This is a genomic window from Nonomuraea sp. NPDC049750 (genome assembly GCF_040659625.1).
Taxonomy (GTDB): Bacteria; Actinomycetota; Actinomycetes; order Streptosporangiales; family Streptosporangiaceae; genus Nonomuraea.
The window spans coordinates 57,672-114,107 of record NZ_JBFANB010000012.1 but is presented as its reverse complement, the minus strand read 5'-3'; the positions used below and the strand labels follow the sequence as shown (position 1 = coordinate 114,107).

50 protein-coding genes (1 of these 50 cut by a window edge) are annotated in these 56,436 nt (G+C 70.1%); 23 read left to right on the top strand and 27 right to left on the bottom strand.

The window, feature by feature from the left end; all coding sequences use genetic code 11:
- Positions 1-160 precede the first annotated feature (160 nt).
- Positions 161-928, bottom strand: a complete 768-nt coding sequence (locus AB0J16_RS28955; protein WP_358545009.1) for an alpha/beta hydrolase — start codon at positions 926-928, stop codon at positions 161-163.
- 204 nt (positions 929-1,132) lie between these two features.
- Here AB0J16_RS28955 and AB0J16_RS28950 point away from each other — a divergent pair, with 204 nt between their 5' ends.
- Positions 1,133-1,450 (top strand): helix-turn-helix domain-containing protein, encoded by a 318-nt coding sequence (locus tag AB0J16_RS28950; RefSeq protein ID WP_358545008.1) that lies wholly within the window; start codon positions 1,133-1,135, stop codon positions 1,448-1,450.
- 674 nt (positions 1,451-2,124) lie between these two features.
- Here AB0J16_RS28950 and AB0J16_RS28945 read toward each other — a convergent pair.
- Positions 2,125-4,227 carry a DNA topoisomerase IV subunit B gene (locus AB0J16_RS28945; protein ID WP_358545007.1) on the bottom strand — a complete coding sequence of 701 codons (2,103 nt, stop codon included), beginning with the start codon at positions 4,225-4,227 and terminating at the stop codon, positions 2,125-2,127.
- 223 nt (positions 4,228-4,450) lie between these two features.
- On the opposite strand from AB0J16_RS28945, the gene AB0J16_RS28940 reads away from it, so the two are divergent.
- Positions 4,451-4,681 (top strand): hypothetical protein, encoded by a 231-nt coding sequence (locus AB0J16_RS28940; RefSeq protein ID WP_357940303.1) that lies wholly within the window; start codon positions 4,451-4,453, stop codon positions 4,679-4,681.
- 163 nt (positions 4,682-4,844) lie between these two features.
- Here the strand turns inward: AB0J16_RS28940 and AB0J16_RS28935 are convergent, their stop codons facing one another.
- Entirely contained in the window at positions 4,845-5,543 is a 699-nt protein-coding gene (locus tag AB0J16_RS28935) for a GNAT family N-acetyltransferase (protein WP_358545006.1), read from the bottom strand.
- A gap of 163 nt (positions 5,544-5,706) precedes the next feature.
- On the opposite strand from AB0J16_RS28935, the gene AB0J16_RS28930 reads away from it, so the two are divergent.
- Complete coding sequence (locus AB0J16_RS28930; protein ID WP_358545005.1) at positions 5,707-6,441, top strand: peroxide stress protein YaaA; 735 nt, start codon at positions 5,707-5,709, stop codon at positions 6,439-6,441.
- Here the strand turns inward: AB0J16_RS28930 and AB0J16_RS28925 are convergent.
- Together AB0J16_RS28925 and AB0J16_RS28920 are read right to left on the bottom strand one after the other, a co-directional pair.
- Positions 6,431-7,252: an NAD(P)H-binding protein gene (locus AB0J16_RS28925; protein WP_358545004.1), complete on the bottom strand. Its 822-nt coding sequence runs from the start codon at positions 7,250-7,252 to the stop codon at positions 6,431-6,433. The two genes, AB0J16_RS28930 and AB0J16_RS28925, sit on opposite strands and share 11 nt — an antisense overlap.
- 105 nt (positions 7,253-7,357) lie before the next feature.
- Entirely contained in the window at positions 7,358-8,764 is a 1,407-nt protein-coding gene (locus AB0J16_RS28920; protein WP_358545002.1) for an MFS transporter, read from the bottom strand.
- A 93-nt stretch (positions 8,765-8,857) separates the two neighbouring features.
- Between AB0J16_RS28920 and AB0J16_RS28915 the strand changes: the two genes are divergently transcribed.
- Positions 8,858-9,322, top strand: a complete 465-nt coding sequence (locus AB0J16_RS28915) for a MarR family transcriptional regulator (RefSeq protein WP_358545000.1) — start codon at positions 8,858-8,860, stop codon at positions 9,320-9,322.
- A 58-nt stretch (positions 9,323-9,380) separates the two neighbouring features.
- On the opposite strand, the gene AB0J16_RS28910 is transcribed toward AB0J16_RS28915, so the two are convergent.
- From AB0J16_RS28910 to AB0J16_RS28900, 3 genes are all read right to left on the bottom strand, one after another.
- Positions 9,381-11,027, bottom strand: a complete 1,647-nt coding sequence (locus tag AB0J16_RS28910; RefSeq protein WP_358544999.1) for an RNA polymerase sigma factor — start codon at positions 11,025-11,027, stop codon at positions 9,381-9,383.
- 242 nt (positions 11,028-11,269) lie between these two features.
- On the bottom strand, positions 11,270-13,363 hold the full coding sequence (locus AB0J16_RS28905) for a SpoIIE family protein phosphatase (RefSeq protein WP_358544997.1): 2,094 nt from the start codon (positions 13,361-13,363) through the stop codon (positions 11,270-11,272).
- Between the two features lie 194 nt (positions 13,364-13,557).
- Positions 13,558-14,127 (bottom strand): HhH-GPD-type base excision DNA repair protein, encoded by a 570-nt coding sequence (locus tag AB0J16_RS28900; RefSeq protein ID WP_358544995.1) that lies wholly within the window; start codon positions 14,125-14,127, stop codon positions 13,558-13,560.
- 154 nt (positions 14,128-14,281) lie between these two features.
- Here AB0J16_RS28900 and AB0J16_RS28895 point away from each other — a divergent pair, with 154 nt between their 5' ends.
- The 5 genes from AB0J16_RS28895 to AB0J16_RS28875 all read left to right on the top strand — a co-directional run bounded on the left by AB0J16_RS28895 (position 14,282) and on the right by AB0J16_RS28875 (position 18,692).
- Entirely contained in the window at positions 14,282-14,506 is a 225-nt protein-coding gene (locus tag AB0J16_RS28895) for a hypothetical protein (RefSeq protein ID WP_225288959.1), read from the top strand.
- A gap of 123 nt (positions 14,507-14,629) precedes the next feature.
- The gene (locus tag AB0J16_RS28890) at positions 14,630-16,162 is read left to right on the top strand and encodes a hypothetical protein (protein WP_358545308.1); all 1,533 of its coding nucleotides are present in this window, start codon (positions 14,630-14,632) and stop codon (positions 16,160-16,162) included.
- Between the two features lie 186 nt (positions 16,163-16,348).
- Positions 16,349-17,104 (top strand): 5-oxoprolinase subunit PxpA, encoded by a 756-nt coding sequence (locus tag AB0J16_RS28885; RefSeq protein ID WP_358544993.1) that lies wholly within the window; start codon positions 16,349-16,351, stop codon positions 17,102-17,104.
- A gap of 5 nt (positions 17,105-17,109) precedes the next feature.
- Positions 17,110-17,820 (top strand): allophanate hydrolase subunit 1, encoded by a 711-nt coding sequence (locus tag AB0J16_RS28880; protein ID WP_358544992.1) that lies wholly within the window; start codon positions 17,110-17,112, stop codon positions 17,818-17,820.
- On the top strand, positions 17,817-18,692 hold the full coding sequence (locus tag AB0J16_RS28875; RefSeq protein WP_358544990.1) for a biotin-dependent carboxyltransferase family protein: 876 nt from the start codon (positions 17,817-17,819) through the stop codon (positions 18,690-18,692). Before AB0J16_RS28880 ends, AB0J16_RS28875 begins: the two co-directional genes overlap by 4 nt.
- Here AB0J16_RS28875 and AB0J16_RS28870 read toward each other — a convergent pair.
- Both AB0J16_RS28870 and AB0J16_RS28865 read right to left on the bottom strand, forming a co-directional pair.
- Positions 18,661-19,509, bottom strand: coding sequence for a PhzF family phenazine biosynthesis protein (locus AB0J16_RS28870; RefSeq protein WP_358544988.1), 849 nt, complete (start codon positions 19,507-19,509; stop codon positions 18,661-18,663). The two genes, AB0J16_RS28875 and AB0J16_RS28870, sit on opposite strands and share 32 nt — an antisense overlap.
- A gap of 180 nt (positions 19,510-19,689) precedes the next feature.
- A complete protein-coding gene (locus AB0J16_RS28865) occupies positions 19,690-20,874 on the bottom strand; it encodes a crosslink repair DNA glycosylase YcaQ family protein (protein WP_358544987.1) in 1,185 nt (394 codons plus the stop codon).
- A gap of 250 nt (positions 20,875-21,124) precedes the next feature.
- Between AB0J16_RS28865 and AB0J16_RS28860 the strand changes: the two genes are divergently transcribed.
- Positions 21,125-23,176, top strand: coding sequence for an AAA family ATPase (locus tag AB0J16_RS28860; RefSeq protein WP_358544985.1), 2,052 nt, complete (start codon positions 21,125-21,127; stop codon positions 23,174-23,176).
- On the opposite strand, the gene AB0J16_RS28855 is transcribed toward AB0J16_RS28860, so the two are convergent.
- Together AB0J16_RS28855 and AB0J16_RS28850 are read right to left on the bottom strand one after the other, a co-directional pair.
- Positions 23,139-23,735 (bottom strand): ATP-binding protein, encoded by a 597-nt coding sequence (locus tag AB0J16_RS28855; RefSeq protein ID WP_358544984.1) that lies wholly within the window; start codon positions 23,733-23,735, stop codon positions 23,139-23,141. The genes AB0J16_RS28860 and AB0J16_RS28855 overlap by 38 nt on opposite strands.
- Complete coding sequence (locus tag AB0J16_RS28850; RefSeq protein WP_358544982.1) at positions 23,732-23,926, bottom strand: DUF5999 family protein; 195 nt, start codon at positions 23,924-23,926, stop codon at positions 23,732-23,734. Before AB0J16_RS28850 ends, AB0J16_RS28855 begins: the two co-directional genes overlap by 4 nt.
- A gap of 356 nt (positions 23,927-24,282) precedes the next feature.
- On the opposite strand from AB0J16_RS28850, the gene AB0J16_RS28845 reads away from it, so the two are divergent.
- Genes AB0J16_RS28845 through AB0J16_RS28825 form a run of 5 tightly spaced genes read left to right on the top strand, consistent with a single transcriptional unit; the run spans position 24,283 to position 30,448 of the window.
- Positions 24,283-26,493, top strand: a complete 2,211-nt coding sequence (locus AB0J16_RS28845) for a LuxR C-terminal-related transcriptional regulator (protein ID WP_358544980.1) — start codon at positions 24,283-24,285, stop codon at positions 26,491-26,493.
- The gene (locus AB0J16_RS28840; RefSeq protein WP_358544978.1) at positions 26,490-28,022 is read left to right on the top strand and encodes a sugar ABC transporter ATP-binding protein; all 1,533 of its coding nucleotides are present in this window, start codon (positions 26,490-26,492) and stop codon (positions 28,020-28,022) included. Before AB0J16_RS28845 ends, AB0J16_RS28840 begins: the two co-directional genes overlap by 4 nt.
- Entirely contained in the window at positions 28,019-29,110 is a 1,092-nt protein-coding gene (locus AB0J16_RS28835; RefSeq protein ID WP_358544976.1) for an ABC transporter permease, read from the top strand. Before AB0J16_RS28840 ends, AB0J16_RS28835 begins: the two co-directional genes overlap by 4 nt.
- 10 nt (positions 29,111-29,120) lie before the next feature.
- Entirely contained in the window at positions 29,121-30,257 is a 1,137-nt protein-coding gene (locus tag AB0J16_RS28830) for a substrate-binding domain-containing protein (protein ID WP_358544974.1), read from the top strand.
- A gap of 41 nt (positions 30,258-30,298) precedes the next feature.
- Positions 30,299-30,448 carry a hypothetical protein gene (locus AB0J16_RS28825; RefSeq protein WP_357648476.1) on the top strand — a complete coding sequence of 50 codons (150 nt, stop codon included), beginning with the start codon at positions 30,299-30,301 and terminating at the stop codon, positions 30,446-30,448.
- Between the two features lie 2 nt (positions 30,449-30,450).
- Here AB0J16_RS28825 and AB0J16_RS28820 read toward each other — a convergent pair whose 3' ends face one another.
- The 7 genes from AB0J16_RS28820 to AB0J16_RS28790 all read right to left on the bottom strand — a co-directional run bounded on the left by AB0J16_RS28820 (position 30,451) and on the right by AB0J16_RS28790 (position 41,215).
- Positions 30,451-32,148 carry an ABC transporter family substrate-binding protein gene (locus tag AB0J16_RS28820; protein ID WP_358544972.1) on the bottom strand — a complete coding sequence of 566 codons (1,698 nt, stop codon included), beginning with the start codon at positions 32,146-32,148 and terminating at the stop codon, positions 30,451-30,453.
- A 22-nt stretch (positions 32,149-32,170) separates the two neighbouring features.
- Entirely contained in the window at positions 32,171-34,195 is a 2,025-nt protein-coding gene (locus tag AB0J16_RS28815) for an ABC transporter ATP-binding protein (protein WP_358544971.1), read from the bottom strand.
- Positions 34,192-35,070 carry an ABC transporter permease gene (locus tag AB0J16_RS28810; protein ID WP_358544970.1) on the bottom strand — a complete coding sequence of 293 codons (879 nt, stop codon included), beginning with the start codon at positions 35,068-35,070 and terminating at the stop codon, positions 34,192-34,194. The genes AB0J16_RS28815 and AB0J16_RS28810 overlap by 4 nt, the downstream gene beginning before the upstream one ends.
- Positions 35,067-36,053 carry an ABC transporter permease gene (locus AB0J16_RS28805; RefSeq protein ID WP_358544969.1) on the bottom strand — a complete coding sequence of 329 codons (987 nt, stop codon included), beginning with the start codon at positions 36,051-36,053 and terminating at the stop codon, positions 35,067-35,069. Before AB0J16_RS28805 ends, AB0J16_RS28810 begins: the two co-directional genes overlap by 4 nt.
- A gap of 112 nt (positions 36,054-36,165) precedes the next feature.
- Positions 36,166-38,508 (bottom strand): AAA family ATPase, encoded by a 2,343-nt coding sequence (locus AB0J16_RS28800; RefSeq protein ID WP_358544968.1) that lies wholly within the window; start codon positions 38,506-38,508, stop codon positions 36,166-36,168.
- A 64-nt stretch (positions 38,509-38,572) separates the two neighbouring features.
- On the bottom strand, positions 38,573-39,469 hold the full coding sequence (locus tag AB0J16_RS28795) for a haloalkane dehalogenase (RefSeq protein ID WP_358544967.1): 897 nt from the start codon (positions 39,467-39,469) through the stop codon (positions 38,573-38,575).
- 15 nt (positions 39,470-39,484) lie between these two features.
- A complete protein-coding gene (locus tag AB0J16_RS28790; protein ID WP_358544966.1) occupies positions 39,485-41,215 on the bottom strand; it encodes a hypothetical protein in 1,731 nt (576 codons plus the stop codon).
- 177 nt (positions 41,216-41,392) lie between these two features.
- Between AB0J16_RS28790 and AB0J16_RS28785 the strand changes: the two genes are divergently transcribed.
- Together AB0J16_RS28785 and AB0J16_RS28780 are read left to right on the top strand one after the other, a co-directional pair.
- On the top strand, positions 41,393-42,922 hold the full coding sequence (locus tag AB0J16_RS28785; RefSeq protein ID WP_358544964.1) for an MFS transporter: 1,530 nt from the start codon (positions 41,393-41,395) through the stop codon (positions 42,920-42,922).
- A 35-nt stretch (positions 42,923-42,957) separates the two neighbouring features.
- On the top strand, positions 42,958-43,716 hold the full coding sequence (locus tag AB0J16_RS28780; RefSeq protein WP_358544962.1) for a DoxX family protein: 759 nt from the start codon (positions 42,958-42,960) through the stop codon (positions 43,714-43,716).
- A 25-nt stretch (positions 43,717-43,741) separates the two neighbouring features.
- Here AB0J16_RS28780 and sthA read toward each other — a convergent pair whose 3' ends face one another.
- From sthA to AB0J16_RS28765, 3 genes are read right to left on the bottom strand one after another with little or no spacing between them, the layout of a single operon-like run.
- The gene (gene sthA / locus AB0J16_RS28775; RefSeq protein WP_358544960.1) at positions 43,742-45,154 is read right to left on the bottom strand and encodes a Si-specific NAD(P)(+) transhydrogenase; all 1,413 of its coding nucleotides are present in this window, start codon (positions 45,152-45,154) and stop codon (positions 43,742-43,744) included.
- Positions 45,155-45,172: 18 nt separating this feature from the next.
- Entirely contained in the window at positions 45,173-45,421 is a 249-nt protein-coding gene (locus AB0J16_RS28770; protein WP_358544959.1) for a hypothetical protein, read from the bottom strand.
- Between the two features lie 27 nt (positions 45,422-45,448).
- A complete protein-coding gene (locus AB0J16_RS28765; protein ID WP_358544957.1) occupies positions 45,449-46,579 on the bottom strand; it encodes a hypothetical protein in 1,131 nt (376 codons plus the stop codon).
- A gap of 81 nt (positions 46,580-46,660) precedes the next feature.
- Between AB0J16_RS28765 and AB0J16_RS28760 the strand changes: the two genes are divergently transcribed.
- The 3 genes from AB0J16_RS28760 (at position 46,661) to AB0J16_RS28750 (ending at position 48,365) form a co-directional block, all read left to right on the top strand.
- Entirely contained in the window at positions 46,661-47,146 is a 486-nt protein-coding gene (locus AB0J16_RS28760) for a hypothetical protein (protein ID WP_358544955.1), read from the top strand.
- A 251-nt stretch (positions 47,147-47,397) separates the two neighbouring features.
- Positions 47,398-47,841, top strand: coding sequence for a carboxymuconolactone decarboxylase family protein (locus tag AB0J16_RS28755; RefSeq protein ID WP_358544954.1), 444 nt, complete (start codon positions 47,398-47,400; stop codon positions 47,839-47,841).
- Positions 47,842-48,188: 347 nt separating this feature from the next.
- A complete protein-coding gene (locus AB0J16_RS28750; protein ID WP_358544953.1) occupies positions 48,189-48,365 on the top strand; it encodes a hypothetical protein in 177 nt (58 codons plus the stop codon).
- 10 nt (positions 48,366-48,375) lie between these two features.
- On the opposite strand, the gene AB0J16_RS28745 is transcribed toward AB0J16_RS28750, so the two are convergent.
- Both AB0J16_RS28745 and AB0J16_RS28740 read right to left on the bottom strand, forming a co-directional pair.
- Positions 48,376-48,996 carry a pyridoxamine 5'-phosphate oxidase family protein gene (locus AB0J16_RS28745; RefSeq protein WP_358544951.1) on the bottom strand — a complete coding sequence of 207 codons (621 nt, stop codon included), beginning with the start codon at positions 48,994-48,996 and terminating at the stop codon, positions 48,376-48,378.
- A gap of 32 nt (positions 48,997-49,028) precedes the next feature.
- A complete protein-coding gene (locus AB0J16_RS28740; RefSeq protein ID WP_358544949.1) occupies positions 49,029-49,547 on the bottom strand; it encodes a helix-turn-helix domain-containing protein in 519 nt (172 codons plus the stop codon).
- 45 nt (positions 49,548-49,592) lie between these two features.
- On the opposite strand from AB0J16_RS28740, the gene AB0J16_RS28735 reads away from it, so the two are divergent.
- Complete coding sequence (locus AB0J16_RS28735; protein ID WP_358544947.1) at positions 49,593-50,945, top strand: MFS transporter; 1,353 nt, start codon at positions 49,593-49,595, stop codon at positions 50,943-50,945.
- A gap of 53 nt (positions 50,946-50,998) precedes the next feature.
- On the opposite strand, the gene AB0J16_RS28730 is transcribed toward AB0J16_RS28735, so the two are convergent.
- Both AB0J16_RS28730 and AB0J16_RS28725 read right to left on the bottom strand, forming a co-directional pair.
- Complete coding sequence (locus AB0J16_RS28730; protein WP_358544945.1) at positions 50,999-52,096, bottom strand: PrsW family intramembrane metalloprotease; 1,098 nt, start codon at positions 52,094-52,096, stop codon at positions 50,999-51,001.
- Between the two features lie 80 nt (positions 52,097-52,176).
- On the bottom strand, positions 52,177-53,376 hold the full coding sequence (locus tag AB0J16_RS28725; RefSeq protein WP_358544943.1) for an amidohydrolase: 1,200 nt from the start codon (positions 53,374-53,376) through the stop codon (positions 52,177-52,179).
- A 105-nt stretch (positions 53,377-53,481) separates the two neighbouring features.
- On the opposite strand from AB0J16_RS28725, the gene AB0J16_RS28720 reads away from it, so the two are divergent.
- Positions 53,482-53,973 carry a TIGR03618 family F420-dependent PPOX class oxidoreductase gene (locus tag AB0J16_RS28720; RefSeq protein WP_358544942.1) on the top strand — a complete coding sequence of 164 codons (492 nt, stop codon included), beginning with the start codon at positions 53,482-53,484 and terminating at the stop codon, positions 53,971-53,973.
- Here AB0J16_RS28720 and AB0J16_RS28715 read toward each other — a convergent pair.
- Positions 53,915-55,327 carry an MFS transporter gene (locus AB0J16_RS28715; protein ID WP_358544940.1) on the bottom strand — a complete coding sequence of 471 codons (1,413 nt, stop codon included), beginning with the start codon at positions 55,325-55,327 and terminating at the stop codon, positions 53,915-53,917. The genes AB0J16_RS28720 and AB0J16_RS28715 overlap by 59 nt on opposite strands.
- Before the next feature lie 307 nt (positions 55,328-55,634).
- On the opposite strand from AB0J16_RS28715, the gene AB0J16_RS28710 reads away from it, so the two are divergent.
- Positions 55,635-56,436, top strand: the 5' portion of a protein-coding gene (locus AB0J16_RS28710; RefSeq protein WP_358544938.1) for a maleylpyruvate isomerase family mycothiol-dependent enzyme. Its footprint extends 50 nt past the window's final position; the window shows 802 of its 852 coding nt (coding positions 1-802); its start codon is at positions 55,635-55,637; the stop codon falls past the right edge of the window.

Below are 56,436 nucleotides of genomic sequence, written 5' to 3'. Positions count from 1 at the left end.
CCCGTCCCAGTCCGGCCCGGCCCCGCCCCGCCCCGAGGACGAACGATCTTGACGCGGGACGAGCAGCGGCCACCGTCCTCGCGCCGAGAAAGAACAGCAGCACGTAAACAAGCGAGCCCGGCCACAGATCAGCTGAGCGTCACCACAGGCGTGGCCTTGCTCACGGCATGCCGGCGTTAGTGGCCAGGAACGGCAGCACCGTTGGCAGAACGTCGGTCGATCTGTCCCAGCAGCCCTTGTGATCTGCGTCGGAGATGGACAAGAAGTGCACGCCTGAGCCCTCGGCGAAGGCCTGCATCGGCCCGTGCCAAGGATCGGCCGTGCCCGCGTACAGCAGCATCGGCACGCCGGAGTCGGTGAGTTCCCGATGGAGTCCAGGCTCGCGTGAGAACGCCTCATAATTGGCGCGGAAACCGGCAGGATCACCTGCCTCGATCAGGGCGGCCTGATAGGGATCCGCAGCGGCGCCTTGCTTCATCAGCTGGTACGCGTCGGTGTCGGCGGGCAGGCCGAGCAGACGCAGCGTAGGACCGACCGCAGAGCGGAAACCATCGATAGGATCAAACCCGCCGGCCACCAGGCAGGTCAGCCGGTCGGGCGCATGCGCGGCGACCGCGTAACCGGTCATGGCGCCGAGCGAGTATCCCCAGAACGCGGCCCTTTCGACGCCTACCTCGTCCAGCACCGCCGTGACGGAGTCCACCCGCCGTTCCAGCGAATAGTCCTCGACCTGATGCGGAGCGTCGCTCCCACCCAGGCCGAGCGGGTCGATGGCGATCACAGTACAGGTGGGCGTGAGGGCGGACGTGTACCCGCTATGCGTCCAATGTGCTCCGTCCTGGAACATGCCCGGATGAAGCACCACTGCGGGGCCCTCGCCGGAGACCTCGTAGGAAATCTTGAAACCATTGCTGCGTGCGATGGGCACGTGTTGTTCCTCATCTGTTCACGAAGATCCTGCCTGCACGCAGGACCGTTACGCTTGATAACGGGATCAATCGTGACGCAAGCTTAGAGAGCTTCGGAAGAAGGCACTTTCTTGTCGCAACGGAACACCGCAGTAACAAACCAGCTCACGCCCGCGACGACGGCCCCCGCCCCTGACGATTGCCCGCTGCCCGAGGTCCTGAACTTGATCGGCGGCAAGTGGAGCGCTCAGGTACTGGTCGAGCTGGGCAAAGGTCCGCGCCGCTTCACCCAGCTGGAGCGCGCGATCACGGGCATCAGCCGTCGCATGCTGACCGTCAGCTTGCGCGATCTCGAACGCAACGGGCTCATCACCCGAACCGTGTACCCGGATTCCCCACCGCGAGTCGAGTACGCCACTACTCCATTGATCGAAGACATACGCGAGCCCCTCGAAGCGCTCACGGACTGGGCCCGTCTCGCGGCCCCTGCCATCACCGCAGCCCGCCGAGCCTACGACGGTTCAGCCGATTCACATCTCTGATGCGCTGTCATTTCTCACCGACATTACTGGCGGGTACCGGAATCTAGCGCTGTCAGAACTGACCGAAAACGCTGCTACTCGTCACTGACGAAACCACCCGCCACTGCGACACCGTTACCGAGGCACTACTTCCCCTGGTCGACCGCGTCCTCGACGCCGCCCGCACGGGCCTGGCCGAGCTCACGGCCGGTGAGCCAAACCCTCACGCCGCTCGTCTTGACGGCCCCGGCGCCTTCTCTGAGGGATGGGCGCGGACAGCCGAGAACGCCGCGAGCCGAAACGAGCCTGGGTGAAGGGCCTGAGGACTGCAACGGCCCTGGGCATGCTGAGCAGGTCCTGGGTGCGCTCTGGAACGGGCCTGAGCGGCCCTGGAGCGTGCTGACCAGGTCTAGGCGCGCCCCAGTGCCCCACGATGGGCCTGACGCGCCAAGGCCTGTCAGAGCGGCCTCAAACGCGGCCTTGGCGGACTGTCGGGCACCACGGGCCCAACCACACGGAAGCCACGGTCAATCATGCGCACGTCACGGCGCCCGACCCGCTCCACCGGAGGAGCGTGCCCCTGGACAGACCTCAGCCCGCTACGGCGTCGGGGGCTCACCGTGCCTGCCGTAAAAGAAAGCCCGAAAAAGAAGAGCCGCAAAAACGGCGCCGAGCAGGCAAAACCAAGCAGAGGTTTAGGCGTCAATATGGTCGCGGTCGACTTCGGCGGCGCTGCTGACGATGAACTCGCGGCGCGGAGCCACGTCGCTGCCCATCAGCAGGCTGAAGATCCCCTCCGCCGTCTCCGCGTCCTCGATGCGGACGCGGCGCAGGATGCGGTGGCGGGGGTCCATCGTGGTCTCCGCGAGCTGGTCGGCGTCCATCTCGCCCAGACCCTTGTAGCGCTGCACCGGGTCCTTCCAGCGCCGGCCGCGTCGCTCCAGGTCGCGCAGCACCTTCTGCAGCTCGGCGTCGGAGTAGCAGTAGATGTACTTCTCCTTGCCCCGGCCGGGGTTGGTGAGCTCGATGCGGTGCAGCGGCGGGACCGCGGCGAACACCCGGCCCGCCTCGACCATGGGCCGCATGTAGCGGTGGAAGAGGGTCAGCAGCAGGCAGCGGATGTGGGCGCCGTCGACGTCGGCGTCGGCCATCAGGATGACCTTGCCGTAACGGGCCGCCTCGATGTCGAAGGAGCGGCCGGAGCCCGCGCCGACCACCTGGATGATCGCGGCGCACTCGGCGTTCTTGAGCATGTCGCTCACGGACGCCTTCTGCACGTTGAGGATCTTGCCGCGGATCGGCAGGAGGGCCTGGAACTCCGAGTCGCGGGCCAGCTTGGCGGTGCCCAGCGCGGAGTCGCCCTCGACGATGAACAGCTCGCTGCGGTCGATGTCGTCGCTGCGGCAGTCGACGAGCTTGGCGGGGAGCGCGGAGTTCTCCAGGGCGCTCTTGCGGCGCTGGTTGTCGCGGTGCTCGCGGGCCGCGATGCGGGCCTTGGCGGCGGCGACGATCTTCTCCAGCACGGCGCGCAGGGGCTGCTTGTAGCCGCGCGGCGGGTTGGCGAACAGCTCCTTGAGCTCGCGGGAGACCACGTGGGAGACGATGCGGGTGGCCGCCGAGGTGCCCAGCACCTCCTTGGTCTGGCCCTCGAACTGCGGCTCTGGCACCCGGACCGTGACGACCCCGGTCAGGCCCTCGGAGATGTCCTCGCCCCTGACCGGGTCGTCGCCGTTCTTCAGCAGACGGGTCTCGCGCAGCAGCTCGTTGATCGTGCGGGCCAGGCCGCGCTCGAAGCCGGTGAGGTGGGTGCCGCCCTTGGGGGTGGCGATCACGTTGACGAACGAGCGGACGGTCGAGTCGTAACCCTTGCCCCAGCGCACGGCCACGTCGACGGTGAGCTCACGCTGCACCTCGGTGGGCGTCATGTGGCCCTGGTCATCGAGCACCGGGACGGTCTCGTGGAAGTGGCCGACCCCCTGCAGGCGCAGCACGTCACAGACGGCCTCGTCGCGGGCCAGGAACTCGGTGAACTCGGAGATGCCCCCGTCGAAGTGGAACTCCTCCTCGACCCGCTCCTCGTGCCTGCTGTCGATCACGGTCAGGCTCAGGCCGGGCACCAGGAAGGCGGTCTGACGCAGGCGGACGTGGATCTCGTCGAGCGAGACCTCGGCGTCGGGCAGGAAGATCTGCTTGTCGGCCCAGAACCGCACCCGAGTGCCGGTGATCCGCTTGTGCAGCTTGCCGCCGTCACGCATGCCGGACTTCTTCTTGAACTTGGCCTTCGGGCCGTCGCCGTCGAAGATGCCGGGAACGCCGCGGCGGAAACTGATCTGGTGGATGCGGCCGTCAAGGTCGACCTCGACGTCAAGGCGCTCGGACAGGGCGTTGACCACGGAGGCGCCCACGCCGTGCAGGCCGCCGGACGCGCCGTAGGCGCCGCCGCCGAACTTACCGCCCGCGTGGAGCTTGGTGTAGACGAGCTCCACTCCGGCCAGACCGCTCTTGGGCTCGATGTCGACGGGGATGCCGCGGCCGTCGTCGCGCACCTCGATGGAGCCGTCTGGATAGAGCTCCACCTCGATGCGGGTGCAGTGCCCGGCGAGCGCCTCGTCGACGCCGTTGTCGACGATCTCCCAGAGGCAGTGCATGAGCCCGCGACTGTCGGTTGACCCGATATACATGCCAGGGCGCTTGCGGACCGCTTCCAGCCCCTCAAGCACCGACAGGTGACGAGCCGTGTAACCCGCCTCCACTAGCGTCACTCCGGCTCCCCTGCGTTTAAGCGTCGAACTGAGCATCGAACATGTGTGCGTAGCCTATCGTTCTTCCCCTACGCACGCGTACAAGCTTGCCATGACGGCAGGTTTGGTGTTACCAGGCGACGGCTCTCCATCACTTCCGGCCACATTCTGCTCTCGGCGTAGCCGGGCAGTGATTGGGAACGTCCACGTCCGGTTAGATGTTGTCCAAGTGACTGACGCCAGATCCTCGCTTCGGCGGGGGTGACCCGAAAGGCGATACGTGACTGGAGCTCTCGCCCCCGTTAAGCCGCTGACGGCCCTCGACCGTTGCGACCGTTGCGGCGCCCAGGCCTACATTCGCGCGACCCTGCCCGTGGGTGGGGAGCTGCTGTTCTGCGCTCATCACGGGCGTCAGCACATAGCAGCGCTCCGCGATAAGGGCGCCGACATCCTGGACGAGTCTGCTCGGCTCAGCGAAACCCCAACAGTGGCCCCCAACGACGAGCGCTAACCGGCGCTGGTCGTGATGAGATAACAACATATTGCACGGAGCGGAACGGCGATCCCGGCAGGCCCGGGACCGCCGTTTCGTCATGTCTCAGGCCGTCTCACCGGACGGACACATCGCCGACTTACCTCACCGGTATATCGCCGCCATCTGATCTCACGCGGCCCTACTTCGCTCTGTAGTGATAGCGCGCCCGCGTCTCGAAGCCCTCGCTTCGGTACAGGGCCTGGGCCGCCTCGTTGGGCGCGGTGGTCACCAGATAGGCCGTACGCGCCCCGCTACGCCGTACGAGAGCACGCAACACGCTCCTGGCCAGCCCACGGCGGCGAGCCTGGGGCGACGTGGCCATGCAGTAGATCCCGATCGTCTCCCCCTGCGGCACACCCCGGCCGACGGCGACGGCCTGACCGTCCTCCTCGACCGCGGCGTACAGAGCAGGCACCCCTCGGCAGATCCGCTCAGCCACCTCGACACCCTCGACGTAGCGCCCGTCCACGGCCCACCAGGTCTCCAGCCACCCCGGCCAGGGCCGCTCCTCCACCCGCACCGGATGAACGGCCTGGGAGACACCGCCGCCCCCGACCATGATCACGGTCGGGTCGACGGTCTCATACCCCCGCGCCGACAGCTCGTCATCGAGCCCCGGCATGGCCCCCATCCCCACGGAGAACACGCTCCGCTGCCCCTTTTCGGCATAGAACGCCTCGGCGGCCTCGATCGCGCCAGTGAGATCGGCGGGCCTCCCCAGGGGGAGCACGGAGTTCGCCCGCTTGGTCACTCCTCCGGCGTAGCGAAGGATCCAGCCGTCGTACGTCCGCTGCTCATAGGCGGGCCAGGCCTCATGTACCAGCAAGTCGAAATCCACTCGCGCACCCTACCCAACCAGCGCGAACCTCCCGCGAAGCGGCCAAACCTCGGCGGCCGTATTCCGGAAGAACCCTCAGCAGGCAGGGCAACCCAGACACAAGCAGTGAGCGGCGGGCGGCAGGCTGTGGGCGGTGGGTAGTGGGCATTGACTATGCTGTGGCGTGCTGATTTTGTTGCCGCCCTCGGAGGGGAAGGCCGGTGAAGGCAGCGGTCCCCCTCTAGGGGATCTTTCGTTCCCCGCCCTGGACAGACCGCGCAAACGCGTACTGACCGCGCTCATGAGAGCGTCCAGACGGCGTGACGCCCTCGACGTCCTCGGCCTGTCGCCCGGCCTGGCAGGCGAACTGGCCAAAAACCTGGAGCTCCAAACCGCTCCGGCCCTCCCGGCGGCCGATCTCTATACCGGCGTCCTGTACGAGAAGCTCGGTCTAGGCACCCTGACGGACGAGGCCAGGAAGCGGGCCGAGGAGTCGGTGCTCATCTTCTCCGGCCTCTGGGGCGTGTTGCGGATCACCGATCGCGTCCCGCCGTACCGGCTGTCGATGGGGGTGACTCTGCCGGTGCTGGGTGGGCTGGCCGCGTTCTGGCGGCCCACGGTGTCCAAGGAGCTGGAGCGCCTGGACGGGCTGGTGGTCGATCTGCGTTCGGCCACCTACGCGGGAGCCTGGCAGCCCGGGGAGCGGTCTGTGGCGGTACGGGTGTTCCGCGATGGCAAGGTGGTCAGCCACATGGCGAAGGCGACCCGGGGTGAGATCGCCCGCACCCTGCTGGAGACCGGGGCGGATCCCGCCACACCCGGCGAACTGGCCGCGCTCCTCACCGGCCACGGCCACACGGTCCACCTGATCGAGCCCACCCGGCCCAACCGCCCCTGGACCCTCGACGTCAACCTGTGAAGTCACCCAGGTGATCCGCCGCCCAGGCCGCGAACGTCCGGCCGGGGCGGCTGATCAACCGCTCGACGTCCGTGGTGATCTCGACCGGCACGCCGTCGTTGGACTGCCACCAGTCCAGCAATGGCTCGGCGAACTGCTCGGGGATGTAGTCCGCCATCTCCGCCTTCCACTCCTCCCGCGTGACGTTCCTGATGGTGATGTCCCTGCCGGTCACGTGGCCGAGGATGGCGATCTGCTCGGCGAAGGTGATCGATTCGGGCCCGGTCAGCAGGTACGGCCGGCCGCCCAGGGCCGGCTCGGTGAGCACGGCGGCGGCCGCCTCGGCGATGTCGGCCTCGTGGATGGGGTCGTTGTGCGAGTGGGGGTACGGCAGGCTCACCGGCTCGCCGGCCTTGACGGGCCAGGACCAGCCCAGCGCGTTGCCGGCGAACGAACCCGGGCGCAGCAGCGTGCTGCGGACGGGCGCGGCGGTCAGGGCCCGTTCCACGTCCAGGTGGGACTTGGCCAGGGGGCTGGCCTCGGGGTTCGGGCCGAGCACGGAGGAGGACGACAGCAGCACGATGTGCTCGACTCCGGCCTCGGTCGCCTCCTTGACGAAGGCGTCGATGTGCGACGGTTCGGCGTACAGGAAGACCGAGGTGACACCGGCCAGGGCGGCGGGGAACGTCGCGGGGTCACTGAGGTCGCACGTGGCGATCGACGGGTCGCCGGGCTGGCGGGAGGCCGGGCGGACGGGCAGGCCGCGGCGACGCAGGATGGCGATGAGCTCAGTGGCGACGGCGCCACGCGCGCCGGTAACAAGGGTGGTCATATCGGGAAATGCCTTTCTGGTGATGATTCTGGGGCTTTGTAGGCAGGCCGCTTGGGTCATGGTGTGGCTGAACGCGTTGTCACGGCTGAGCTCTGTATGGCGTTCTCAGTGGTGGCGCGGCTGAGCCTTGCGCGGCAGGAGCCACACCAGGGCGCAGCAGGCGATCACGGCGACGACCACGACGAGCAGGCTGCCGGTCGCGGCCTCCATCTGATCGCCGGTACGGAAGTAGACGGTGGTCACGGCCGCGGCGCCGATGGCGTTGGCCAGCTGCTGAACCGCGGAGAGCGACCCGCTGGCGCTGCCGGCCTCACGCGGGTCGATGTCACCCAGGGTGACGTCATAGATGGTGCCGAAGCAGGTGCCCATGCCCAGCCCGATGACCAGCGCCGCCAGGACGAGCGCCCAGGCGCCGTCCACGGCTCCGGAGACGACGGCCAGCAGCCAGCTGGTGCCGATCAGCGCGATGGTCAGACCGATGGTGATCAGCGTGCGGCCGAGCCGGTCGATGAGCCGGTGGCAGGCCACCGAGGCGATGACGATGCCCACCGCCACCGGGGCCAGGCCGAGCGCCGCCTGTACGGGCGTGAAGCGCAGGCCGTACTGCATGAACAGCACGAGCACGTACAGCAGGCCAGACACGGCCGCGAAGAAGACCATGCCCAGGACCAGGCCGGCGGTGAAGCCGCGGTTGCGCAGGAGCGACGGCTCGATCAGCGGGTTGGTGGCGGTGCGCTGGCGTACGCAGAACAGGCCGAAGAACACCAGCCCGCCGGCCAGGCACAGGATCGGGACGAGCCGCCACCCATGGGCCGAGCCGTCGATCAGGCCGTACAGGAGACCCACCATGGTCACCGCCAGCATCCCGGCGCCAACACCGTCCACACCGGATCCACTGGAGCGATCACCGGGAGCGTCGGCGGGCAGAAGCCGGGTGGCGGCGACGATCGCGGCGCCCCCGAGCACGATGTTGATCAGGAACATCGACCGCCACCCCAGGCCGAACAGGTCGGCCTCGATCAGAAAGCCCGCCACCACCGGCCCCCCGACCGAAGAGACGCCAAGCGCGGGGGCGAACACGCTGAAGGCCTTGCCAAGCTGATCACGGGGAAAGACGGCCCCCAGGATGCCGAACCCCTGGGGGATCATCAGCGCCCCGAACCCGCCCTGCACCAGCCGGGCACCGATGAGCACACCGGGACTGACCGCCAGCCCGCAGGCGACGGACGCGAGCGTGAAACCGGTGATGCCGAGAAGGAAGAGGCGGCGGCGGCCGTAACGGTCGCCGAGCCGCCCGCCGACCACCAGCAGGACCCCGAGCGCCAGCGCGTACGCGGCGCCGAGCCACTGGATGAGGGCCGCTCCCCCGCCGAGGTCGGCCGCGATGGTGGGGGCGGCGACGTTGGTGATCGTCGCGTCGAGCAGGTCCAGGACGGCGGCGGCGATGATGACGCCCAGGACGGCCCACCGCCGGTCCGCCTGGACGGGTGAGGCACGGATGAGTGCGGACATGCGGATCCCCTCGATAGAATGCGTACGTGACACAAAGAGTGCGCCACGCAAAGATTGTGTGACGCACATAAATATGAGGTACGGAGCAACCTGGTGTCAAACCGAGCGGAAACGCTGAAGCGGATCATCGACGAGAGCCAGCGGCACTATGCGGCATATGCGCTGTTCAATCAGGCGCTGGCCGACCATCTGGGCATTCACCCGACAGACCTGCAGTGCGTGGCACTGCTGGACCTGGAGGCAGGGCCGGTGAGCACCGGGGAGATCGCCCGGCTGACGGGCCTGACGCCCGGCTCCGCCACGCGCCTGGTGGACCGGCTGGAGAAAGCGGGTCTCGTCGTACGGCACACCGATCCGGCGGACCGCAGGCGGGCGTTGGTCGCCCTCGCCCCCTCGGCCCAGGCCAGGATCGGTGCTGCCTGGGAGACGCCGGGCAAGGCGTTCGCCGAGGTGATGGAGACGTATTCGGACGCGGAGCTGGCCGTGATCGCCGACTACCTGCGCCGGGCCGGCGCCGTCGGCCGCGCCCAGGCCGAACGCCTCAGCAAAGGGGCATGAACGCACCTGGCCCCGCACAGTCGGAGCTGGGCGGGGCCAGGGGTGAAACGATCTTCCGTTAGTCCAGGTAGTCGCGCAGCACCTGGGACCGGGACGGGTGACGCAGCTTGGACATCGTCTTCGACTCGATCTGCCGGATGCGCTCACGCGTCACCCCGTAGACCTTGCCGATCTCGTCGAGTGTCTTCGGCTGCCCGTCGGTGAGGCCGAACCGCATCGACACGACGCCCGCTTCCCGCTCCGACAACGTGTCGAGAACGGAGTGCAGCTGCTCCTGGAGCAGCGTGAAGCTGACGGCGTCGGCCGGCACGATGGCCTCGGAGTCCTCGATGAGGTCACCGAACTCGCTGTCGCCCTCCTCACCGAGGGGGGTGTGCAGCGAGATGGGCTCGCGACCGTATTTCTGGACCTCGACCACCTTCTCGGGGGTCATGTCCAGCTCGCGGGCCAGCTCTTCCGGCGTGGGCTCCCGGCCGAGGTCCTGCAGCATCTGCCGCTGAACCCGGGCCAGCTTGTTGATCACTTCGACCATGTGGACCGGGATGCGGATGGTCCGCGCCTGGTCGGCCATGGCGCGGGTGATCGCCTGCCGGATCCACCACGTGGCGTAGGTGGAGAACTTGTAGCCCTTGGTGTAGTCGAACTTCTCGACCGCGCGGATCAGGCCGAGGTTGCCCTCCTGGATCAGGTCCAGGAACAGCATGCCGCGTCCGGTGTAGCGCTTGGCCAGCGAGACCACCAGACGGAGGTTGGCCTCCAGCAGGTGGTTTTTGGCCCGGCGGCCGTCCTCGGCGATCCACTCGAGCTCGGCCCGGACGTCGACCGGCAGACCCTCGGTCTCGCCGCCGCCCAGCTGCTCCTCGGCGAACAGTCCCGCCTCGATGCGCTTGGCCAGCTCGACCTCCTGCTCGGCGTTGAGCAGGGGGACCTTGCCGATCTGCTTGAGGTAGTCCTTGACCGGGTCGGCGGTGGCGCCGGCGGCGGCCACCTGCGCGACCGGCGCGTCATCGTCGTCGTCGGAGAGGATGAGGACTTCGTCCTCGGTCTTCTCCGTGGCGGCGACGGCTGCCACGTCGGCGGCCTTGGGCTCTTCCTCGGTGTCGTCGTCGGAGTCGCCCTCGGAGTCGGAGTCGTCCGCGGCGACGATCTCCTCGTCCTCGACCTCGATGTCTTCGAGGTCCTCGAGCTCGACGTCTCCCTCGAGCTCGATGTCCTCGTCGTCGTCGACGCCCTCAGGGCTCTTCGGCTTGGTCTCGGCAGGCCCAGCGCTCTTCGGCTCGGCCTTCTTGGCGGGCACGGCCGCCTTCTTCGCCGCCGGAGCGGCCTTCTTGGCGGGAGCCGCCTTCTTGGGGGCGGGCTCGGCTTCGGCGGCGCCCACGACCGCGGTCACGGTCTCAGGCTGCTGCTCTTTGGCGGCCGCTGCGGCCTTGGTCTTGACGGGGGCAGCGGTACGGCGCTTTGCTGGACCACGAGACTTTTTCGGCGCAGCCGAATCCGCGGCGGTCACCACCACGGTCACGCCCTCTTTACTGAGGTTCCGCAAAAATGCGGCGGCGTGAGACATGGGGATGTCCGCCTCCTCGAAGGCCTGACGGACATCCTCAGACTCGAGGAAACCCTGCGAGCGCCCACGCTCGAGCAGTCGCTGAATGACGGGCTCGTTCAGCTCTTGTGGCTTCGAGCGAGTCGAACTTGCAGGCGACACGAACACCTCTCGAACGAACGCGTGGCGACAATGGACCCAGATGCCCGCTGGGGGGCTGTTGCCTCTCTCGGAGAACGATGCGGCCGTGCGGATCGCGACGGACCTGTCCAGCATTCTGGCACGACCACGCACTCCATACGGCCACCTCCCGGCGGTTGACCTCCACCCTAGGCCGACCCAGACAGTAGTGCGTACGTAAGCGCGGCACTGATACCCGAAAGCAACCCTTATGACTGATTCATTCAGTCACTCTTCGTGGCGGGCGGCACGTGGATAGCCAGGGCGGTAACGTCATCATCCTGTTCATATCCAGACAACATCCGGTCAACCAGGAAGTCCAGCAACATGTGCGGACTACTGACCACCTCAGGCGGCGCTTCGGTCACAACACTGCAAAGCTCTGCGAGTCCTGCGTCCAAACCGCGTTTCCGGTTCTCCACCAAGCCGTCTGAGTAGAGCACGGCGGTGTGTCCAGGCGGCACCACGAACCGGAACTGCCGGCGGCTGGTCGGCCAGCCGAGCGGCGTGCCCGGCTCGACGTCGCCCAGGACCGCGGTGCCCTGCGGGGAGACCAGGACGGGCGGCGGATGACCCGCCAGAGCCAGCGTGCCCTCGCCGGTGACGGGCTCGACCACCATGTAGGCGAGGGTCGTGACCTGCTCCTCCTCCTCGGTGGCGTCGAAGACTCGGTCGAGGCCGGTGAGCACGGCCGCGGGCGGCGGGTTGGTCAGCGCCAGGGCGCGCATGGCGTTGCGGATGCGGCCCATGCCGGCCGCGGCCTTGACGCCCTTGCCCATGACGTCGCCCACGACCGCCGCGACCCGGCCGTCCTGCAGCACGAAGGCGTCGTACCAGTCGCCGCCGACCTGCACGTGACGGCTGCCCGAGCGGAACCGCTGGGCCAGCACCAGGCCCTTGACCACCGGCAGGCGGTCGGGCAGCAGGCTGCGCTGGAGCGTCTCGGCGGTGCGGTGCTCGCGTTCGAACAGCGTGGCCCGCTCCACGGCGAGCGCGCACTGCCCGGCGAGCGCCTCCAGGAAGACGCCGTCCTCCTGGGAGATCTTCTGCGGCCTAGTGAAGGAGAAGCGCAGCGCGCCCAGCGCCCGCCCGGCCGCCAGCAGCGGCAGTCCGACCCAGGCCCGCTCGTCACTGTGCGTGAGATAATTGGTCAGCACCTGCTCGTCGCCACCGGCTTCGAGAAGCTGCGATTTCAGCCTGTCGGGCGACTCGGCGAAGACCGGCCGGCGGCTGTTGACCGCCATCGTCATCACGCTGGAGGAGGAGAGCGGGATCTCCTCGCCGAGCGTGTCGGACGCCTCGGGGACGCCCTCGCCGTTGATCAGCTTGAGCGCGGCGCGGTCGGGGTCGAGCAGCGCGACCGCGGAACGGTCGGCGGCCAGGGCGGTGCGGCCGACGTCGATGATGACCTGCACCACCTGCTCGACGGTGAGCGCCTCGGCCAGCTGGGCGGTGGCGCCCTGCAGTCGCGCGGTGCGCAGGGCCGCGGCGCCGAGCTGGTCGGTCAGCCTGCCGCGCATCTCCTCGGCCTCGCGCTGCGGGGTCACGTCGGTGTTGGCGCCGACCCACTCCACGACCCTGCCGTGCCTGATGATGGGCACGGCCCGCACCTCGAAGTGGCGGTAACCGCTGGCCCGGGTGCGCACGCGATAGTTCCACTCGAACATGGTGCGGCCGCGCAGCGCCTCCTTCCAGGCTTCCTCGGTCTGCTGGCGTTCCTCCGGATGCACGGCCTCCAGCCAGCCCAGTGCGAGGTATTCCTCCAGCCCCTGGCCGGTGATGGCGCGCCACTGCGGCGCGTCCTCCACCACCGTGCCGGTCGGCGAGGTGATCCAGACGAGCTGCGACTGCGCCTCGACCAGCGAGCGGTAGCGCTCCTCGCTGCGGCGCAGGTCCTCTTCGATCTGGCGGCTCTCGGTCACGTCGAGGCCGATGAGCGCGATCGCCCGCAACTCGCCCGCGTCGTCGTGCACCGGCGAGAACGACAGCGACCAGTGCCTGGTCTCCCCCTCGGACGAGCGCACGCGTACGCGGCTCTCGGTGACTGGAGAGTCGCTCTCGGTGACGGCCTGGACCGCATGGGTGATGAGCTGGCTGAGGTCGGCCGTCAGCGTCTCGGCGGGCGAGCGGCCGACGAGCCGCTCGGCGGGTACGCCGACGACCTCGGTGAACACGTCGTTGACCAGTTGTACGTGGCCGGCGGCGTCGAAGAACGCGAAGGCGAACTCCGCCTCCGACAGCATGCCCTTGAAGAGGGCGGAGTCTGAGATGTCCACATCCGACTCCCGGGGACGGGGAACGGAGGTCTCGGCGCTCATGGTCGGCACCTCCGTCGCGTGCCAGGGTCTCCCACGCGGCACATCTCCATAACTGTGTATCGGCGTAGCGCAGCTCCGGGCGACCGGATTCTGCAGTACATCATCGGCGATGGGCAGGCGCGGACGGAAGCCCCGGCCGCCATACGGTCAACGCATCCTGTCAAAATCGCTCCACGTTGCGCAGCAAGATCAGGCTACTTGGGCTTGGCCGCGCGCTTGGCCTCCTGCTTGGCGGCCCGAACGCGACCCAGTGTGTCGGCGTCGACCACATCCGCTACCGAACGCAACGACCCCTCCTCGCCATAGGGTCCAGCCGCCTCGCGCCATCCTGGCGGTTGAACCCCCATTTGCTTGCCGAGCAATGCCAAAAATATCTGAGCCTTCTGCTTGCCGAAGCCGGGAAGTCCCAGGAGCCGGTTGAGCAACTCTTTGCCGTCGGCGACGTCACTCCAGACCCGCTCGGGATTGCCGTCGTAGTGCTCCACGAGGTAGGCGGCCAACTGCTGGACCCGGTCCGCCATCGCCTTGGGGTAGCGGTGCACGGCCGGCTTGGCGGCCAGCAGCGCGGCGAAATCCTCGGGATCGCGAGCCGCGATCTCCTCCGCCGTGAGGTCGTGCCCGAGGCGTTCGGAGATGGTGTGAGGCCCCGTGAACGCCCATTCCATCGGGATCTGCTGATCGAGCAGCATGCCGACGAGCAGGGCGAGCGGACTTCGGCCGAGGAGATCGTCGGCCTCCGTCCGCTGGGCGAGCTGGATGCGCATGGGAACAGCTTCGCACGAATGCGGTTCCGAAGAAGCGAACACAAGCGTTGTGGAGGCTTGACACTCAGCCGAGAAAAGATGAAATGGGAGCGCAAGTCGCCCTGCATCCATTCCCTGGGGGTTTGCCCCGGGGCTCCAGAGGAATCTCACATCTATGCTCGCTCTGGCCACACGCTTCCTCAGGGAGCCGGTCAGTCTCAGGCTGGCCGAAGAGTTCCTGACCATACCCGTGGACACCATCGACCGCTGCGTGTCCGACGTCTGCGCCTGCGCGCAGCACCTCGGCATCTCCCCGACGCCCGATGTCATCGAACGCATCGCCCGCGAACATCTACTGGCGATCGTGAACTCCGCACCGCCGCCCCGGACTCCCCGATAACATCGGGGTCACCAGGCCGCGTTCTACGCACCGTTTCGGCCTGGAATGCGAGAGAGTGAGGGCGTGCGCCGACACCGACGAGATCCCCGGGAGAGCACCCCACCAGACGATGTGTTCAAGGAGATGGTGCAGGCGGCTCGCGAGCTTCTGGCCGTGCGCAGCCCTCTTGACGCGGAGCTGATGGTCTCCGACATGATCGGAGCCTGGTGGGGCAGGCGCGTCAGGGGTGGTGATGTCGAACAGGTACTCGGCGAGGGTCTTGTCGACTACGCCGCCAAGGCCGGCACTCCGGCGTCGCTGACGCTGCTCATCTGCCTGGCCTATCTCGGCACGGCCCGCCAGGGCGCCAAGGCGGAGGGCGCGGCGCTGGCGATGATGGAGTCGGGCGTGGCCCGGCCCGGCTGGGCCGACCGGGTGGGCGCGGTCAAGCCGACTGGCTGCTACGTCTCCCGCGACGCCTACGGCGACCAGGACACCGTGATCTGTACGTTCGGCTACCGCTGGAGCGAGGGCCCCCGCGATGAGCAGGCGGGCGGCGAGACGCCGGCGACCTTCGAGCGCGAGCAGGACCGGCACGCGCTGGTCATGGTCGTCGACCACAACATGTCGGGCATGGCGCGCGACGCCTGGGTCTCCTCCCAGGTCGACACGCTGCTGGACAAGGCACGGGTCGAGGCGGCCGGCAACCCGATGCTGCTGTTCGAGGAGATCGAGCCCCAGCAGGCCAGGGCGCTGCTGGAGTCGGCCATGAAGGCCACCAGGGAGCCGAAGACCCCGCCGCCGGTCAGCGACAGCTACAGCGCCTACCACGCCTTCGCCCGCGCCCGGCTCAAGGCCCTCCCGCCGGGCCGCAAGCGCCCCGCTCCCCTGCACATCGAGGCTCCCTACAGCCGCGAACGGCGGGCGATGCTGGCCGCGGAGTTCCTCGCCTCCGACGCGGCCGAGCACCTGTCCGACCCGTCGGCGGCCTCGCGGTGCGCCGACCACATCATCGACTACGGCTGCGAGCAGGACTTCAACCGGCCGCTGCGGGTGAGCCCGACCAAGTGCGAGACGTTCCTGCTCGACTGGCTGCCGCGCAAGGTGATGTTAAGCGTGGCCGAGCAGGAGGCCATGCCGCACGTACTGTCGGCGTGGATCCGCTTCGCCGCCCGCCGCACCGGCCTGCCCGACACGGGGCTCAAGGACACGCTGGACGCCGTGTGGGAGGCGACCGGCAAGTTCCCGGAGGCCTACCGGGATCCGACCTCGTTCGGCCTGGACCGGCCGCTGCTGGAGCGGCTGCTGCCGGACGGCGACCTGTCGGCGCTGGCCAGGCGGGCCTTCGCCTTCCCGTTCCTGCAAGGCGTGCACGGCGGCATCGACCTGGACGCGCTCAATCCGGCCGACGAGGCCGACCGGCGTACCCTCCTGGAGATCGACCACGTCGGCGCCATCGACGAGGAGCACCTGGCCTGGCACGAGGAGATCGCCGCGCGGCTGTGGGACGGGGACCCGCCGCAACTGTGGGAGGCGGCCCAGCGGCTGCTCGACCTCGGTCACGACCGCCACGACGTGCTGCACGTGCTCATCGAGATCGCCGAGCGCATCGGCGGCGACCCGGACGAACTCGCCTCCGCCCTCGACGACATCGCCGACATCCCTGACGAGATCTAGCGCGCCGTACGCCCGCCCCGCCGTCTGGTGCGCGAGGTACGGCCGCCTTGATTTAGCGCGACGTACACCCGGCTCGCCAGATACGCCCGCCTTGCCCTCTGGAGCGGCGTACGCCCGTGTCACCGCGGGCCGGCGTCCGTGACCCCGTCGTCGCGCTGAGGTGGCCGTTACCGCCATGATGGGAGCATGGTGATCGACCTCAACGCGGATCTGGGCGAGGGCTTCGGCGTCTGGCGGCTGGGCGACGACCTGGCGCTGCTCGACATCGTCACGAGCGCGAACGTCGCCTGCGGATTCCACGCCGGCGACCCGGTGACGATCAGGCGCACCTGCGCGGCCGCCGTGGACCGGGGTGTGGCGATCGGGGCGCAGGTGTCCTATCGCGACCTGGCCCACTTCGGGCGCAGGGAGATGGACGTCGAGCCGGAGGAGCTCTGCGCCGAGGTGCTCTACCAGCTCGCGGCCGTCGACGGCATCGCGCGGGCCATGGGCGGCCGGGTCTCCTACGTCAAGCCGCACGGCGCGCTCTACAACCGCATCTGCCGCGACGAGGAGCAGGCCGCCGCGGTGATCGAGGCCGTGGCCGACTACGACCCCTCCCTGCCGGTGCTCACACTGCCCGGCTCGGTGGTGCACGGGGCGGCCGCCGCCGAGGGCGTGCCGACGATCACCGAGGCGTTCGCCGACCGTGCCTACACGGCCGCCGGGACGCTGGTCTCGCGGCGCGAGCCCGGAGCGGTGATCCACGATGTCGCCACGGTCTCCGCCCGCGCCGTGCGAATGGCCGTCGAGGGCCGGGTGACCGCCGTGGACGGCAGCCCGGTGTCGGTCTCCGCCCGGTCCATCTGCGTGCACGGGGACACACCCGACGCGGTACGACTGGCGCAGGCCGTACGCGATGGGCTGCTGGAGGCGGGAGTGGTTCTGCAGGCCTTCGCATGATCCGGATGGCCGGGGAGCACGGGCTGCTCGTGGAGACGGGGTCACTGGCCGTGTCGCACCGGCTCGACGCGGTGCTGCGTGCCGCGCGGCCCGCTGGGGTGGTGGAGATCGTGCCGGGGCCCGAGACGGTGCTGGTGGTGGCGCCGGGAGCGGACCAGGGGCGGCTGCGGTCGCGGCTCGACGAACTGCTCGGCGAGGCGCTCAAGCCCGGAGGGCCTGGCGAGGTGGTCGAGTCCCGGGAACCTGGCGAAGTGCTCGGGTCCCCGGAGCCTGGCGGGGCGCCCGAGTCCCGGGAGCCTGGCGGGGCCTTGTCCGGGGCCGCTGGGGGCGGAGTGCGGGAGGTCGTGGTCATTCCCGTTGTCTATGACGGGGAGGATCTCGATTCCGTGGCCGAGCTGGCCGGGATGTCGGTGGACGATGTGATCGCGCGGCACACCGGGCGGGAGCTGGTGGTGGGCTGGCTGGGGTTCGCGCCGGGGTTCGCCTATCTGACCGGGCTGGATCCGGCGCTCCACCTGCCACGGTTGGCGACGCCGCGCACGTCGGTGCCCGCCGGTTCGGTGGCGATCGCCGGTCCCTACGCCGCGATCTACCCCACCGCCTCGCCGGGCGGGTGGCGGCTGCTGGGCCGTACGACGACGCGGATCTGGGACGTCGACGCCGACCCGCCGTCGCTGTTCCGGCCCGGGACCCGCGTACGGTTCGAGCCGGCATGATCGAAGTGCTCGCGCCGGGCCCCTACGCGACCGTCCAGGACCTGGGCCGCCCCGGCTACGCGCACCTGGGCGTGCCACGCTCCGGCGCGGCCGACGAGGCGAGCCTGCGGCTGGGCAACCGGCTCGTCGGCAACCCCGAGGACGCGGCGGGGATCGAGCTGACGTACGGAGGGGCGCGGCTGGCGTTCCGCTCGGGCGCCTGGGTCGCGGTCACGGGCGCGCCCTGCCCACTGATCGAGCCTTCGCCCACCACAGTGGTGGCCGGGATGAATGTGCCGTTCTGGGTTCCGGCCGGGAGTGAGTTGCGGTTCGGGGCACCCGTATGGGGGTTGCGGACCTATCTGACCGTTCGGGGCGGGATCGCCGTCGAGCCGGTGCTCGGCAGCCGTTCCACGGATTCGCTGTCCGGGCTCGGCCCGGTGCCGCTGCGCCAGGGGACCGTGCTCCCGGTGGGCGGCTCCGGCGGCCTGGTGGAGATCTCGGTGGATCTGGCACCCGCCGGGGAGCCACCGCCCGCCGTACTACGGATCGTGCCGGGGCCGCGCGACGACTGGTTCGCGCCGGACGCGCTCGCCGAGCTCTGCGCCGAGCCGTACGAGGTGAGTCAGGACAGCAACCGCGTGGGAGTACGCCTGCACGGCCGGGAGCTGGCGCGGACGCGCGAAGGCGAGCTGCCCAGTGAGGGCATGGTGACAGGGGCGGTGCAGGTGCCGCCGAGCGGGCAGCCGATCGTCTTCCTCACCGACCACCCGCCGACCGGCGGCTACCCGGTGATCGGCGTGGTGCGGTCGGCGGACCTGCCGATCGCCGCCCAGCTCCGGCCGGGTGACGGCGTGCGGTTCACAGTTCGACCTGGCCGACGACGCACGTGACACTGGAGCCGCCCACCCAGACCACCGGCTCCGGACCGTCCTCGGGGCTCTGGCCGGTGGTGATGTGGACGCGTCCGGCGCGACCCAGCATGGTGCCCTGGCCGGCCACGTAGGGGGCCGTGACGCGGCCGGTGCGCAGTAGCCACTGGGCGACCGAGGCGTTCAGGCTGCCGGTCACCGGATCCTCGACCGTACTGCCGTTGACCGGGAAGAACGCCCGCAGCTCGAGCGCGAGCGGCGACCCCGGCGGGTAGGGGCCCACCACGCCCAGGTCGATGTCGACCGGGCCGGGGCGCAGCGCGAGCACCTCGTCCGCGCTCCGCAGCAGCACCGCCACCCAGCCGGGCCCGTTGTCGGCCCACTCGGCGTCGACGATCTCGTCGCGGCCGATGCCCAGCATGCCCGCGATGCGCTCGACGAGCGACTCGTCCACCGCCCCCGACCGCAGTAGCGCGGGCGCGGCGAACGCCAGCCCGCCATCCGTCCCGCGCAACGTCACCAGCCCGGCGCCGCACTCCTGCACGACCGTCTCCGGCTCCTTCGGTGTGCCTCCGTTCTCCAGCCATGCGTGGCAGGTGCCCAGCGTGGGGTGCCCGGCGAAGGGCAGCTCGCTCGTCGGGGTGAAGATCCGCACCCGGTAGTCGGCGCCGGGAGCGGTGGGAGGCAGGACGAAGGTGGTTTCGGACAGGTTCGTCCAGTGGGCGAACCGCTGCATCTCCTCGGTGCTCAGGCCGTCGCCGTCGAGGACCACCGCGAGCGGGTTTCCCTGGTACGGCGTGGCGGTGAAGACGTCGACTTGGCGGAAGGTGCGCAACATACGTCAAGTATCTACTCAAGCCCCCGAACGTCCTGATCACGCCGCCTACCGCCTACCTGGCCCAGGCGGTGCGGCTCGACGGCCGGCGATCCCAGCCCGCACTCATGAACGGCCGGCCATCCCAGCCCACACCCGCCATCAGTTCTCGGGCGGGGTGGGAGATCGCTCCCACACCCGCCATTAGTCCTCAGGCGGGGTGGCGGTGAGGAGGGCGCGGACGCGGGAGAGCGCGTCGTCGAGCAGGCTCTCGGGGACGGGCTCGAACAGGTCGGTCGTCATTCGCCCGTTCTTGGCCTCCCAGACCCCCGCGACCCGCCCCCGGTGCACGATGACCGGCGAGATCCAGCCTGCCTGGCGGCTGACCTTGGGTTTGGCGGCGGCGGGGAGCAGCGGTGTGAGGGTGCGGGGGGCGGCCAGAATGTACTGGTCGAAGCCCGGCAACAGGTGCACGTCCTCGGACGGCTCGGTGGCGGCGAGCTCGTCGAGCTGCTCGGTGAGCGCGAGCAGCGTGTGCCCGTCATCGGTCTCGATCTCGGTCAGCTCCGGAGCCAGGTCGCGGAACCAGCCCTTGAGCACCGCCTTCCTGGCCACGCCCCCGAACAGCCAGGTGTCGAACATCTCCGGCGTCGCCGGCCCATGCGCGCCGAGGAAGGCCCGGGCCAGCCGCACGCCTGCCTCCTCGTACGGCGGCAGCTCCGACGGCCAGCCGGGCAGCCAGGCGCGAGGGGCGGTGAAGGTCACCCTGCCGTCGCGGGGTGGGCCGTAGCAGAGCTCGCCGAGGCGGGCGAGCGGCTTGAGCAGGGCGCCCCAACCGGAGGTCAGCGCCGCACGCAGGTGCTCGTCACCGGTGACCTCGACGACGGCCTCGACCAGCTCCTCCCGAGTCAGCGCGGGGCTTGGCGACGCGTCCGGGGTCAGCGCCGGGTCAGGGGAGGCGTCCCGGGTCAGGGCCGGGGACGCGGGTCGGGATGTTCGCAACGCTTCGGGGACCGCCTCGATGATCGCGGCGATCTCCGCCGCCGTGACGCCATGGCCGCGTTGCCAGTAGCCTTTCTCCCAGGTCCGCAGCGTGGCCAGCGCCGCGCAGTAGTCGGCCAGCTCGTCGGCGGGCAGCAGGTGCAGGGTGCCGCGCATGATCCACGTCTTGACCAGCGTGCGCTCCTCCCACAGCGCCCGGCCGATCCCGCCCGGGTCGGGCCGCGCGCTCCGCACCGCCACGGCCAGCTGCGCCGAGGAGGCGACCTGGGTCTGCACGCCGCACAGCCGGCGCGTGATCGCCACCGCGTCGCTCCCGTCGGCAGCGCTCACGAACTGCCTGCGCAGGCGCCAGGCGAGGATGTTGGGCCAGGTCAGCTGGATCGTCACGGCTTCACTTCTACACCGGCGCTACGACAGTTCCCCCAAGCCCCCCAGAGAGGCCACTGGTGCGGCGGGAACGATTCGGGCATAACCTGATTGATGACGGCTCAGACCTGACGGCAATGAAAGCCTGAGCCGCTGGAGCAGTCATGACTGAGGTGGCATCGCACGTCGGCGATCGTCAACACGCCTCGGACGGCCTGAACGCATCATGATCCAGGCAGAGCGCGGTCGTACGGTCCGGGCCCGTCCTCGCATGGAAGGGTCCAGCTTCGTCGGGCGCAGGCACGAGCTGGCCGCGGCCAGGAGAGGGCTGTCTCAGGCCCGGTTGCTGACCCTGACCGGCACCGGCGGTGTCGGCAAGACCCGGCTGGCGCACCGGGTCGCGGAAATCCTTCAGGGCGCCTACAAGGACGGCGTGGAGGTCGTCGAGCTGGCCACTCTGGAGGCCGGCCATCTGCTGGAGCCGGTCGTCGCCGGGGCGCTAGGACTGCGCGAGGCGGGACCCGACCCCATGGCCGCGCTGGTGGACCACCTGTCGGACAAGCGGATGCTGCTGGTCCTGGACAACTGCGAGCACCTGCTCGACGACTGCGCCCGCTTCGTGGCCCGGCTGCTGCGGGGCGCTCCCCGGGTGCGGATCCTGGCGACCAGCAGGCAGACGCTCAGTGTGTACGGCGAGCAGGTGCTGCAGATCTCGTCCCTGTCCGTGCCGGGCTCCAGCCGCCCCCTCAGCCACATCGCCCGGCAGGATTCGGTGCGCCTCTTCGTGGAGCGGGCGGCGAGTGCGGCGCCCGGCTTCTCCCTGGACACGAGCAACGCGGCGACCGTGGCCCGGCTGGCCCGGCGTCTGGAGGGGATCCCGCTGGCGATCGAGCTGGCCGCGGTGCAACTGCGCGCCTTGCCCCTGGAACAGCTGGCGCGCGAGCTGGACGAGCGCTTCGAGGTGCTGGCGACGGGGAGCCCCGCCGCGCTGCCCCGCCATCAGACGCTGCGCGCGACCATGGACTGGAGCTTCCGCCTGTGCTCACCGGCGGAGCGGCGGCTGTGGACCCGGCTGTCGATGTTCCCCGGCGGGGTCGACCTGGATGCCGCCGAGGCGGTGTGCTCGGGCGAGGGGATCTCCCCCGCCGAGGTGATCGATCTGGTGACCGGGTTGGTGGACAAGTCGATCCTGGTCTGCGAGCGGTGGGAGGCCGGGCTCAGGTATCGCATGCTGGAGAGCATCCGCGCGTACGGGTGCGAGCAGTTGTCGCCCGCCGAGAGGCGCGTACTGTGCCGGCGCTACATCGACCACTACCGCGATCTGGTCGACCGGCACCAGATCGACGAGATCGTCCCGGACCAGGCCGAGCGATACCTGCGCCTGCGGCAGGAACTGCCCAACGTGCGCGTCGCACTCGAGCTGTGCCTCAGTGAGCCACGCCTGGCTCACGTGGGACTCGAGACGGCGTCGAGGCTGTGGTGCTTCTGGCTTCTGGCGGGCGCACTCACCGAGGGCCGCTACTGGCTGGAGCGCGCCCTGGAGCTGGTGCGTACGCCCGACAGCGCGCGGGCGACGGCGCTCTGGGTGGACAGCATGCTCGCCCTGCGCCAGGGCGACCTGGCGGCGGCGGTGCCGAGACTGCGGGAATGCCACCTCATCGCCCGGCAGCAGGGGAACGAGGCCGTCCTGCCGTTCGCCATCCGGACCTCCGGTGTCGCGGCGTTCTCCACGGGTGACACCCAGCGTGGCCTCGCGCTCCTGGAGGAGTCGCTCGCCCTCTTCAGGGCCGCCGGAAACGTTCACGGCGTCGTGCTCAACCTGTACTACGCGGCGACGTACGGCTCGATCGAGAACCCGGAGCGGGCCGTCCGGCTGGGCGAGGAGCTCCTGGCGCTGTGCGAGACCCATCACATGGTGGTGTCCCGCGGGTACGCCCAGCTGGCGCTCGGTATCGCCTTGTGGAACCTGGGTGACTACCCACGAGCAGACGCGCTGGTGAGAGCGGCCGCCGAGTTGACCGAAGAGGTCAACGACCGCTGGTGCCTCACGCAGTGCCTGGAGGTGCTGGCGTGGATCGCCGGTGCGCGTGGGGAGCATGAACGGGCCGCCCGGATGCTGGGGGCGGCGCACTCGCTGTGGCAGGCGGCGGACGCCTCACCCACTCGGCTGTGGTACCACGCGAAATGGCACGAGCGCTGCGCGGAGCAGGCCCGCAAGACGCTGGGGAATCGGGCGTTCGCGGCGAGCTTCCGAGACGGGACGCGACTCGGCGTGGAAGGCGTGCTCACCTGTGATGTGCTGACTTGTGCGGGGAAGGACTGAATCCGTCAGACTTCGCGGCGCAGTCGGCGGAGAGTTCGAACCAGACGGTTTTCCCACTGGGCGCGGATTCACTGCCCCAGCAGCAGGCCAGCAGGTCGATCAGGTCCAGTCCGCGGCCGTGCTCGTCGCCCGGCGTGGCCTGGTGGAGACAGAGCGGCGCGGTGCCCGCGTCCTCGACCTCGCCGCGCAGCAGGCCGTCACTGGCGTAGAGGGTGAACCGGTGCGGTCCCGGCGCATGGCGCAACGCGTTGGTGACGAGCTCGCTGACCAGGAGCTCGGCGACCTCGGCCAGCTCATCGAGCCCCCATGCGGCGAGACGGGCACGGGTGAGACGTCGCGCCTCGGGCACCGAGGACATGCCCGGGGAAAGCGACCAGGAGGCGACCTCCATACCGGAGAGGTGGCCGGAGCCGGTGACCAGCTCCCCGAGGCGCCGGATGCCGGCCTTGAGGCGGTCCCAGACCGGCGTGTGGCTGTCCCAGGGCATGACCCTGTCCCCCGGGTCGTCCTGCCAGAGTGTGCTCTCGGTCATGAGCGCGGATCCGGAGTTCTGGTTCATGCTGCCCGTCCGAGGTGGCAGTAGTGGGCGGGAACGCTACGCCCGTCGGGCAGGATCTCACCGTTGTCCTCGAAGACCACCACGCCGTTGCACAGCAGACCCCACCCCTGCTCGGGATGGAAGGCCACCAGGCGCGCGGCCTCGCGGTCACAGCCGTATGCGGATGGGCACCGAGGCTGGTGCTGACACATGATCATTCCTTGGTTCGGTCGCCGCTGTCACGACGTTCTTTGCTGACAGAACCAGCATGCGCATGCGGACCGTGGATGTAGGACGGGATAAATGCCCGGATGATTACCCGTTCCTACCTACGTAGGTAACCAGCGCGTAGGTATGGAGCGGCTATCATCGCAGGTCAGGACGCCATCAGCTGGGTGACCGCTCACACCGGGCGCACCGAACTCGCGCGGCCGAGATGAGTTAGCCTGAAATTGTCATGGGGACGATGACACGGCGGCAAGCGGGGAACCTGCCAGCCGAATTGACGAGTTTCGTTGGTCGTCGGCATGAGCTAACCGAGACCAAACGTCTGCTTTCCGCTGGCCGGATGGTGACGTTGACCGGCGTCGGCGGAGTGGGCAAGACACGGCTGGCGCTGAGGGTCGCCGCGGAGATGTCACGGGCCTTCCCTGACGGGGCGTGGTTCATCGATCTGGCGCCGCTGGTGGCCGAAGAGCTGCTCACGGAGACCATCGCCGACACGATCGGCTGCCGCCAGCCGAACGTGGCCGCGCTGTCGGAGCATCTGCTCAACAAGCGCCTGCTCTTGGTGTTGGACAACTGCGAGCATGTGCTGAACGAATGCGCCATCCTGTCCAGCAAGCTGCTCTCCGCGACGACCGAGCTGCACATTCTCGCGACCAGCCGGCAGTCGCTCCAGGTGCCGAGTGAGCACCTCCTGGAAGTGCCGCCGTTGACCGTATACGGGACGGGCGATGCGATGGTCGCGACCCCCGACGCGCGCTACGAGGCGGTGAGACTGTTCGAGGACCGTGCGGCGGCCGTCGTGCCGGGTTTCACCGTCGATGCCGCCAACAGCGTGGCGGTGACGCGGCTGTGCCAGCGGCTCGACGGGATTCCGCTGGCCATCGAGCTCGCGGCGGTGCGCATGCGGGCATTGTCCGTCGACCAGATCCTCGAACGGCTGAACAACCGGTTCCGGTTGCTGGCGACGGAACGCTCGGTCGCGGTGCCCCGCCAGAAGACGCTGCGGGCGTTGGTGGACTGGAGTCATGACCTGTGCTCGCCTGAGGAACGGCTGCTGTGGGAACGGCTGTCGGTGTTCTCCGGCGGCTGCGATCTGGAAGCGGTCGAAGAGGTGTGCTCGGGCGACGGGATCGCCCGGGAGGACATCCCCAGCCTGCTGATAGAGCTGGTCGACAAGTCGATCCTGCTGCGGAAGACGCAGGACACCGGCGTACGTTTCGAGATGCTGGAGACGCTGCGCCAGTACGGTTGGGAACGGCTCACCGATTCCCGCCAGGAGACGACGCTTCGGCTGCGGCATCGCGACTGGTGCCGCGAGTTGGCCGCGCGGGCGGAGGCCGAGTGGTTCGGCGAGAGCCAGATGGAATGGCTCGTCCGGATCCGTCAGGAGCAGGCCAACGTACGGGGGGCGCTGGAATTCTGCTTGACCGAGCCGGGCCAGGCCTGGGCCGCCCTCGAGATCGCCGCCGCGATGTGGAGCCACCGGCTTTCGTGGAGCTCCCCCAGCGAAGGACACCACTGGCTGGAGCGGGCGCTGGCCCAGGAGCCCCGCCCCATCGCCGCGCGGGCCAAGGCCCTGTGGGTCGACGCGTGGCTCCTGCTGCTGCAGGGCGACCTCTCCGCCGCACAACCACTGCTGCTGGAGTGCCGTGCGCTGGCCGAGCGGCTGGGTGATGAGGCGCAACTCGCCGGCGCGCTGCACATCACCGGTTTCTCCGCGCTGCTGGCCGGAGACTTCGCCCGATCGTTCGCTCTCCTGGAAGAGGCCCTGGTCCGCCGCCGCGCCCTCGGCCACCGGGGTCATTCATGGGTCGCCCTCTTCCAGCTGAGCATGGTCACCGTGGTCATGAACGATCCCCGCTCGACGGCGCTCTGCCAGGAGGCCTTGGAGACATCCCAGAAGGCGCACGCGGACTGGTCCGTGTCCTACGCGTTGTGGATCACGGCCCTGGACCGGTGGCGGCACGATGATCCTGACACCGCCATCGCCATGATGCGCGACGCGCTGCGGTTCAAGCTGCGGTGCAACGACCATTTCGGCATCGCAGAAGGCCTGGAAGGGCTCGCCTGGATCATCGCCGACCAGCATCAGGACGGCCGCGCCGCTCAACTGCTGGGCGCCGCGCACATGGTCTGGCGCTCGATCGGGACCTCGCTCTCCGGACTCGGGCATCTGGCGGGTCTCCACGGCCGATGCGAGGCCCGGCTACGACAGAGCCTCAGGAACGAAGGGTTCACCGCGGCCTTCACGCGCGGCTCTGAGTTCACGCTCGACCAGGCCGTCGCCTACGCGCTGGAGGAGAAGCCGGGCAGAGGTACCGCGAGCCCCCCGCCCGAATCCGACGTCGCGTCCGTCCTGACCCGCAGAGAGCGAGAGATCGCCGAACTGGTCGCTCAAGGGCTGAGCAACAAGGAGATCGCGGAGACCCTGGTGATCGCCCAGCGCACCGCCGAAGGCCATGTCGAGAACATCCTGCGCAAGCTGAGTTTTACCTCCAGATCGCAGGTCGCCAAAGCCTGGAGCTCGCGACAGCAGGTCGGTAGACCGTGACCGTTCTCGCGGGTCCGGCGTCACGGACCGCCTCGGAGCCGCTCATCCGCATCCGTGGAGTGGGCAAGCGATTCGGCGGCACCACCGCGCTGGAAGGGGTGGATCTCGACCTCCACCACGGCGGCATTCTCGCCCTGCTCGGACAGAACGGCGCCGGAAAGTCGACGCTGATCAAGATCCTGGCCGGGGTCTATCGCGCCGACGAAGGTGAGATCGAGGTGGCCGGCCATCCGCTGGGCAGCCAGGCCGCCTCCCGCGGCATGTCGTTCGTCCACCAGGACCTCGGCCTCGTGGAGTGGATGAGCGTCGCCGAGAACATCGCCCTCGGCACCGGCTATCGCCGGCGCGGCGGTCTCATCTCCTGGCGCGGGGTACGCGAGCGCTGCGTGGCGGCTCTCCGATCCGTCGCGATCCGCCTCGACCCCGATGAGCGGATCGCCGGCCTCACCCGCGCCGAGCGGTCGCTCGTCGCCATCGCCCGCGCGCTGGCCGCCGAAACCGAGATCATCGTCCTCGACGAGCCGACCGCGAGCCTGTCCGCGCCCGACCGCGCCCGCCTGTTCGACGCTTTGCGCGCGCTACGTGACCGAGGTCACGGGATCGTGTACGTGAGCCACCGGCTCGACGAGGTGCGTGAGATCGCCGACAGGGTCGCGGTCCTGCGCAACGGGCGGCTCGTCAGCCAGGGGACCCTCACCGGCGGCGATTCCACCACCCTCGTACGTGACATCGTCGGCCGCGAACCGACGACCCACCGGCGCCCGAACCGCGACCTCGGAGAGGTGGTGCTGAGCCTCACCGGCGTACGCACCGGGCAGGCCGGCCCGATCAGCCTCGACCTGCGGGCCGGTGAGGCCATCGGTCTCGTCGGCCTCACCGGTGCCGGGCACGTGGATCTCGGCCGCGCTCTGGCCGGCGCGCACCCCATCCTCGCCGGCCACATGCTGCTCGACGGGCGGCCCTATGGTCCACGGTCGGTGTCGGCGGCCGTCGACGCGGGTGTCGGCCTGGTGACGAGCGACCGGCAGGAGGAAGGCGCCGCCCCGAGCCTCAGCGTCCGCGAGAACTTCCTGGCCAACCCCAGGGCACACGGCCGATCACCACTGAGCTGGATCCGGCCCCGCGCGGAGCGCGCCGAGGCGGCGGCGCTCGTCGCGTGCTTCGGCGTCCAACCCGCGGATGCCGAGGCGCCTCTTTCCACTCTGTCCGGCGGAAACCAGCAGAAGGTCATGATCGGCCGCTGGCTCGGCACGAACCGCCATGTCCTGATCCTCGAGGAGCCGACGGCCAGTGTCGATGTCGGCGCCAAACCCGAGATCTACCGACTCCTCGACGAAGCCCTGGCCGGCGGGCTGGCGGCCATCCTCGTCTCCACCGACTTCGAGGAAGTCGTGAACGTGTGTGATCGCGCCCTCATGTTCGTCCGGGGGACAGTGACCACCGAGGTGGCCGGTGCGGCCCTCACGGTCACCGCGCTCACCCACGCCGCGTCGGCCGCGCCCGCTGTCACTGGTGCGAATCCCCGATGACCACGAGAGCCCCGCGCCGGCGGCGCACCGCCGGTCACTTCATCGGCAGCTACGGACTACTCGCTCTGACGATCATCCTGTTCGTGGTGTTCTCGCTCGCCCTGCCGGACACCTTTCCCACGATGGCCAACCTGACGTCGATCCTCTCGACTCATTCGATCACCGCGATCCTGGCGCTGGGCGCGATGATCCCCATCGTCACGGGGAAGTTCGACCTGTCCATCGGCTATGGCCTCGGGCTCGGACACGTCGTGACCTTGCAACTCATCATCGCCGGCGGCTGGCCATGGCCCCTGGCCTGTCTCGGCGTGCTCATCGGCGGCGCGCTCGTCGGCGTGATCAACGGTCTCCTCGTCGAGTTCGCCAGGATCGACTCCTTCATCGCCACCCTGGGCACCGGCAGCGTGCTGTACGCCATCACGGGCTGGACGACCAAGGGCGCCAGGATCGTGCCCGGCCCGCAGGGTCTTCCGCCCGCCTTCACCGGCATATCCGACTCGACGTTCCTGGGCCTGCCCGCTCCCGCGTTCTATGTGCTCGTCCTCGCCGCGGTGCTCTGGCTCGTGCTCGAACGGCTCCCCGTCGGCCGGTACCTGTACGTCATCGGCTCGAACCCGCGGGCCGCCGACCTGATCGGCATCCCGACCCACCGGTACGTCGTCTACGCCTTCGTGGGCTCCGGGCTGGTCACCGGCTTCGCGGGCGTCCTGCTCGCCGCTCAGCAGCAGATCGGCAATCCGAGCGTCGGGATCGACTATCTGCTGCCGGCGTTCGTCTCGGCCCTGCTCGGCTCCACCGCGATCAGGCCCGGACGGGCCAACGCGCTCGGTACCGTCGTCGCCGTCGCCGTCCTCGCGATCGGCCTGTCGGGCATCGGTCAGCTGGGGGCGGACTTCTGGGTGACGCCGCTGTTCAACGGGGTCACCCTGCTCATCGCGGTCGGGCTCGTCGGCTACGCGGCCCGGCGCCGGCTGCACGCGGGACCGGCCGCGGCACGCCGCACGCCACCGCCCGCGCCTCCATACGAGCCCGCCGCCACACCGTCCCGTGACCCATCGCCACCGCGAACCCTCCCACCTGCGGGGTAAGGATCCGAGCGTGAACCGCTTCTCACGCATCGCGACGGCGCTGGCGATGGCCTGCGCGCTCGCTGGTGGCTGCTCCCGGGGCTCCGCCGGCTCGGCTCCCGGCCCCGCACCGGGCCCGTCGGCGAGCTCGTGTCCCGGTGTCCTGTCCGTGGCCGGGCAGGCCGTCGCGCGGGCTGAGGGGATCGTCGCCTGGAACGGTCCCACGAGCGGTCCGCGAGCGGTCCGCGGCAAGAACCTCGTGTTCGTCGCGGCGACCATGACCAACCCCGGCGTCGCGGGCACGGCCAACGCGGTGCGGGAGGCCGGGGAGTCCATCGGCTGGGACGTCCGGGTGATCGACGGGCAGGGCACTCCGGCCGGGGTACGGGAGGCCCTTGGCCAGGCCGTCGCCCTGCGCCCGTCGGGGATCGTCATCGGCGGTTTCGACCCGAACTCCGCCGCCGAGCAGGTCAAGCGGGCCAGTGACATGCGCATCCCGCTCATCGGGTGGCACGCGGCGAGCCGGCCCGGGCCCGGCGCGAACCCGAGGCTCTTCACCAACATCACCACCCGGGTGGAGGAGGTCGCGAGAATCAGCGCGTTCTGGATCATCGCCAGGTCGCAGGGGCACGCGGGCGTCGTCATCTTCACCGACTCGTCGATCCCCTTCGCGGAGAACAAGGCACAGCTGATCAAGAAAACGCTGCTGAGCTGCTCCGGCGTCAAGCTGCTGTCGTACCAGAACATCCCGCTTCCTGACACGGGCAGCCGCACGCCTCAGGCGGTCTCCTCACTCCTGTCGCGCTTCGGCGATCGATGGACCTACTCGGTCGCCATCAACGACCTCTACTTCGCCGACGCGGCGGCGCCCCTGCGCGCCGCGGGCAAAGCCGGCGATGGGCCCCCGTACGCGATCGGCGCGGGTGACGGCGACCCGTCGGCCTTCCAGCGCGTCCGAGACCGGCAGTTCCAGCAGGCCACCGTTCCCGAGCCGTTGAACGCGCAGGGCAGCCAGATCGTCGACGAGTTCAACCGCGCGTTCGCCGGGCGACCCCCGAGCGGGTACGTCGCGCCGGTGCATCTGACCACGCAACACAACGTCGACGACGCCACCTCGTGGGACCCTCCGGGCTTTCGCGCGGCCTACGAGCGGATCTGGAACGGCTGACCAATACGGGTTCAGGGGACCACTTTGGGTAGGGGTCCCGGATGGCAACCCTCATGGATCGGGTGCGCGCGTATCTGCGCAGCCCCCAAGGCAAGCAGACGATGGAGAAGGCCAAGCGCATGGCCAACGACCCGGAGAACCAGCGCAAGGCCCGGCGGTTCCTGGACCGGCTGCGCTCGCGGCGGCACTGACCTCAGCGGGTGAAGCCGATGTCCTGGTAGCGGAGGTCGTAGAAGCCGCGGGCCCCCACGTTGGCCAGCGTCTCGCTGACCGCCACGTTCTGCGGCCTCTGGTACAGCGGCAACACGTTGACCTCCTGCCAGATCAGCTTGTCGGCCGCGTTGGTGTCCGCGTGCGCCTGCTTCAGGTCGAGGCTCTGGCCGGCCTGGTTCATCGCCGCGTCGATCTCGGGCGAGCCCACGCGACCGAAGTTGGCGTTCCACGTCTGCCCGTTCGGCGAATTGGCGTAGATCCCAAAACTGCTCGAAACCGGAAAAGGCGTGCCGATGTATGCGAACGGCGTCATATCAAAGTTGCCGGGAATGACGTACTTGGTGAAGAAGTCATCGCTGGGCACGGCCTGGATGGTGAGCTTGACCCCGATCTGCGCGAGCATGCTCTGTGCGAGCTCACCCTCCGACTTGCCGGTCTGCACACCCGACGGCACCACGAAGCGCAGGTCGAGCGGCTTGCCGTCCTTCTGGCGGACGCCACCGCCGCCCAGCGGCCAGCCCGCCGCGTCGAGCAGGCGTCTGGCCTGGGCCGGGTCGTAGACGCCCAGGGCGCCGGCGTTGTCCTGGTAGCCCTCCTGGGTGTTCATGAAGAAGTGGTTGTTCAGCAGCGCGATCGGCCAGTCGAGGCCTTGCAGGTCGGACTGGGCGATCGCCTGGCGGTTGATGCCGAGCTGGACGGCCTGCCGGACCCGCTGGTCCTTCAGCAGGTCGCTGGAGCCGTTGAAGGTGATGTGGCGGAAGTCGGGGCCCGCCGCCTGGCGTACGGTCGCGCCCGGGGTGGTCTTGGCGCGCGCGTAGTCGGGCGCCGACGGGCCGACGTCGGTGATGTCGAGTTCGCCGTTGCTGAACGCGCCGATCAGGGAGTCCTGCTCGGAGGCGCGGTAGATGATCTGGTCGAGCTTGGCCCGGTCGCCCCACCAGGTGTCGTCGCGGACGAGCGTGATCGTCTTCGCCGTCTGGTCGAAGCCCTTGAACTTGAACGGCCCGGCCGTCACCGGGATCTTGTTCAGCCAGGCGGTGTTGTAGGCCTCGGGGGTGCTGTTGGTGGAGGCCGGCATCAAGGGGCTGAACAGCGACTTCCAGTCGCCGAAGGGCCGGGCGAACGTCACGACGACCGTGTAGTCGTCGCGCCCCCGCCGTACGTCGGAGATGTCCTGGTAACCGGTGGACGAGACGATGTGGAAGGCGGGGTTGGTGCCGTTGAGCGCCTTCCACTGGGCCTGGTAGTCGGTCCAGTCGATCGGCTTGCCGTCGGACCACTTGGCCTTGGGGTTGAGCGTGTAGGTGACGACCTGGTGCGGGTCGCGGGAGGTGACCTCGGCGCTGATCAGGTAGTCGGGGTTCGCGGTGATGTCCGCCTTCTCGTCGGATCTGAACGGCGCGGGCAGCAGCGCGTTGCTGACCACCGCAGCGACGGCGAGGTTGCCGTCGACGTGGTTCCTGTTCCACTGGGTGGGGAACTCGTTGATGCCCCAGCGCAACGTGCCGCCGTCCTTGACCTTGTCACGCGGCTGCGGATTGATGTCGTACGCCTTGACGTTCCGCTCGTCCCCCCGCGGGCCGCCCGCGAGGCCATCGCTGCCGCCAGGGCCCCGGCCGCAACCCGCCAGGCACAGCGAGCCGACCAGGGCGGCCACGATCAGGCGTGATGCTTTCATCGAGCGAATCCTCCCGCTTAGCTTAGGTGACTTCGAGCTTCTCGGCGTAGTGACAGGCGGCGCCCTGGTCCTTGTCGAGCAGGTGCACCGAGGGCTCGACGGCCACGCACACGGCGCGTTCGTCGTCGGTCAACTCGGCCCTGAACTTCGGGCACCGGGTGCGGAAGCGGCAGCCCGACGGGGGGTCGGCCGGACTGGGGAGATCGCCTTCGAGCAGGATCCGCCGGCGCGAGCGCTCGCGGACCGGGTCGGGCAGCGGGATCGCGGACAGCAACGCCTGTGTGTACGGGTGCGCGGGAGCGTCATAGACGGCGTCCACCTGCCCGATCTCGGCGATCCTGCCCAGATACATGACGGCCACCCGGTCGGCGATGTAGCGCACCACGGCCAGGTCGTGCGCGACGAACAGGTAGGACAGCCCGAGCTCGGCCTTCAGCGCGTCGAGCAGGTTGATCACACCGGCCTGGATCGACACGTCCAGCGCGGAGACCGGCTCGTCGAGCGCCAGGAACCTGGGTTCGAGCGCCAGCGCGCGGGCGATGCCGATGCGCTGCCGCTGTCCGCCGGAGAAGTCCTGCGGGTAGCGGGCCGCGTGGGAGGGGTCGAGCCCGACCAGGTCGAGCAGCTCGGCCACCCGGCCGCCCGGATCGCCCTTGCCGTGGGTGCGCAGCGGCTCGGCCAGGATGTCGTAGACGGTCATGCGCGGGTCGAGGGAGGCGAGCGGGTCCTGGAAGACGACCTGCATGTCGCGCCTGATCGCCATCCGTTCGGCGCCGCCGAGGCGGGCGGTGTCGTGCCCGAGCACGACAATGCGGCCCTCCTGCGGCTCGGCCAGCTCCAGGATCTCCATCAGCGTCGTGGTCTTGCCGCAGCCCGACTCGCCGACGAGACCGAGCGTCTCGCCCTCGCGTACGTCGAAGCTGACCCCCTCCACCGCGTGCACGGTGCCGACCCTGTGCTTGAACACCGATCCGCGCAGCAGCGGGTAGCGCTTGACCAGCCCGTCGACCTTCAGCACCGGCTGCCGGTCCTGGCGCGGCCGTGCCTCGCGCGGCTCGACGGGGACCGCGTGCTTGGCCGCCACGCGGGGGCGTACGTCCGCCCAGCGGATGCACGCGGCCTGGTGCGCCGGGCCGACGTCGACCAGCGGCGGCTCGGCGGCCTCGCAGGCGTCGATGCGCATCGGGCAGCGCGGCGCGAACGGGCAGCCCGGCGGCAGCGCCGCGGGCGACGGCGGCGCGCCCTCGATGGGCACGAGCGGGTGCCGGCCGTCGGTGTCTACGCGCGGGATGGAGCTGAGCAGCCCGACGGTGTAGGGCATGCGCGGCTCGTAGTAGATGTCGTCCACGCTGCCCACCTCGACCGGCCGGCCCGCGTACATCACCAGCACCCGATCGGCGAACCCGGCCACCACCCCGAGATCGTGCGTGATCATGACGATCGCGGCGCCCGTCTCCCGCTGGGCCTTCTTCAGCACTTCGAGCACCTGCGCCTGGATGGTGACGTCGAGCGCGGTGGTCGGCTCGTCGCAGATGATCACGTCGGGGTCGTTGGCGATGGCCATCGCGATCACCGCGCGCTGCCGCATCCCGCCGGAGAACTCGTGGGGGAAGGCCAGGGCCCGCTGGGCCGGGTTGGGGATGCCGACCAGGTCGAGCAGTTCGACGGCCATGGCCGCGGCCTGCTTCTTGGTCACCTTCTGGTGGACGCGCACCGCCTCGGCGATCTGGTCGCCGACGCGGTAGACGGGGGTCAGCGCGGACAGCGGGTCCTGGAAGACCATCGACATGGTCTTGCCGCGAAAGGCGGTCAGCTCCCGCTGCCGGGCGCCGATCAGCTCCTTGCCGTGCAGCCGCACCGAGCCGGTGACCGTGGCGCCCGGCGGCAGCAGGCCCATGACCGCGGCCGAGGTGACGGACTTGCCGGAGCCCGATTCGCCGACGATGCCGAGCACCTCGCCCTGGCGTACGGCATAGCTGACGCCGCGTACGGCCGCCACGTCGCCGAAGGAGACGTTGAGGTCGGTGACCTCCAGGACGGGCGTCACCGTGGCCTCCGGGAGGCGGGATCGAAGGCGTCGCGCAGCGCGTCGCCGATGAGGTTGACCGCGAGCACGGTGACCACCAGCAGCCCGGCGACGAACCAGAACGTCCACGGCGCGTAGAGGGCGGTCCGGGCGCCGTCGGCGATGAGCGTGCCGAAGGAGACGTCGGGCGGCTGGATGCCGAAGCCGAAGTAGGACAGCGAGGTCTCGGTGAGGATGGCCGCGCTGACATTGAGGGTGGCGTCGACGATCAGCAGCGACGACAGGTTGGGGATGATGTGCCGGAAGATGATGCGCACCGGCGAGACGCCCATGAACCGGGCGGCCTGGATGAACTCCCGCTGCTTCAGCGAGATCGTCATCCCTCTGACGATCTTCGAGGTGACCATCCAGAGGAACAGCGCCAGCATGATCACGAACAGCACCCACTGCCCCGCCCCGAACAGCGGCGACATGACGGCCAGGATCAGGAACGCGGGCAGCACCAGGAGCAGGTCGGCGCCCCAGGTGAGCGTCCGGTCGGTCCAGCCGGGGAAGTAGCCGGCGAACGCCCCGACGACGGCGGCCAGCGCGGTGGACACCAGCGCGGCCAGCAGCCCGACGATCAGCGACTTGCGCATGCCGCGCAGCGTCACCGCGTAGACGTCGGCGCCGGTCTGCAGCGTGCCGAACCAGTGCTCGGCCGACGGCGGGCTGAGGAAGGCGGTGAAGTCCTTGTCGGTGTAGGACCACGGGCTGAGCACCGGCCCGGCGAAGGCCAGCAGGAACAGCAGCACGAGCACGGCGAAGCCGATCCGCCCTTGCGTGGACTGGAAGAACCTCCAGGCGACCACCCGCAGCCGCGACGGAGCCCGCCTACCGACGAGCAGCGCCGTCATCCGGCCCTCACCCGGGGGTCGAGGGCGGCGTGCAGCAGATCGGCCGCCAGGGACGCGCACAGCACCGCGATCGCGGCGATGAAGGCGATGGCCGCCACGGTGTTGACGTCGTTGGTGAAGATGGAGTTGATCAGTTGTTCGCCCAGCCCGTGCCAGCCGAAGATCTTCTCGGTGAACGTCGCGCCGGTCAGCAGCGCGCCGAAGGTGAACGCGAAGTAGGTCGCGACCGGGATCAGGGCGGTGCGCAGGGCGTGGTGGATGAGCGCCTGGCTCCTGCTCAGCCCTTTGGCCATGGCGGTGCGGACGAAGTCGGCGCCGAGCACGTCGAGCATGGTGTTGCGCTGGTAGCGGCTGAAGACCGCGGCCAGCCCCAGCGACAGCGAGATCGTCGGCAGGATCAGGTGCCGCAGCCGGTCACTCACGGTCCCCCAGAAGCCGGTGTCGAGCCCGTCGCTGTATTCGCCGCTGACCAGGAAGAGCCGGTGCCCGAAGAGCCGATCGTTGGCCAGGGTGCCGAGCAGGATCAGCATGTTGGCCAGCACGACCACCGGCATCGCGAGCACCAGGAACGACATCCCTGTCGACAACCGGTCGAACCACCCGTACTGCTTGACCGCGGCGGCGGCCCCGACGACCACCCCCAGCAGGCTGCCGAAGATCAGCCCGAGCATGACCAGCCGGAAGGTGACGCCCATGCGCCGCTTGAGGTCCTCGTTGACCGGCGAGCCGGTGACCGTACGGCCGAAGTCGCCCTGCACCACGCCGCCCGCCCACGTCGCGTAGCGCTGGAGCAGCGGCGTGTGGTCGTTGAGGTTGAGCGCGGTGAGCTGGGCGTCCACGACGGCCGGCGGCGGCTTGGGGGTCCGGTCGGCGTAGTTGGAGCGCGGATCGAGGGCGCTGGCCGCGAGCATGTAGGCGAGGCTGGCTGCGACGGCCACGAGCACGAGATAGTTGAGCAGCCTGCGGGCCAGGAACCCCGCCATCGCCCTCCCCTTCGGCGCGCACGATGTGTAGTCATATTGCTACACCATGCGAGCATCGGGGCGCACGGAACTACCAAACTGCAGTCTGCTTAACGTCCGGAAAGTTCGCTGCCTAACGTCCGGAGAGTTCGTCCACGGCCATGCGGACATCGTCGCTGGTGATGGTCGTCAGCTCCGCCGAGCTGGCCGACCCGCCACCCCCCGCCAGAGCGGCGAGCCGTACGTCGCGGCGCATGGCCGCGCGCTCGAACAGCGACCTGGCGAAGCGCCCGTTGCCGAGCCCGTCGATCAGCCGCTCGTCGCAGACCCAGGCGAAGACCTCGTCGAGGTCGCGCAGTGCCGCCTCGTCGAAGCGGTCGCCCGATTTGTCGGCCAGCAGCACGGCGATCTCGGACAGCTCCCGCGCGGAGTAGCTGGGGAAGGCGACCCGCTGGTTGAACCGGCTGGCCAGGCCGGGGTTGGTGGCCAGGAAGGTGTCCATCTCGCGCTGGTAGCCGGCCAGCACGATGACGAGCCGGTCGCGGTCGTCCTCGGCGCGCTTGAGCAGCGTCTGCACGGCCTCGGCGCCGAACGCGTCGCCGCCGGAGTAGCCGGGGTTGACCAGGCTGTAGGCCTCGTCGACGAACAGTACGCCGCCCAGCGCCCGGTCGACCAGCTCGTTGGTCTTGATCGCGGTGGCGCCGAGATGCTGGCCGACCAGGTCGGCCCGCTGCGCCTCGACCACGTCGGGCCTGGCCAGCAGGCCGAGCGCGGCGAAGATGCGGCCGATGACCCTGGCCACCGTGGTCTTGCCGGTGCCCGGCGGGCCCGCGAACACGAAGTGGCGCGTCTGCGGCGGCGTGGGCAGCCCGCGCTCCTGCCGCATCCGGGCGACCTGGAGCTGGGCGGCGATGGCGTGCACCTGCCGCTTGACCGGCTCGAGCCCGGCCATCCGGTCGAGGTCGGCCAGCGCCTCCTCGATGGTGGGCGTGTCCTCGTAGCCGCGGAAGCGGGCGGTCAGCTCGTCGAACGCCTTGGTCACGTCGGCGGTCGTGGTGGTGACGAGGTCCTCGGTGGTCGGTGTCCCGCCCGCGCCCACGACGCGTACGTCACGGGCCGTCGCGGCGGCCTCGACGAGGCTGCGGACGAACCTGGCGTTGCCCAGCTCGTCGACCAGCCCGCGCCGCTGGACGTCCTCGAACAGGCCGAGCAGCGCGGCGCGCGCGTCGGGCGCCATCGTGTCGCCCCGGTGCCGCTGGAGCACCTCGGTGATCTCCGCCAGCTCACCGGGCGAGTAGCTCGGAAAGCGCACCCGGGTGGCGAACCTGCTGGCCAGCCCGGGGTTGCTGGACAGGAACGAGGTCATCTCCTGCTCGTAGCCGGCCAGGATGATGATCAGCCGGTCGCGGTCGTCCTCGGCCCGCTTGAGCAGCGTCTGCACGGCCTCGGCGCCGAACCTGTCGGGCTGGCCGTCGGAGGAGTTGATCAGTCCGTACGCCTCGTCGATGAACAGCACGCCGCCCAGCGCCCGGTCGACCAGCTCGTTGGTCTTGATCGCGGTCGCGCCCAGGAACTCCCCCACCAGGTCGGCCCGCTGGGCCTCGACCACGAAGGGCGTCTCGAGCAGGCCGAACGCGTAGAAGATCTTCGCCACCGTGCGGGCCACGCTGGTCTTGCCCGTGCCGGGCGGGCCGAGGAAGACCAGGTGCCTGGTCGGTCGGCCGGCCTTGTAGCCGGCCTCGGCCCGCAGCCGGGACGCCTCGATGGAGGCGGCGATCGAGCGGACCTGCTCCTTGACCGGAGCGAGCCCGATCATGCCTTCCAGCTCGGCCAGCGCCTCCTCGACCGAGATGTCGGGCAGCCCGCCGGCCTTCTCGGGCGGCGCCTCCGGCCGGCCGTCGCGGGCCCTGACCCGGACCTGCTCCTCGGCGCTCAGCGCGTTCCTGGCCCGGCGGGCGGCGATGAAGCGCTGGATGAGGACGGCGGTGGCCGCGCCGTAGGCGACCCAGACCGCGGCGGCGTCGGAGACGAAGGAAATGGCCGCGGCGAGCGCCCCGGCGGGGACGAGCGCCATCAGCACGCTCAGCCACGGCGTCACCCAGCGGATCAGGTGCGCGGCGGCGGCGACGGGCACGGCCAGCATCATCAGCAGCGTGGGGGCCAGTGAGGGCGGCGGGAGGAGCGCGTAGAACACCGGCAGCAGCGCGCACCAGCCGATGAGCACCAGCACGGTCGCGGCGGCCCGCGGGAAGCGCAGCGTCAGCGCGAGGAACGCGAGCACCAGCAGGGTGATGAGAAAGGTCTTGAACAGGTCCCAGCCGAGCGCGGCGGCCACGCCGACGGTGGCGATGAGCACGACCACGTGCATCACCCGGCGCATGGCCGGGGGAAGATGGAAATAGCGCAGCCGCACCTGTTCAAACAGATCCCGCGCCGCGGTCCGCCCTGCGGTCTGGGCCCTGCCGGACTCACGCATCACGCCTCCCCGGTCCGCCCCTGGTTATACCGCACCAGACCGACGATTGGGCGGACCTGACACGCTAGGTGCCGGTGACGAATCGTGCGATGTGGCGGCCGAGTTCGCCGCCCGCGTCCTCCTGGAGGAAGTGGCCGGCGCCCTTGATCACCGGATGAGCGCGTCCCGCGGCGCCCGCCATCGACTTCTTGAGGATCGGTCCCATACCTCCAGTTATCGGGTCTCCGTCGGAGAAGGCCACCAAAAACGGGCGATCGAGCGTGGTGAGGACCTGCCAGGCGGCGCGGTTGGCGGGCGCGGCGGGGTCGTCGGGGGTGATAGGGACGAGTCCCGGCATGGCCTTCGCGGCGGCTTTGTACGACTCGTCGGGGAAGGGGGCGTCGTAGGCGGCGCGCACGGCCGCGGGGAGTTCGCTCTTGCAGCCCGACTGGACGAATCTGGCGATGTCCAGCATGGGAGCGTTCATCACCGCGTCTTTGAAGCGATGCCACAACTCGGGCATGGGAATGTCACCCGTCGGCAAGCCCGTGTTGGCCGCGACGATCCTGGCGACGTGCTCCGGATGCTCACCGGCGATCCGCAACCCGATCAGGCCGCCCCAGTCCTGCCCGACCATGGTGACGCCGCTCAGCCCGAGCGCGTCGAACAGCAGCGCGCGGGTCCACTCGACGTGCCTGGCGTAGGTGTGGTCGGCCCGTTCGGCCGGCTTGTCGGAGCGGCCGAAGCCCACCAGATCGACGGCGATGGCCCGCAGCCCGGCCGCCGCCAGCTCGCGCATGACGTGCCGGTAGAGGAAGGACCAGGTCGGCTCGCCGTGCAGCAGCACCACCGGCGGCCCGTCGGCGCGGCCCGTCTCGACGTAGGCCATGCGCAGGCCGTCGGCCACCTCGGCGTAGCGCGGCTCGTAGGGGAAGTCGGGCAGGTCGGCGAAACGCTCTTCGGGGGTACGGAGAGTCCGCATAGAACGATATTCTAGCTAGCGCCGCTGGTGCCGCCCGGGGAACTCCCCCATGAGCACCTGTTTGGGAGTGACCCGCAGCAGGTCCGAATCGGCCACGGCGATGCCGCGCACCTCCACCCAATACCTGCGCTGCAGCGGATCGGCGGCGAACACCGCCACCCGTGGATCCGCCTCGACGGCCGCCCGCGCCTGCGTCTCGGCGACCAGCCTGAGCTCTCCCGACGGGGTGACGGTCGCCGCCGTGCCGACGACGCGCGGGCCGAGGGAGTCGCCGAAGGACAGCACGACGCTCCTGGCGTACGCGAACGCCTGGCGTACCTCCGGAGTGAGCGCGACGGACGGGGCGTCGCCGGTGGGCAGGTCGCACATGATCAGTGAGGCTCGCCATGGCCCCGGCCCGCCGCGCCACCAGGCGCGCGCGGCGCGCAGCGCGAACAGCGCCACCGCCGCGCAGAGCGCGCCGAGCCCGGCCCGCCAGGCCCAGACCAGCCCCAGCAGGCCGCCCGCCGCGCAGGCCACGGACGTCAGCACGACCAGCCCGGTCGCGACCGGCAGCCATCTGTCCTCGCGATGGCGAACCCGCCGGTAGGAGACCAGCAGCGGGTAGGGCACCGCCACCGCGAGCACGGCGGCCCGCGGCTCCACGGCCAGCGCCCCGCACACCAGGGGCACCAGCACCGACCATGTCCTGCCGAGCATGATCCACAGCGTGACCCCCGTATTCCGCCTGGCCGTGCGCTCGGCGGGCACCCGGGCGAACTGGGCCAGGGCCCGCATCGGGCTGCCGCGCCAGAGCTCGGCCAGCGCGCGCATGCCCTCCGTCACCGGCCAGCCGAGCACCACCACGCCCGCCAGAGCGGCCCACACCGGGTCGAACGCCGTCGGCAGGTCCGGCAGCGCGCCCATCGTCAGCCAGCCCGCGAACGCGGCCACCGACGCGACGGCCGAGGCCAGGGCGGCGCCCAGCCAGGGGTCACGGCCGAGCATGGCGGGGACGTAGGACCACACCCCTACTCTGCGCACCTGCCTGAGCGTGATCGGGACGAGCAGGACCAGCACCAGGAGGCCGCCGAGCCGGCCCTCGCGGCCCCGGTCGAAGCCCAGGGCGGCCACGACGATGGCGATCGTCGCGAGCGCGACCAGCAGGCGGGATTGGCGTGACCAGACCTCCAGCGCCCGCATGGCCCGGCCGCTCTCGCGCGGGTCGATCGGCCAGGCGGGGTCGCGGTGCGCGGGGAGGCGGTCCCAGCGCAGCAGCGTCAGTCCGAGGTTGACGCGGGCCTGCGGATGCGCGGGATCCCGGTCGAGCGCGGTCAGATAGGCGCGCCGGGCGGGCGCGTGCTCGGCGCGGAGCAGCGCCTGGTCGCCGCGGAGCACGTGAGGGGCGGCCTCCTCGGGGGCGTACGCGCGGGCCAGCGCCGCCTGCTCGACGGACTCGTCCCAGTGGCCGGGGACGCGGCGCAGCGCGGTGCCCAGCCGCAGCCGGGCCGGCCAGGATCCCAGAGCGAGGCGCACCGCGTGCTCGGCGGGCGCGACCGCGTCGGCGTCGCGGCCCTGACGTTCCAGCGCGAGGCTGATCAGGCGGTAGGCCCACTCGTTGGCCGGATCCATGTCGGCGGCCGTGCGAGCGGCCTCCAGCGCGGCCTCGGGGCGGCCCGCCTGGAGTCTGGTGACCGCCTCTTCACACCATTCGCGGGGGGATCTGTCGGTCCTGTCGGCACTTTCGGCGGTCCCCACGGACCCCATGATCGGCTGACCGGACAGAGATGGATAGGCCGGGACATATGGCTGTGTCTCTCTAGAGAGGTGCCTCAGGCCGTGGATCGGCCGATACCGCTGTCCCCAGTGGATGGCATGGCCTAAGCTGCCACGCAAGTTCATGTGGGCCTTGCGTGAGATCGGATCGGCCTGCAAGGAGGCCCCATGACCGTCACTCAGGCCGCCCCGGTCCTCCGGCGCGCGGTTCAGCGACATCAGGACAACCGCTGGTCCATCCTGGTGCTGCTCTGCCTGAGTCTGCTCCTGATCACCGTGGACGCGACCGTCCTGCACATCGCCGTGCCCACCCTCACCGCGGCGCTGGAGCCGACGGCGGTGCAGCTGCTCTGGATCATCGACATCTACTCGCTGGTCGTGGCGCCGCTGCTGCTCCTGTTCGGCACGCTCGGCGACCGCTACGGGCGAAAGCGGCTGGTGCTGGCGGGTTACGTGCTGTTCGGCGTGGCCTCGGCCGTCGCCGCCTTCTCTCCCACTCCGCTGGTCCTCATCCTGGCCAGGGCGCTGCTCGGGGTGGGCGGCGCGATGATCATGCCGGCCACGCTGTCACTGATCCGCCAGGTCTTCCCCGACCGGCGTGAGCGGGCCATCGCGCTGGGCGTCTGGAGCGCGGTGGCCGCGGCGGGAGCCGCCGTGGGGCCGCTGATCGGCGGGGTGCTCGTCGGCATCTGGTGGGGCGCGGTCTTCCTGATCAACGTGCCCATCCTGCTCGTGCTGCTGCCCGCCGCCGCCCGGCTGCTGCCGGAGTCGCGGCACCGTGGCGGGCAGCCGTGGGACCGTCTCAGCGCCGCGCTGTCCGTGTTCGGCATCCTGGCGGTGGCCTTCGGGCTGAAGGAGGCGGGAGCGGGCAGCCTGATCCCGTTCGGGGCCTCCGTCCTGGTCTTCCTCACCGGAGTGGGGCTGCTCGTCTGGTTCGTCCGGCGGCAGCTGCGGCTGGCCTCGCCGCTGCTGGAGGTCGGGCTGTTCCGGCGCCGTGAGTTCGGCACCGGCATCGCCGGGGTGCTGCTGGGCGTGTTCGCGCTGGTGGGGCTGCAGCTGATGCTGGCGCAATATCTGCAGCTCGTGCTCGGCGACAGCCCGCTGCTGGCGGCCGTACGGATGCTGCCGCTGGTGATCTCGGCGATCTGCGGCGGGCTGGCCGCCGCCCACCTGCTGCCCCGGATCGGCCTGCGCGCCACCATGAGCGGCGGGCTCGGCCTCGTCGCGCTCGCCCTCACCCCCACGCTGACCTGGGGCGTCGAAGCGCATCCCGTGATGCTCTCGGTCTGCTTCGTGGGCGTCGGGTTCGGCGTACAAGTGGCGCTGCTCGCCGCCTCTGACACGATCATGTCCTCGGCCCCCGAGGCCCAGGCGGGCGGGGCGGCGGCCATCGAGGAGACCGCCTACGAGCTCGGCGCCGGGCTCGGGGTCGCCGTGCTCGGCACGATCACCACGATCGCCTACGCGCCCGCGTTGCCCGCCGTTCCCGGAGTGTCCGGCGGTGGCATGGACGAGGCCAGGCAGTCTCTCGCCAGCGCCGCGCACGTCGCCGACAAGGTCGGCGGCGGCCCCGGCGGTGCGCTGCTCGACGCCGCCCGGTGGGCCTTCGTCAATGCCCTGCACACGACCGTCGTCGTGAGCGTCGTCCTGCTCAGCCTGACCGCCGTCGCCGTGGCCACGCTGCTGCGCCGTGATTGAGGTGTGTGATGTCCCGCTTAGGGCAGACAACAACCGTGAGACAGTCCCTCCATGATCTCGCTTCCCTGGTCGCCCGCATCGGCGTGGGCGGCATCTGCTTCGCCAACGGCTGGACCAAGCTCGAAGACGGCCTGAACGCCACGGGGGCGAAATTCCTCGCGCAGGGCGCCCCCGCGCCGCGCGCCTGGGCCACGGTCACCATGCTCACCGAGCTGATCGGCGGGGCACTGCTCATCGCCGGACTGATCGTGTCGGTGATGGGGCTGATCCTCTTCGCCGAGTCCCTGGCCGTCTTCCTGATCGCGCCGCCGCTCAACCCGATCACCACGAACGAGCTGATCCTGCTGGGCGTGGCCGCGCTGCTGCTGGCCGTGGTGGGGGCCGGGCGGGTCTCCGTGGACCACCTGGTGGTGATCCGGCGCAGGGAATCGGCGGCGGCGAACGAGTTCGCCGCCGAGACGGAGGCCGACGAGGTCATCGCGGCGCTGCGCGACCCCGACGCGCCCGGCTTCCGCCCGCCCGCCCGGCCCAAGTCCTCAGGGTCCTCAGGGTCCTCGAGCTCTGGTGGCCCGTCGAGCGGCAAGTCGTCAGGAACGCGGTCGTCGTCGGGTTCGCGCTCCGAGAGCGAGCCGGAGAGCTCCGCGCTGGAGGACACGGCACCACACGCCCGGCCGCGCCGGCCGTCGAGCGAGCCCGGGGACGAGCCCACCTCCTCGCCCGCGTCGGGCGACACGCTCGTGGCCGGGCGCAAGAAGCCCCCGGCCCGCAACCGCCGCACGACCACCGACGAGTGATCCCCGCCGGGAGCCGGTCACCGCGTCACAGCTCGGCCGTCAGCCGGGCGATCACCCGCATCTTGTTCATCGCGTCCAGGGCGGCGACCTTGTAGGACTCGGCGAGCGTCGGATAGTTGAACACGGCGTTGACCAGGTAGTCGACCGTGCCGCCGCAGCCCATGACGGTCTGCCCGATGTGGACGAGTTCGGTGGCGCCCGTGCCGAACACGTGGACGCCCAGCAGCCGCCGGTCCTCGGAGGAGACCAGCAGCTTGAGCATCCCGTAGGAGTCGCCGATGATCTGCCCGCGAGCCAGCTCCCGGTAGCGCGAGATGCCCACCTCGAAGGGGATCTTGTCCCGGGTCAGGTCGTCCTCGGACTTCCCGACGAAGCTGATCTCCGGGATGGTGTAGATGCCGATCGGCGGCAGCTCGTTCGTCTCCTCGACCGGCTCGCCGCAGGCGTGCTGCGCGGCCAGCCGACCCTGCTCCATCGAGGTGGCGGCCAGCGCGGGGAAGCCGATGACGTCGCCGACGGCGTAGATGTGCGAGACGGGCGTGGCGTAGTTCTCGTCCACCTTGATCCGGCCCCGGTCGTCGGCGGCCAGCCCGGCCGCCTCCAGGCACAGCTCCTCGGTCTTTCCCTGACGGCCGGCCGAGTACATGACGCAGTCGGCGGGGATCTTCTTCCCGCTCTCCAGTACGGTCAGCGCCCCACGGGGCCGCCGCTCGACCGCGGCGACGTTCTCCCCGAACCTGAAGGTGACGGCCAGGTCCCGCAGGTGGTACTTCAGCGCCTCCACGATCTCCAGATCGCAGAACTCCAGCATCCGGTCGCGCCGCTCGACCACGGTCACCTTGGTGCCCAGCGCCGCGAACATCGAGGCGTACTCGATGCCGATCACCCCCGCCCCGACGACGACCAGAGTCTCGGGCACCCGGTCGAGGTGCAGGATCGCGTCGGAGTCGATGACCGTCTTGTCGTCGAACTCCACACTGGACGGACGGGCCGGCGAGGTGCCCGTGGCGATCACGATCTTGTCGGCCGTGACCTTCTTCTCCTCCACGTCACCAGTGATCCCGATGGTGTGCGGGTCGAGGAACCGGCCGGTTCCCTGCAGCATCGTCACGTGGTTGCGGCCGAGCTGGCTGCGGATCACCTGGATCTCGCGGCCGATCACATGCTGGGTGCGCATGCCGAGGTCGGCGACCGTGATCTCTTCCTTCACCCGGTAGCTCGCCCCGTACAGCTCCCGCTGGTTGAGGCCCGTGAGATAGAGGACCGCCTCGCGCAGGGTCTTGGAGGGGATTGTCCCGGTGTTGATGCACACGCCACCGAGCATGTGCATCTTCTCTACGACCGCGACCCGCTTGCCGAGCTTCGCCGCGGCGATCGCTGCCTTCTGCCCGCCGGGGCCGGTCCCGAGTACGAGGACATCAAAATCAAAAGGGGCCACACATCAAGTGTCCACCTATCAGGACATCGCCGCCATGACACGATCGACGATTCCCTGGCTGCCCTCCTGGCGTGCGCAGTGGGCACAGCAATACCAGTGCTCACCCGACTGGACTCCGTGCCCGATCACCCGGGTGCCGCAGTGCTCGCAGATGGGCGCCATGGACTGGATGGCGCATTGGAAGGAGTCGAACGTGTGCACCGCCCCCTGGGCATGCACCTCGAAGGACATGTCGTAATCGTTGCCACACGCTTCGCAGACAGCCATGGCCGGGGGATACCCGCTTCCCCCTCCTCATTGCCTCAACGGACGGCAATTTTCCGTCCGTACACCGAAGTAGCCGATCACCAGGGGCACCGCCAGCAGTCCCAGCGCGGCGAGCGCGCCCGGCAGGCCGACCCGGGCCGTCAGGGCGGCCACGAGCAGCGGGCTGATGACGAACCCGGTGTAGGAGATCGCGGAGACCATGGACACCAGCGCCCCGCTCGCGTCGTCGGCCGCCGCGCGGCTGAGCACGGCGGGCACCAGCGGCCCGAGCGCGAGCCCGGTCAGCGCGAACCCCGCCATCGAGGCCGGGACCGAGCCGCCGAGCCCCGCCAGCGCCATGCCCGCGACGCCGCCCACCCCGCTCACCAGGTAGAACGTCCGTAGCGTGAGCCGGGGCAGCGCGTGCGCGATGATCCGGCCCAGTGTGAGCGCCGCCATGTAGACGGCCGGGGCCGCGCTCGCCACCAGTGCCGAGGCTCCCCGGTGGTCTTCGAGCAGCAGCACCGACCACTGTTCGACCGAGTTCTCGATGATCAGCACGCACGCGGCCAGCGCGCCGAGCACGATGGCGACCCTCCACCGCCGCCTGCCACCCGCTCCCCCGACGGCGGGCAGTCCCCGGCCCATGCGCAGGGCGCTCAGGGACAGCGACGAGGCGAGTACGAGGACCGCCGCCGTCACCAGCACCGCGCCGGTGCCCATGCCCAGCGACCTGGCCAGCCCGGTGGCGGGAGCGGCGACGATCACGGCGACCGGGAAGGCGGCGTGCACCGCCTGGAACAGCCGGCGCCCGCCCTCCCGCTCGGCCCGGCCGGTGGCCATGTTCAGGGCGATGTCGAGCGCCCCGCTGGCCATGCCGACCAGGAGCAGCGTCAGCCCGAGCGCCACCGGCGAGCCGACGGGCGCGATGGCCGCCACGCTCAGCGCGAAGGCCACGGTGACCGCGATCAGCGCCGTACGCTCCCTGCCGCCGGCCAGCCGCCCGGCCACCGCCATGGCCGGAATGGCCCCCACCGGCACCGCGCTCAGTGCCAGCCCGAGGTCGGCCGTGGACGCGCCGAGTTGCTCCTTGATCGCCGGTAGCAGCGCTGACCAGGAGCCCCAGAACCCGCCCCAGGCCGCGCTGACCGCGATGAGCGGTATGCCGCGTTCCTTCACCAACCCCCCTCGCCGTGCATTACGGTTGTGTGCCAGTAAAGATCGTCAATGTCCTAAATATCCTCTATCGAAGGGTTCATCGTGCTCACGCGAACGGTCATCGCGGCCACTCTGGCCGCCGCCGGGATCGCCGCTACCCCCGCAGCCGCCACTGCCGCCCCCACCGCTCCGGTCAGCGCCGCCGCCTCCGCGAGCGCCGCCCCATACTCGCCGGAGCGAGTGTGCGGCTCTGGTTTCCGCCGGGTCAAGGACGGTCACCGCGCGATGAGGACGCGCGAGGGCGCGGTGTTCGGACACGTGTACCTCATGTATAACAAGCGCTCCGGGAAGAACTGCGTGGCCGCCATCAAGACGGCCTACCTCAACACCAAGACCACCACGGGCGCCAGCATCGAGGTGCGGGGCGGCGGCCGGTCCGAGGACGTGCAGAAGTACCGCTTCTACGCCGAGACCGGTCACGTCGACGGCAGCTGGAAGTGCGTGAAGTACTGGGGCTGGACCCGCGACCCCAGCGGCCGCGTCGAGGCGCGCGGCGGCCGCAACTCCTGGGGCAACTGCGCCGGGTGATCCTCACCGGCCCGTCCGCGCCGGCCGCGCGGACGGGCCCGTCTGCGGGCGTCCCGGCCCCCGGTGAACACCTCGGGCGCCATCTAGCCCGCTGCCCGGTGAACACCTCGGGCGCCATGTAGCCGGGCGTCCCTGCCACCTCCCCGGTCTTGGTCAGCGACATGTCGTGCGTACGGGCGATGCCGAAGTTGTCACACATCGGCCCCCTGTCGCGTCTTCCTCATGTCACGACTAACCCGATGGAGGTCCCCATGTCTCAGCGGCTCGATGTCATGAAGCTCGCTCCCGAGGCCTACCAGGCGTTCTTCGCCGTGGAGGAGTATCTGCACGCGTGCGGGCTGCCGGTCGGCACGATTGAGCTGGTCAAGCTGCGGGCCAGCCAGATCAACGGCTGCGGCTACTGTGCCGACATGCACAGCCGTGCCATGAAGAAGGCCGGTGAGAGCGACGAGCGGCTCTGGTCCGTGGCCACCTGGCGCGAGGCGACGGTCTACACCCCGGCGGAGAGGGCCGCGCTCGCACTGACCGAGGAGGCGACCAGGCTGGCCGACCGGGCCGCCGTCCCTGACGAGGTGTGGCAGGAGGCAGCCGAACACTACGACGAGCAGCAGCTCGCCTCGCTGGTCGTGGCGATCGCGATGATCAACGCCTGGAACCGGATCGGCGTCACGGCCCGGCTCACGCCCGGCGCCTGAGTAATTCTGCCGGGGGGAGGCGGCTCCCCCCGGTAGAAATGCATGGAACGACCGGACGCCCCCGGTTAAGTTGTGGCACATGGCGGCTGCAACTCGCCGCCAAGCCACCGTCAAGCGGTGGCGCGCACAGTGCACGTAGAGGCTGTCGAAGGCGAGCGCGAGAGGGGGCGGATCATGAGACGCGTGCGGATCGTCAAGTCGGCGAAGCGGCGACAGGACCGGAACGCGGGCCTGGACCTGCGGTCCCCATCGGGCCGCCGACTCCCTTACTGAATCGCTACTTACACCTATCTTACCGAGGCAGCTGTAGATAACATAGGTAACAAGAACGTCACGGGGGGCTCACGATGAAGAGACTAGTGGTGGTGCCGCCACACGTCGCCCGGCACAAGATCCGCGACATCCGGTCGGGAGAGCACCGCAGGCCCGTCGTGCGCGAGCACGACCCCAAGGTCGTCGATCTCCAAGCCTACAGTGGCCGCAACGTCATCCGGCTCCCCGACGGCCCCACCCCCGCCGCCTGATCCCCGAGGGTCAGCCGTAGAGCTTCTTGGCGTAGGTCTCGCCGTAGTAGCTCTCCAGTTGCTCGAGTGTCTCCTCGACCTTCTGCACGTCCTTGACCAGGGTCGCGTGCGAGGGCAGCGCGTCGGACTCCCAGCTGTCGGGCTTCCACAGCGCCGAGCGCAGGAACGCCTTGGCGCAGTGGAAGAAGATCTGCTCGATCTCGACCACGAGCGCCAGGTGCGGGCGGTGACCCTTGACGATCATTTCGTCGAAGAACGGCGCCTCGCTGATCAGCCGGGCGCGGCCGTTGATCCGCAGTGTCTCGTTGCGCCCAGGGATCAGGTAAATCAACCCCACGTGCGGATTTTTCAGGACATTGCGGAAGCCGTCCGCCCGGCGGTTGCCCGGCCGGTCGGGGATGGCGATCGTGGTGTCGTCGATGACATACGTGAACCCGGCCGGGTCGCCCTTGGGCGAAACGTCACAGGTGCCGTCGGTGTCGGAGGTGGCGATCAGGCAGAACGGCGAGCTCTCCAGCCACTGCCTGTCTCGCTCGTGCAGCTTCGGCCGGTCCTTGGTGGCCGCGCGCGGCATCACCTCGCCCAGTAGTTCGCGCAGTTCCGCTTCTGACTCGATCTCCACCCAGCTCATGCCATCTCCCTTCGGGGGTTTCGCCAATTCTCTCAGGGAATCGGGTGGAGCATCCGATGCGGGGTACGCAAGGCGACGCTGACCGGATCGTTCCTGATGCCCTTCAGACCCGGGCCGGGGCGTACCTCCACTTCCTCGATCGACACCTGCACGTCGCAGGCGGCGCAGCGGGCGGCGCCGTCGATGCGAGAGCCGCAGGTCAGGTGGTGGAAGACGCGGCGCGGTTCGGTCCCGGACAGGTGGCGCTCGCCCCATTCGCCCAGGGCCAGGATTGGCGGCCAGAGCTCGTGGCCGACGGGAGTCAGGACGTACTCATCGCGCGGCGGCGAGTCCTGGTAGCGGCGCTTGTCGAGGACGCCCGCCTCGACGAGCGTGGCCAGCCGCTGCGAGAGCACCGCGCGGGGGATGTCCAGGTGGGCGAGGAAGTCGCCGAAGCGCCGTACGCCGTACATCGCGTCGCGCACCACCAGCAGCGTCCAGCGCTCGCCGATCACCTCCAGCGCCCTGGCCAGCGAGCAGTCCTGAGCGTCGTAGTTCTTACCCAGCGCCACGAGACTCCCTCGGTTCGTTCATTGAACTATGGTAGCTTGCCCGGCATGAGTTCAATCACTGAACCAACACCGGTGATCGCACCCGGCCGGCGAACGCTCGCCGTGGCCTCGTCGGCGCCCCTGCTCGTGCTGACGAACTTCACGGTGCCGACGGTCACGCTGCCCTTGACCGCGCACGAGCTCGGCGCGGGCCCTACCGGACCGGTGTGGATCCTGGGCTCGATCTCGCTCGGCCTGTCGGCACTGCTGCTGGTCTCCGGTGGGCTGGCCGACGACTACGGCCGCAAGCGGGTGCTGGTGGCGGGCACGGCCGTGCTCGCGGGCGCCAGTGTGGTGGCCGCGCTTAGCACGGCGGTGGTGGTGTTCGTGGCGGCCCGGCTGGTGCAGGGCGGCGCGAGCGCGGCGATGCTGGCGGCGAGCCTCGGCATCGTGGGCCACGCCTTCCCCTCGGGGACGGAGCGGGTGCGGGCCACCGGCCGCTACGGCGCGATGATCGGGCTGGGCACCATGGTGGGGCCGCTTTTGTCCGGGGTGCTGGCCGAGGCGATCGGCTGGCGGGCGGCGTACTGGCTGATGGCGGCGTGCGCGCTGGCCCTGGCCGTGGTGTCGGCGCGCACGCTGGAGGAGTCGCGCTCCCCCACGCCCCGGCGGTTCGACGTGCCCGGTGTGGTGCTGCTCAGCCTGGGCGTCGCCGCGCTGCTCACGGGCGTGACCGAGGGCCGTCTCGGCTGGTCGCGGCCGGTGGTGCTGGTGGCGTTCGCGGTGGCGGCCCTGCTGGTGACGGCCTTCGTGCTGGCCGAGCGGCGGCGGGCGGAGCCGCTGATCGATCTGGAGCTGTTCCGGCGGCCGGTGTTCCTGGTGGCGACGGGTGGGGCGCTGGTGGTCGGCGCGGCGGTGGTCGGGCTGCTCACCTACCTGCCGACCGTGCTGCAGACGGCGCACGGCATGACGCCGCTGGGGACCGCGCTGCTGTTCGTCCTGTGGTCCGGGCTGTCGTTCGTGGCCTCGCTGCTGTCGCGATACCTGCGGCTGCCCACGGCCGCGCGGCTGGCGCTCGGGCTGGCGCTGACGGCGCTGGGCTTCGCCGGGCTGCTGGGCCTGGGCGGGGAGTTCGTACCCGCGCTCGTGGTCGGCGGGCTGGCGGTGAGCGGGGTCGGGGCCGGGGTGATCAACTCCTCGATCACCCATCTGGCGATCGAGAGCGTGCCCTCGCATCGGGTCGGCATGGGGTCGGGCGCCAACAACACCGCCCGGTACGTGGGCAGCTCACTGGGGGCGGCCGGGGTGGCGGGGGTCATCGGCGGGCTCGGGGCGCAGCAGGGGGTGGTGGTCGCGGTGGCGGCGTGCATCGCGCTGACGGCGGCCACGGCCGTGGCCGCACTCGTCACCCGCCACTGAGCCACGCCTCTGAGCCACGCCTCTGAGCCATGCCTCCAACTGGAGGACAGTGGCTACCAGCGCCGGGCCCGGCTCAAGGCGTCGAGCAGCACGTCGCGCTCGGCGGCGAACCCTGCCGGGTCCACGCCTTCGCGTTCGGCGCGCAGATGCAGCATGGTCAGCTCGGTCGCCGCCTGCTGGTAGTCGCCCATCGCCTGACCGAGCCCCGCGCCCTTGGCCCACTTGCGCGCCGACCGGCGGGCGGACAGCGTGCTCAGCATCTTGATGTCCGGCGGGGTGATGAGCCCGGTGGGCTGGTACGCGGGCAGGTAGGTGCCTATCTTGGCCACCAGCTGCCTGCGCTCGCGTACGGTCACCAGGACGAGCCCGATGAGCGCTCCCATGATCACCAGGTAGGCCGCGCCCAGCCAGCCGAGCGACTGGAGCGTGGCGGTGCCGTTCCAGAGCCCGTGCAGGAGGACCGCGCCGAGGTAGCCGAGCGGGATGGCCGCGAACCGCGCGGGGCCGCGGCGGGTGAGCGCGTACGCGACGCCGAGCCCGGTCATCGCGGTGTAGACGGGATGACCGAGCGGGTCGATCAGCCCCCTGATCACGAACAGCTGTACGGTCCCGCCCGCACCGTCCTCGGTGAAGGCGTTCACGTAGTAGCCCACGTTCTCGACGGTCGCGAAGCCCAGGCCGGCCATCGAGCCGTAGACGATGCCGTCGGTGAGCCCGTCGATCTCCCGCCTTCTGACCAGGAGCAGCAGCAGCGCCGAGCCCTTGAGCGCCTCCTCGATCACCGGGGCCAGGTAGACCGTCCCCAGCACGTCGACGGTCTGCTCGCCGTAGCCGGCCCTGGCGAACATGGCCTGGCCGGCGAGGGTCAGCACGATGCCCAGCACGATCGCCACGCCCGCGCCCCACGCGAACGCGAAGCCCAGGTGCAGCCCCGGCTCGGGCTCCAGCCGGTCGAGCGAGAGCACCGCCGCGAGCAGGAGCGGCAGGGGCGCCAGCGCCAGCAGCATCGCCAGGCCGAACCCGATCGGGCCGCCGTCCAGCAGGATGCCGACCAGCACGATCACCGCCAGGACGCTCGAGATCACCAGGCAGATCAACAGCGCCTTGCTAGGCCGCTGCGGGAGCGAGGAAGGTCGGGTCCGCAGTGTCATCGCCATACCTCTTTTCGGACGGGCTCCCACTATGTATCGGGCCCGTCGACAGACGCTTGACGATTACTTGCCGACCTTGATCACCTCGCGGCTTCCCGGTAGTAGGGATCGGCGACCCCGTCCGCGTACGAGTACACCTCGCGGCCGTCGACGAAGACCCGCAGCGCCCGGCTCATGATGTCCAGCGGGTCGCCGGACCAGATCACCACGTCGCCGTCGAGCCCCGGACGCAGGGCGCCCACCCGGTCGTCGAGGCCCATGATGCGGGCCGGGTTGACGGTGATGGACCGCAGCGCCACGTCCCGGTCCAGCCCCTCCTTGACCGCCAGCGTCGCCTGGTGGACCAGGAAGTGGATCGGCACCACCGGATGGTCGGTGGTGATCGCCAGCTCGACCCCGGCGCGCGCGAGGATGCCCGGATTGCGCAGCGAGCGGTGCCGGAGCTCAACCTTGGAACGGCTGGTGAAGAGCGGTCCGATGATGACCGGAACGCCGCGCTCGGCCAGCACGTCGGCGATCAGGTGCCCCTCCGTACCGTGGTTGATCACCACCCGGTAGCCGAACTCGTCCGCCAGCCGCAGCGCGGTCGCGATGTCATCGGCCCGATGCGTGTGCTGGCACCAGGGCAGCTCGCCGTCGAGGACCCGTACGAGGATCTCCTGCGTGGCGTCGCGCTCGAACGGCTTGCCCTCGTCGTCGGCCGCGGCCCGCCTGGCCCGGTAGTCCTGCGCCTTCATGAACGCGTCGCGGATCACCGCCGCCACGCCCTGGCGGGTGGCGGGCAGCCGGTTCTGGTCGCCGTAGACGCGCTTGGGGTTCTCGCCGAGGGCGCTCTTCACGCTCACCGGCTCCCGGACCAGCATCTCATCGACGGTACGGCCCCAGCACTTGACCGCCACCGTCTGGCCGCCGATGGGGTTGGCCGATCCCGGCTTGATCACCGCGGTAGTGACGCCGCCGGAGAGCGCGTCGGCGAAGCCCAGGTCGGCCGGGTTGATGGCGTCGAGGGCGCGCAGGCGGGCGCCGTTGGGGTCGGTCTTCTCGTTGGTGTCCTGGCCGGCCCAGCCCTCGGCCTCCTCGTGCACGCCCAGGTGGCCGTGCGCCTCGACGAAGCCCGGCAGCACCCAGCCACCGGCCGCGTCGACGACAGGGGTCCCCGGTGGTATCTCGACCTCGCGGCCGACCGCGGCTATCTTCCCGTCCTGGATCAGCACGGTGCCGCCCTCGATCGGGTCGCCATCGACTGGCACGACATATCCGCTGGTGATCGCGAGATTCATAACAGCAACCTACATTGGCCGATATTTCGACATATAGCAGACAGGGCGCTTCGCTCCTTGACCAGGGCTTGGGTAGGGTTTCGACAACAGGAAAAGGAGAATGAATTGGCCGAGGATCAGGCCGCCTACGAGCCCGGCCCCAGCAGCCTGCCGGACGAGGACCTGTCCCACCTGCTCAGCCAGCAGCGCTTCGGCGCGCTGGCCACGCTGGACGCCAACGGCCGCCCGCACCTGTCGACCGTCGTGTACGACTGGGACTCCGACCAGCGGGTGGTGCGCGTCGCGACGGTCGACGGCCGGCTCAAAGTACGCCAGCTGCACAAGGACCCGCGCGCCGCCCTGTACGTGGCCAGCGACGACTTCTGGTCCTACGCCGTGGCCGAGGGCCTGGCCGAGCTGTCGCCGGTGAGCGTCGAGCCCGGCGACGAGGTGGGCCGGGAACTACTGGCCATGCGGTCGGGACGTCCGGCGGGCCTCGAAGACCCGGTCGGCGCGGCCGCGTTCCTGGGTCAGGCGGTCGCGGACCGGCGGCTGGTGATCAGGCTCCGGGTGTCCCGGCTGTACGGAACGTCGCTGCCGGCGCCGCCCGCCGAATAGCCCGGCGCCTGTTGTAGGCCACCACCGCGACCACGGCGAGGATGAGCGCCAGATCAATGGCGGCCGACCAGCGCATGGCACCGGTGTGGTCGCCGCCGGCCGAGGCCGCGAAGAAGACCGCCCCGATCACCGCGACCCCGCCCGAGCCGCCGAACTGCTGGGCCGTACTGAGGAAGCCCGAGCCGATGCCCGCCTGGTGCGGCGCGACCTCCACCAGCGCCGCCCCGATGAGCTGCGGGATCACCAGGCCGTTGCCGAGTCCCACGAGCACCAGCGCGGCCATGATCCACGGCAGCCCGGCCCCCGCCATGCCCAGCAGCAGCGCCAGGCCCGACGCGGTCACGAGTCCGCCGATCATGACGACGATCAGGCCGTACCTCCCGACCAGGCGGGTCCCCAGCAGCGAGGTGATCGTGAACAGCACGCCCATCGGCGCGAACGCCAGCCCGGCCTGGAACGCGGTGAGCCGCAGCCCGCCCTGGAGCAGCAGCGTCAGTGTGAACATGAACGAGGCGAAGTAGGCCATGAACGCGGTGATCGCGCCGACGCCCGCCAGGTAGGAGTGCACCTTGAGCAGCGCCAGGTCCAGCACCGGCTGACCGCCGCGCCTGCCCAGCACGTACTGCCAGCGCAGCGTCAGGCCCAGGAGGGGCAGGCTCGCGCCGATGCAGATCCACGTCCAGGCGGCCCAGCCCGCGCCGTTGCCGAGGCCGAGCGGCACCAGGACCAGCGCCAGGCCGACGGCCAGTCCGGCCGCGCCGAGCAGGTCCAGCCGCGCGCGCCCGGCCGGCTCGACCCTGGGCAGCAGCCAGGCGGCCAGCGGCACCACGACCAGGCCGACGGGCAGGTTGATCAGGAAGATGACCCGCCAGCCGAGCCCGAACAGGTCGGCCGACAGCAGCAGCCCGCCCAGCACCTGGCCGGCGATCGAGCCGAGACCGCCGGCCGCGCCGTACCAGCCCACGGCGCGGCGGCGCTCGTGCGGCGGGAAGACCGCGGAGATCATGGCGAGCACCTGCGGCACCATCGCCGCACCGGCCAGCCCCTGCAGCAGGCGGGCGGCGACGAGCTGGGCCGGATTCAGCGCGATCCCGCACAGCAGCGACGCGATCGTGAACGCGACCACGCCGCCGATGAACATCCGCCGGTAGCCGTACCGGTCACCGAGCCGCCCGCCGGTGATCATGCCCGCCGCGTAGGTGAAGGCGTAGCCGCCCACGATCAGCTCCAGGGCGGCGGGGCTCGCGTGCAGCTCGCGTTCGAAGGACGGCGCGGCGACGTTGACCACGAAGAAGTCGAACTGGGCCATGAACCAGGCGGACAGAAGCACGGCCAGCGTCCCGCCGAATCTCATTCCAACCACGCTAGTGGGGTGGCCCCCAAGGGTTTCCCGGGGGGTTCGTCCCACGACCGTCTCGATCCTTGGGACGGTTTGTTGTGGCTGGGGTCCTTAGGAGGGATAGCTCCTCCGGAGGAGAAGAGGAACCGACCCGTGGTGGCTGGGGTCTTTTGGGAGGGATATCTCTTTCGGGGGAGAAGGGAACCGGCCCGTGGTGGCTGGAGTCTCTCGGGCGGGATACCCCGTCCGGACGGATGTCCGTGGGCGCCGCGTCAGGGCCTTGCCGCTGGCGGGGATCGGGTGGGGCGGGCAGAGTGAAGGCATGGATCATCTTTCCCACTTCGGCCGTGAGATCCGCGCGTTCGAGGCGGCGTGCCGGGACGCTGACTCCGGTCTGGTGCCTTCCTGTCCGGGCTGGGGCGTGCCCGATCTTGTCATGCATCTGGGCGGCGTGCACCGCTACCTGGTGTGGGTCATCGGCGACCGTCTCACCGAGCAGCCGGACCCCGCGGACCTGTCCTTCCTCGGTCTGCCGGCCGATCCGGTGGGCTGGCCGGATCCGGCGGGGGCACCGGCGACCGGGCCGCTGGCGGCCGGGCTGCTCGACTGGTTCGCGGAGGGCGCCGTCAAGCTGGAGGCCGCGTTCGCCACGACGGATCCGGACGTGCCGGTGTGGACGTGGTCGGGTGAGCAGAGCGTCGGGTTCTGGTTGCGGATGCAGACGATCGAGGCGGCCATCCACCGCTGGGACGCCGAAATGGTGGCGGGGATCGCCGGGCCGATGGACGCGGAGCTGGCGGCCGACGCGGTGGGGCAGACGTTCGAGGTGATGGCCCCGGCCCGGCGGGCCTGGACGGCGGCGCCGCCCGGAGCGGGAGAGACGTACGGCTTCCGGCAGAGCGACGGGCCGGGGCGGTGGACGGTCCGCTTCGACGGGGCGGACGTGAGCCTCGTGGACGAGACCGACATGAGCCTCACAGAAGGGCCCGACGTGAGCCTCATAGAAGGCGCCGACGTGAGTCTTGTGGAATCGGGCGGCTGCGACGTGGAGGTGGTCGGGACCGCGTCGGACCTCATGCTGTTCCTGTGGCACCGCATCCCGTACGAGCGGCTCGATGTGCACG

What these genes read in the sequence shown, in the direction of transcription:
- AB0J16_RS28945 (WP_358545007.1), bottom strand. Translation starts at nt 4,227, where the DNA reads ATGCTCAGTTCGACGCTTAAACGCAGGGGAGCCGGAGTGACGCTAGTG.
- AB0J16_RS28925 (WP_358545004.1), bottom strand. Translation starts at nt 7,252, where the DNA reads ATGACCACCCTTGTTACCGGCGCGCGTGGCGCCGTCGCCACTGAGCTC.
- AB0J16_RS28920 (WP_358545002.1), bottom strand. Translation starts at nt 8,764, where the DNA reads ATGTCCGCACTCATCCGTGCCTCACCCGTCCAGGCGGACCGGCGGTGG.
- AB0J16_RS28905 (WP_358544997.1), bottom strand. Translation starts at nt 13,363, where the DNA reads ATGAGCGCCGAGACCTCCGTTCCCCGTCCCCGGGAGTCGGATGTGGAC.
- AB0J16_RS28900 (WP_358544995.1), bottom strand. Translation starts at nt 14,127, where the DNA reads ATGCGCATCCAGCTCGCCCAGCGGACGGAGGCCGACGATCTCCTCGGC.
- AB0J16_RS28895 (WP_225288959.1), top strand. Translation starts at nt 14,282, where the DNA reads ATGCTCGCTCTGGCCACACGCTTCCTCAGGGAGCCGGTCAGTCTCAGG.
- AB0J16_RS28890 (WP_358545308.1), top strand. Translation starts at nt 14,630, where the DNA reads ATGGTGCAGGCGGCTCGCGAGCTTCTGGCCGTGCGCAGCCCTCTTGAC.
- AB0J16_RS28885 (WP_358544993.1), top strand. Translation starts at nt 16,349, where the DNA reads ATGGTGATCGACCTCAACGCGGATCTGGGCGAGGGCTTCGGCGTCTGG.
- AB0J16_RS28880 (WP_358544992.1), top strand. Translation starts at nt 17,110, where the DNA reads ATGGCCGGGGAGCACGGGCTGCTCGTGGAGACGGGGTCACTGGCCGTG.
- AB0J16_RS28875 (WP_358544990.1), top strand. Translation starts at nt 17,817, where the DNA reads ATGATCGAAGTGCTCGCGCCGGGCCCCTACGCGACCGTCCAGGACCTG.
- AB0J16_RS28870 (WP_358544988.1), bottom strand. Translation starts at nt 19,509, where the DNA reads ATGTTGCGCACCTTCCGCCAAGTCGACGTCTTCACCGCCACGCCGTAC.
- AB0J16_RS28860 (WP_358544985.1), top strand. Translation starts at nt 21,125, where the DNA reads ATGGAAGGGTCCAGCTTCGTCGGGCGCAGGCACGAGCTGGCCGCGGCC.
- AB0J16_RS28855 (WP_358544984.1), bottom strand. Translation starts at nt 23,735, where the DNA reads ATGAACCAGAACTCCGGATCCGCGCTCATGACCGAGAGCACACTCTGG.
- AB0J16_RS28850 (WP_358544982.1), bottom strand. Translation starts at nt 23,926, where the DNA reads ATGTGTCAGCACCAGCCTCGGTGCCCATCCGCATACGGCTGTGACCGC.
- AB0J16_RS28845 (WP_358544980.1), top strand. Translation starts at nt 24,283, where the DNA reads ATGGTGACGTTGACCGGCGTCGGCGGAGTGGGCAAGACACGGCTGGCG.
- AB0J16_RS28835 (WP_358544976.1), top strand. Translation starts at nt 28,019, where the DNA reads ATGACCACGAGAGCCCCGCGCCGGCGGCGCACCGCCGGTCACTTCATC.
- AB0J16_RS28825 (WP_357648476.1), top strand. Translation starts at nt 30,299, where the DNA reads ATGGCAACCCTCATGGATCGGGTGCGCGCGTATCTGCGCAGCCCCCAA.
- AB0J16_RS28820 (WP_358544972.1), bottom strand. Translation starts at nt 32,148, where the DNA reads ATGAAAGCATCACGCCTGATCGTGGCCGCCCTGGTCGGCTCGCTGTGC.
- AB0J16_RS28810 (WP_358544970.1), bottom strand. Translation starts at nt 35,070, where the DNA reads ATGACGGCGCTGCTCGTCGGTAGGCGGGCTCCGTCGCGGCTGCGGGTG.
- AB0J16_RS28805 (WP_358544969.1), bottom strand. Translation starts at nt 36,053, where the DNA reads ATGGCGGGGTTCCTGGCCCGCAGGCTGCTCAACTATCTCGTGCTCGTG.
- AB0J16_RS28800 (WP_358544968.1), bottom strand. Translation starts at nt 38,508, where the DNA reads ATGCGTGAGTCCGGCAGGGCCCAGACCGCAGGGCGGACCGCGGCGCGG.
- AB0J16_RS28795 (WP_358544967.1), bottom strand. Translation starts at nt 39,469, where the DNA reads ATGCGGACTCTCCGTACCCCCGAAGAGCGTTTCGCCGACCTGCCCGAC.
- AB0J16_RS28790 (WP_358544966.1), bottom strand. Translation starts at nt 41,215, where the DNA reads ATGGGGTCCGTGGGGACCGCCGAAAGTGCCGACAGGACCGACAGATCC.
- AB0J16_RS28785 (WP_358544964.1), top strand. Translation starts at nt 41,393, where the DNA reads ATGACCGTCACTCAGGCCGCCCCGGTCCTCCGGCGCGCGGTTCAGCGA.
- AB0J16_RS28770 (WP_358544959.1), bottom strand. Translation starts at nt 45,421, where the DNA reads ATGGCTGTCTGCGAAGCGTGTGGCAACGATTACGACATGTCCTTCGAG.
- AB0J16_RS28755 (WP_358544954.1), top strand. Translation starts at nt 47,398, where the DNA reads ATGTCTCAGCGGCTCGATGTCATGAAGCTCGCTCCCGAGGCCTACCAG.
- AB0J16_RS28750 (WP_358544953.1), top strand. Translation starts at nt 48,189, where the DNA reads ATGAAGAGACTAGTGGTGGTGCCGCCACACGTCGCCCGGCACAAGATC.
- AB0J16_RS28745 (WP_358544951.1), bottom strand. Translation starts at nt 48,996, where the DNA reads ATGAGCTGGGTGGAGATCGAGTCAGAAGCGGAACTGCGCGAACTACTG.
- AB0J16_RS28735 (WP_358544947.1), top strand. Translation starts at nt 49,593, where the DNA reads ATGAGTTCAATCACTGAACCAACACCGGTGATCGCACCCGGCCGGCGA.
- AB0J16_RS28730 (WP_358544945.1), bottom strand. Translation starts at nt 52,096, where the DNA reads ATGACACTGCGGACCCGACCTTCCTCGCTCCCGCAGCGGCCTAGCAAG.
- AB0J16_RS28725 (WP_358544943.1), bottom strand. Translation starts at nt 53,376, where the DNA reads ATGAATCTCGCGATCACCAGCGGATATGTCGTGCCAGTCGATGGCGAC.
- AB0J16_RS28715 (WP_358544940.1), bottom strand. Translation starts at nt 55,327, where the DNA reads ATGAGATTCGGCGGGACGCTGGCCGTGCTTCTGTCCGCCTGGTTCATG.